The sequence below is a fragment of the Klebsiella sp. ME-303 genome (genome assembly GCF_007910085.1).
Taxonomy (GTDB): Bacteria; Pseudomonadota; Gammaproteobacteria; order Enterobacterales; family Enterobacteriaceae; genus Klebsiella; species Klebsiella michiganensis.
Window position 1 is genome coordinate 30,691 of sequence record NZ_VOJB01000083.1, and the last position, 57,246, is coordinate 87,936.

At 57.3% G+C, this 57,246-nt stretch carries 53 protein-coding genes, 1 pseudogene and 1 other annotated feature (1 of these 55 only partly in view); of the genes and pseudogenes, 21 read left to right on the top strand and 33 right to left on the bottom strand.

Annotated features, from left to right (window positions below):
- Window positions 1-16: 16 nt before the first annotated feature.
- From FQK12_RS16950 to FQK12_RS16970, 5 genes and pseudogenes are all read right to left on the bottom strand, one after another.
- The gene (locus tag FQK12_RS16950) at window positions 17-895 is read right to left on the bottom strand and encodes a MetQ/NlpA family ABC transporter substrate-binding protein (protein WP_014229036.1); all 879 of its coding nucleotides are present in this window, start codon (window positions 893-895) and stop codon (window positions 17-19) included.
- Window positions 892-1,590: a methionine ABC transporter permease gene (locus FQK12_RS16955; protein ID WP_014229035.1), complete on the bottom strand. Its 699-nt coding sequence runs from the start codon at window positions 1,588-1,590 to the stop codon at window positions 892-894. Before FQK12_RS16955 ends, FQK12_RS16950 begins: the two co-directional genes overlap by 4 nt.
- Window positions 1,587-2,606, bottom strand: coding sequence for a methionine ABC transporter ATP-binding protein (locus tag FQK12_RS16960; RefSeq protein WP_014229034.1), 1,020 nt, complete (start codon window positions 2,604-2,606; stop codon window positions 1,587-1,589). The genes FQK12_RS16955 and FQK12_RS16960 overlap by 4 nt, the downstream gene beginning before the upstream one ends.
- Window positions 2,603-3,088, bottom strand: a pseudogene (locus FQK12_RS16965) (coenzyme F420-dependent N5 N10-methylene tetrahydromethanopterin reductase-like protein); the annotation flags it as partial. The gene FQK12_RS16960 and the pseudogene FQK12_RS16965, both read right to left, overlap by 4 nt.
- 569 nt (window positions 3,089-3,657) lie before the next feature.
- Complete coding sequence (locus tag FQK12_RS16970) at window positions 3,658-5,274, bottom strand: ABC transporter substrate-binding protein (protein ID WP_009653393.1); 1,617 nt, start codon at window positions 5,272-5,274, stop codon at window positions 3,658-3,660.
- 189 nt (window positions 5,275-5,463) lie between these two features.
- Here FQK12_RS16970 and mpaA point away from each other — a divergent pair, with 189 nt between their 5' ends.
- Window positions 5,464-6,177, top strand: coding sequence for a murein tripeptide amidase MpaA (mpaA, locus tag FQK12_RS16975; RefSeq protein ID WP_004850230.1), 714 nt, complete (start codon window positions 5,464-5,466; stop codon window positions 6,175-6,177).
- On the opposite strand, the gene ycjG is transcribed toward mpaA, so the two are convergent.
- Window positions 6,168-7,133 carry an L-Ala-D/L-Glu epimerase gene (ycjG, locus tag FQK12_RS16980; protein ID WP_014229032.1) on the bottom strand — a complete coding sequence of 322 codons (966 nt, stop codon included), beginning with the start codon at window positions 7,131-7,133 and terminating at the stop codon, window positions 6,168-6,170. The genes mpaA and ycjG overlap by 10 nt on opposite strands.
- Window positions 7,134-7,234: 101 nt before the next feature.
- Here ycjG and tpx point away from each other — a divergent pair, with 101 nt between their 5' ends.
- Window positions 7,235-7,741 (top strand): thiol peroxidase, encoded by a 507-nt coding sequence (tpx, locus tag FQK12_RS16985; protein WP_004850226.1) that lies wholly within the window; start codon window positions 7,235-7,237, stop codon window positions 7,739-7,741.
- 45 nt (window positions 7,742-7,786) lie between these two features.
- Here the strand turns inward: tpx and FQK12_RS16990 are convergent, their stop codons facing one another.
- The 9 genes from FQK12_RS16990 to pspA all read right to left on the bottom strand — a co-directional run bounded on the left by FQK12_RS16990 (window position 7,787) and on the right by pspA (window position 15,230).
- Window positions 7,787-8,842: an AbrB family transcriptional regulator gene (locus FQK12_RS16990; protein ID WP_014229031.1), complete on the bottom strand. Its 1,056-nt coding sequence runs from the start codon at window positions 8,840-8,842 to the stop codon at window positions 7,787-7,789.
- A 116-nt stretch (window positions 8,843-8,958) separates the two neighbouring features.
- Window positions 8,959-10,500 (bottom strand): transcriptional regulator TyrR, encoded by a 1,542-nt coding sequence (gene tyrR, locus FQK12_RS16995; RefSeq protein WP_004850219.1) that lies wholly within the window; start codon window positions 10,498-10,500, stop codon window positions 8,959-8,961.
- Window positions 10,501-10,785: 285 nt separating this feature from the next.
- Window positions 10,786-11,847, bottom strand: coding sequence for a YcjF family protein (locus FQK12_RS17000; RefSeq protein WP_032692728.1), 1,062 nt, complete (start codon window positions 11,845-11,847; stop codon window positions 10,786-10,788).
- A complete protein-coding gene (locus tag FQK12_RS17005; RefSeq protein ID WP_014229029.1) occupies window positions 11,844-13,241 on the bottom strand; it encodes a YcjX family protein in 1,398 nt (465 codons plus the stop codon). The genes FQK12_RS17000 and FQK12_RS17005 overlap by 4 nt, the downstream gene beginning before the upstream one ends.
- An 88-nt stretch (window positions 13,242-13,329) precedes the next feature.
- On the bottom strand, window positions 13,330-13,644 hold the full coding sequence (pspE, locus tag FQK12_RS17010; protein ID WP_014229028.1) for a thiosulfate sulfurtransferase PspE: 315 nt from the start codon (window positions 13,642-13,644) through the stop codon (window positions 13,330-13,332).
- Between the two features lie 33 nt (window positions 13,645-13,677).
- Entirely contained in the window at window positions 13,678-13,908 is a 231-nt protein-coding gene (gene pspD, locus FQK12_RS17015) for a phage shock protein PspD (RefSeq protein ID WP_014229027.1), read from the bottom strand.
- 19 nt (window positions 13,909-13,927) lie between these two features.
- On the bottom strand, window positions 13,928-14,287 hold the full coding sequence (gene pspC / locus FQK12_RS17020; RefSeq protein ID WP_004850207.1) for an envelope stress response membrane protein PspC: 360 nt from the start codon (window positions 14,285-14,287) through the stop codon (window positions 13,928-13,930).
- Window positions 14,287-14,511 carry an envelope stress response membrane protein PspB gene (gene pspB / locus FQK12_RS17025; RefSeq protein ID WP_004101459.1) on the bottom strand — a complete coding sequence of 75 codons (225 nt, stop codon included), beginning with the start codon at window positions 14,509-14,511 and terminating at the stop codon, window positions 14,287-14,289. The genes pspC and pspB overlap by 1 nt, the downstream gene beginning before the upstream one ends.
- A gap of 50 nt (window positions 14,512-14,561) precedes the next feature.
- Entirely contained in the window at window positions 14,562-15,230 is a 669-nt protein-coding gene (gene pspA / locus FQK12_RS17030; protein WP_004121203.1) for a phage shock protein PspA, read from the bottom strand.
- A gap of 152 nt (window positions 15,231-15,382) precedes the next feature.
- Here pspA and pspF point away from each other — a divergent pair, with 152 nt between their 5' ends.
- Complete coding sequence (gene pspF / locus FQK12_RS17035) at window positions 15,383-16,372, top strand: phage shock protein operon transcriptional activator (RefSeq protein ID WP_014838225.1); 990 nt, start codon at window positions 15,383-15,385, stop codon at window positions 16,370-16,372.
- On the opposite strand, the gene FQK12_RS17040 is transcribed toward pspF, so the two are convergent.
- Window positions 16,363-17,754 (bottom strand): MFS transporter, encoded by a 1,392-nt coding sequence (locus FQK12_RS17040; protein WP_014229025.1) that lies wholly within the window; start codon window positions 17,752-17,754, stop codon window positions 16,363-16,365. The genes pspF and FQK12_RS17040 overlap by 10 nt on opposite strands.
- A 25-nt stretch (window positions 17,755-17,779) precedes the next feature.
- The gene (locus FQK12_RS17045; protein WP_014229024.1) at window positions 17,780-18,949 is read right to left on the bottom strand and encodes a M20 aminoacylase family protein; all 1,170 of its coding nucleotides are present in this window, start codon (window positions 18,947-18,949) and stop codon (window positions 17,780-17,782) included.
- Window positions 18,950-19,118: 169 nt separating this feature from the next.
- On the opposite strand from FQK12_RS17045, the gene FQK12_RS17050 reads away from it, so the two are divergent.
- From FQK12_RS17050 to osmB, 13 genes are all read left to right on the top strand, one after another.
- Window positions 19,119-21,425: a helix-turn-helix domain-containing protein gene (locus tag FQK12_RS17050; protein ID WP_014229023.1), complete on the top strand. Its 2,307-nt coding sequence runs from the start codon at window positions 19,119-19,121 to the stop codon at window positions 21,423-21,425.
- Window positions 21,426-21,595: 170 nt separating this feature from the next.
- Window positions 21,596-21,880, top strand: coding sequence for a hypothetical protein (locus FQK12_RS17055; protein WP_004850195.1), 285 nt, complete (start codon window positions 21,596-21,598; stop codon window positions 21,878-21,880).
- Between the two features lie 363 nt (window positions 21,881-22,243).
- Window positions 22,244-23,887, top strand: a complete 1,644-nt coding sequence (gene sapA / locus FQK12_RS17060) for an ABC transporter substrate-binding protein SapA (protein WP_004850192.1) — start codon at window positions 22,244-22,246, stop codon at window positions 23,885-23,887.
- Window positions 23,884-24,849 carry a putrescine export ABC transporter permease SapB gene (gene sapB, locus FQK12_RS17065; protein WP_014229022.1) on the top strand — a complete coding sequence of 322 codons (966 nt, stop codon included), beginning with the start codon at window positions 23,884-23,886 and terminating at the stop codon, window positions 24,847-24,849. Before sapA ends, sapB begins: the two co-directional genes overlap by 4 nt.
- A complete protein-coding gene (sapC, locus tag FQK12_RS17070; RefSeq protein ID WP_004139490.1) occupies window positions 24,836-25,726 on the top strand; it encodes a putrescine export ABC transporter permease SapC in 891 nt (296 codons plus the stop codon). The genes sapB and sapC overlap by 14 nt, the downstream gene beginning before the upstream one ends.
- On the top strand, window positions 25,726-26,718 hold the full coding sequence (gene sapD / locus FQK12_RS17075; RefSeq protein ID WP_014229021.1) for a putrescine export ABC transporter ATP-binding protein SapD: 993 nt from the start codon (window positions 25,726-25,728) through the stop codon (window positions 26,716-26,718). The genes sapC and sapD overlap by 1 nt, the downstream gene beginning before the upstream one ends.
- Window position 26,719: 1 nt before the next feature.
- Window positions 26,720-27,529 (top strand): putrescine export ABC transporter ATP-binding protein SapF, encoded by an 810-nt coding sequence (sapF, locus tag FQK12_RS17080; RefSeq protein ID WP_004850180.1) that lies wholly within the window; start codon window positions 26,720-26,722, stop codon window positions 27,527-27,529.
- A gap of 237 nt (window positions 27,530-27,766) precedes the next feature.
- Entirely contained in the window at window positions 27,767-28,555 is a 789-nt protein-coding gene (gene fabI, locus FQK12_RS17085) for an enoyl-ACP reductase FabI (RefSeq protein ID WP_004121225.1), read from the top strand.
- Between the two features lie 182 nt (window positions 28,556-28,737).
- A complete protein-coding gene (locus tag FQK12_RS17090) occupies window positions 28,738-29,895 on the top strand; it encodes a carboxymuconolactone decarboxylase family protein (protein WP_014229020.1) in 1,158 nt (385 codons plus the stop codon).
- Between the two features lie 81 nt (window positions 29,896-29,976).
- Complete coding sequence (locus FQK12_RS17095; protein ID WP_014229019.1) at window positions 29,977-31,911, top strand: exoribonuclease II; 1,935 nt, start codon at window positions 29,977-29,979, stop codon at window positions 31,909-31,911.
- A gap of 176 nt (window positions 31,912-32,087) precedes the next feature.
- The gene (locus FQK12_RS17100; RefSeq protein WP_004121231.1) at window positions 32,088-32,270 is read left to right on the top strand and encodes a hypothetical protein; all 183 of its coding nucleotides are present in this window, start codon (window positions 32,088-32,090) and stop codon (window positions 32,268-32,270) included.
- Window positions 32,271-32,340: 70 nt separating this feature from the next.
- The gene (locus FQK12_RS17105; protein WP_014229018.1) at window positions 32,341-33,090 is read left to right on the top strand and encodes a DNA-binding transcriptional regulator YciT; all 750 of its coding nucleotides are present in this window, start codon (window positions 32,341-32,343) and stop codon (window positions 33,088-33,090) included.
- Between the two features lie 277 nt (window positions 33,091-33,367).
- On the top strand, window positions 33,368-33,586 hold the full coding sequence (osmB, locus tag FQK12_RS17110) for an osmotically-inducible lipoprotein OsmB (protein WP_004139496.1): 219 nt from the start codon (window positions 33,368-33,370) through the stop codon (window positions 33,584-33,586).
- A gap of 97 nt (window positions 33,587-33,683) precedes the next feature.
- Here the strand turns inward: osmB and yciH are convergent, their stop codons facing one another.
- From yciH to pgpB, 5 genes are all read right to left on the bottom strand, one after another.
- The gene (yciH, locus tag FQK12_RS17115) at window positions 33,684-34,010 is read right to left on the bottom strand and encodes a stress response translation initiation inhibitor YciH (protein ID WP_014229017.1); all 327 of its coding nucleotides are present in this window, start codon (window positions 34,008-34,010) and stop codon (window positions 33,684-33,686) included.
- Complete coding sequence (gene pyrF, locus FQK12_RS17120; RefSeq protein ID WP_014229016.1) at window positions 34,010-34,747, bottom strand: orotidine-5'-phosphate decarboxylase; 738 nt, start codon at window positions 34,745-34,747, stop codon at window positions 34,010-34,012. Before pyrF ends, yciH begins: the two co-directional genes overlap by 1 nt.
- Window positions 34,748-34,939: 192 nt before the next feature.
- Window positions 34,940-36,109, bottom strand: a complete 1,170-nt coding sequence (lapB, locus tag FQK12_RS17125; RefSeq protein WP_014229015.1) for a lipopolysaccharide assembly protein LapB — start codon at window positions 36,107-36,109, stop codon at window positions 34,940-34,942.
- Window positions 36,110-36,115: 6 nt separating this feature from the next.
- Window positions 36,116-36,424 (bottom strand): LapA family protein, encoded by a 309-nt coding sequence (locus tag FQK12_RS17130; protein ID WP_014229014.1) that lies wholly within the window; start codon window positions 36,422-36,424, stop codon window positions 36,116-36,118.
- Window positions 36,425-36,559: 135 nt separating this feature from the next.
- A complete protein-coding gene (pgpB, locus tag FQK12_RS17135; RefSeq protein ID WP_014229013.1) occupies window positions 36,560-37,327 on the bottom strand; it encodes a phosphatidylglycerophosphatase B in 768 nt (255 codons plus the stop codon).
- A 162-nt stretch (window positions 37,328-37,489) separates the two neighbouring features.
- Here pgpB and ribA point away from each other — a divergent pair, with 162 nt between their 5' ends.
- Entirely contained in the window at window positions 37,490-38,080 is a 591-nt protein-coding gene (gene ribA, locus FQK12_RS17140; protein ID WP_004121245.1) for a GTP cyclohydrolase II, read from the top strand.
- 57 nt (window positions 38,081-38,137) lie between these two features.
- On the opposite strand, the gene acnA is transcribed toward ribA, so the two are convergent.
- The 4 genes from acnA to topA all read right to left on the bottom strand — a co-directional run bounded on the left by acnA (window position 38,138) and on the right by topA (window position 45,522).
- Window positions 38,138-40,810, bottom strand: coding sequence for an aconitate hydratase AcnA (gene acnA / locus FQK12_RS17145; RefSeq protein ID WP_004850158.1), 2,673 nt, complete (start codon window positions 40,808-40,810; stop codon window positions 38,138-38,140).
- A 395-nt stretch (window positions 40,811-41,205) separates the two neighbouring features.
- Window positions 41,206-41,373: a YmiA family putative membrane protein gene (locus tag FQK12_RS17150; RefSeq protein WP_004121247.1), complete on the bottom strand. Its 168-nt coding sequence runs from the start codon at window positions 41,371-41,373 to the stop codon at window positions 41,206-41,208.
- Between the two features lie 245 nt (window positions 41,374-41,618).
- Entirely contained in the window at window positions 41,619-42,593 is a 975-nt protein-coding gene (gene cysB, locus FQK12_RS17155) for an HTH-type transcriptional regulator CysB (protein ID WP_004121248.1), read from the bottom strand.
- A 331-nt stretch (window positions 42,594-42,924) separates the two neighbouring features.
- Window positions 42,925-45,522, bottom strand: a complete 2,598-nt coding sequence (topA, locus tag FQK12_RS17160) for a type I DNA topoisomerase (RefSeq protein ID WP_014229012.1) — start codon at window positions 45,520-45,522, stop codon at window positions 42,925-42,927.
- Between the two features lie 410 nt (window positions 45,523-45,932).
- On the opposite strand from topA, the gene FQK12_RS17165 reads away from it, so the two are divergent.
- Window positions 45,933-46,184 carry a YciN family protein gene (locus FQK12_RS17165; RefSeq protein ID WP_004101388.1) on the top strand — a complete coding sequence of 84 codons (252 nt, stop codon included), beginning with the start codon at window positions 45,933-45,935 and terminating at the stop codon, window positions 46,182-46,184.
- A gap of 55 nt (window positions 46,185-46,239) precedes the next feature.
- Here the strand turns inward: FQK12_RS17165 and sohB are convergent, their stop codons facing one another.
- Window positions 46,240-47,286, bottom strand: a complete 1,047-nt coding sequence (gene sohB, locus FQK12_RS17170; protein WP_004850151.1) for a protease SohB — start codon at window positions 47,284-47,286, stop codon at window positions 46,240-46,242.
- Between the two features lie 254 nt (window positions 47,287-47,540).
- Between sohB and FQK12_RS17180 the strand changes: the two genes are divergently transcribed.
- Together FQK12_RS17180 and cobO are read left to right on the top strand one after the other, a co-directional pair.
- The gene (locus tag FQK12_RS17180; protein ID WP_014229011.1) at window positions 47,541-48,302 is read left to right on the top strand and encodes a YciK family oxidoreductase; all 762 of its coding nucleotides are present in this window, start codon (window positions 47,541-47,543) and stop codon (window positions 48,300-48,302) included.
- Entirely contained in the window at window positions 48,299-48,889 is a 591-nt protein-coding gene (cobO, locus tag FQK12_RS17185; RefSeq protein ID WP_004850148.1) for a cob(I)yrinic acid a,c-diamide adenosyltransferase, read from the top strand. Before FQK12_RS17180 ends, cobO begins: the two co-directional genes overlap by 4 nt.
- Here the strand turns inward: cobO and FQK12_RS17190 are convergent.
- The 6 genes from FQK12_RS17190 to rnm all read right to left on the bottom strand — a co-directional run bounded on the left by FQK12_RS17190 (window position 48,861) and on the right by rnm (window position 56,555).
- Window positions 48,861-49,835: a helix-turn-helix transcriptional regulator gene (locus FQK12_RS17190; protein ID WP_014229010.1), complete on the bottom strand. Its 975-nt coding sequence runs from the start codon at window positions 49,833-49,835 to the stop codon at window positions 48,861-48,863. The genes cobO and FQK12_RS17190 overlap by 29 nt on opposite strands.
- Before the next feature lie 13 nt (window positions 49,836-49,848).
- Window positions 49,849-52,209: a beta-glucosidase family protein gene (locus FQK12_RS17195; protein WP_014229009.1), complete on the bottom strand. Its 2,361-nt coding sequence runs from the start codon at window positions 52,207-52,209 to the stop codon at window positions 49,849-49,851.
- A gap of 18 nt (window positions 52,210-52,227) precedes the next feature.
- Window positions 52,228-53,592 carry an MFS transporter gene (locus FQK12_RS17200; protein WP_014229008.1) on the bottom strand — a complete coding sequence of 455 codons (1,365 nt, stop codon included), beginning with the start codon at window positions 53,590-53,592 and terminating at the stop codon, window positions 52,228-52,230.
- 165 nt (window positions 53,593-53,757) lie between these two features.
- The gene (gene rluB / locus FQK12_RS17205) at window positions 53,758-54,645 is read right to left on the bottom strand and encodes a 23S rRNA pseudouridine(2605) synthase RluB (protein WP_004121268.1); all 888 of its coding nucleotides are present in this window, start codon (window positions 54,643-54,645) and stop codon (window positions 53,758-53,760) included.
- Between the two features lie 410 nt (window positions 54,646-55,055).
- On the bottom strand, window positions 55,056-55,676 hold the full coding sequence (locus FQK12_RS17210; protein ID WP_004850139.1) for an L-threonylcarbamoyladenylate synthase: 621 nt from the start codon (window positions 55,674-55,676) through the stop codon (window positions 55,056-55,058).
- 9 nt (window positions 55,677-55,685) lie between these two features.
- Entirely contained in the window at window positions 55,686-56,555 is an 870-nt protein-coding gene (gene rnm, locus FQK12_RS17215; RefSeq protein WP_014229007.1) for an RNase RNM, read from the bottom strand.
- Between the two features lie 227 nt (window positions 56,556-56,782).
- Window positions 56,783-56,878, top strand: a sequence feature (Trp leader region).
- Between the two features lie 35 nt (window positions 56,879-56,913).
- Here rnm and FQK12_RS17220 point away from each other — a divergent pair.
- A protein-coding gene (locus FQK12_RS17220; protein ID WP_014229006.1) for an anthranilate synthase component 1 crosses the window boundary here: on the top strand, window positions 56,914-57,246 show its start. It continues 1,230 nt past the right edge of the window; the window shows 333 of its 1,563 coding nt (coding positions 1-333); it begins with the start codon at window positions 56,914-56,916; the stop codon falls past the right edge of the window.

Genomic DNA, 57,246 nt, shown 5'->3' on the forward strand with positions numbered 1-57,246 from the left:
TTTCATCAATGATGCCTTAGTTTGCTGAGACCGGAACCAGTACGTCTTTGACCAGCGGATCGTCAGTGGTCTTTAACCACGTCTGAATACGCGGATCGGAAAAAGCCTGTTTTAATTTAACAATATTCTCCTGCGATAAATACGGTGTACCGATGACTAACTGCGAGGCAAACGTTTTAGGCGCAGGCGGGAATAATATGCCTTTTTCCCGCGGGACTTTTCCGGCATCAAATTGTGAAACATAACCAATAGCGGCATCCACCGAATTCAGCGCACGCGGCATGGTTAATAAATCCAGCTCTTTAAAATTGAACTTGTGCGGGTTGCCGACAATATTTTTCAGTTTCGCCGTGCGCGGCTCAACCGCCGGATCGAGTGAGATTAACCCTATCCTTTGCAGCAACCATAATGCCTGCCCCTGGTTAGCGCCATCATCCGGCACGACGAGGGTCGCCCCGACGGGCAAATCCTGTACCGATTTATAGCGGTCGGAATAGATCCCGAAGGCCCACTGAAAAACCGGTACGGTCGTCGAAAGCGCAAAACCGTTGGCGTCCACCACCTGCTTAAGCCACCACTGATGTTGATAGATAGTGCCGGCATACTGCCCCTCCGCCACGGCTCTGTCCGCCTGTACCGGATCCTGTACGCCCACCGCCTCCAGCTTCAGGCCATAATCGGGCGCAATATGCTGACTGATGTACTCAATAATTCGCTGCTCGCCCGCCATCGCCGGTTCGTAGTGAATTTTTAACGTCGTACCGAAAACGACCTGCGGCGCCTGCGCGTATCCGCGCCACCACCAGAACGCGACGGCCAGCGCCGCGATCGCTGCCAGCGCCGCCAGCCATGGCCAGCGGCGGGCTTTACGGAGTTCAAACTGTTCTGTTGTCATGAAGAAATCCCCTGAGTGTGGCGAAGCTTATTGACCAGACGGTCGCCAAAGAATTGAATGATCTGAATCGTGGCGATCAGCACGACAATGGTGGCGATCATGATGTGATTGTCGAAACGCTGATAGCCGTACACGACCGCCAGATAGCCGATCCCACCCGCACCGATAGTGCCGGCAATCGCCGAATATTCGATCATCGACACCAGGTTAAGCGTGACCGCCGCCACCAGCGCAGGCAGCGCCTCGCTGAGCTGCGCGTGGCGGATTATCTGCCAGCGCGAACCGCCGCACACCAGCCCCACCGCGGTAACCTCCGCCGGGAGTTCGCGCAGGGCGTTTTCCACCAGACGGCCAAAAAATGGCACGCCAGCGGCAATCATCGGTACCACCGCGGCAGGGATGCCGATAGTGGTGCCCGTAAGCCAGAACGTAAACGGGATAATCGCCGCCATTAACACCAGAAAGGGCAGAGAGCGCCCCATGTTGACGCCCCAGTTAAGCACCTGGTAAAGCGCGGGACGCGGAAATAATCCTCGCGGCGAGGCGTTGAATAACACCACGCCCACCACGCCGCCAAGGGTCACCACAAACAGCATCACAATGGCAACCATCAGCCAGGTTTCACCATAAGCAGGCAGCAGCAATGTGTGGATTTCATGCCACGGCGTATCCTGGCTTATCACTGTCGGTTTCATACCGCCTCCTGTAGCTCGGGGGCATGAGCAAGGATTTCCGCCGCAATGCCCAGCTGCGCTAAAAGCGCGATCGTTCGATCCGCTGACAGTCGTTGTCCCTGAAATCGGACGCCGACCTGTAAACGCCCCGCCAGTTGACCGTTGATCACTTCCACATGGCCGCCTAGCAAATCTATCTGTAGCGCATGCTGGTGGCTCAGACGGCTGATCCAGTCAGTCGCCACCGGCACATCCCAGCGATAACTCAGGCGCAGCAGCAGATCGCTGTTAACAGCGATGGGCGACAGCGGCAATAGCTGCTGACCAAGCAGGGAATCCGGACGGGCCAGCAGCTCTTTCACCTGCCCGTACTGGACTATCGCGCCATCGCGGATTTCCGCCACCGCATCCGCCGCGGAGCGTACCGCATCCATTTCATGAGTAATCAGGACTATCGCCAGCCGGTACTCATCACGTAGCTGTCGGAGCAAACCCAGCACCGTGGCGGTCGCCTGGGGATCCAGCCCAGACGTGGCCTCGTCCGCCAGCAGTACCGACGGACGTAATGCCAGCGCGCGAGCGATACCAATGCGCTGACGCTGTCCGCCGGAAAGCTGGGACGGATAGGCCTCCGCTTTGTGACTCAGCCCTACGCTCTCCAGTAGTTCACCGACCCGCGCCTTAATGTCGCGTTCCACCACGCCCAGATACTCCAGCGGCACCGCGATGTTTTGCCACGCCGTTTTGCGATTCAGCAGCGCTGAGGATTGAAAAACGGTGCCGATCGCGCGCCGTTCACGCCGCAGCGCCTCCCCTGACAGTAATGACAAATCTTTGCCGTTAACCTTGATACTGCCGCTATCGGGGCGTTCCAGCAGGCTGATGCAGCGCGCCAGGGTCGATTTCCCCGCGCCGCTCGGCCCTACCACCGCGGTAATGGAGCTGGCGGGCACCCTGAGCGATAATCCCTTCAGAACCTCGCTGACGCGGCCATCCGCCGTGCGGTAGCGTTTATGCAGATTATCGATATCAATCATGCCGCCGTCTCCTTCGCCCCGACATCGTTTCGCACGCCGCGACGGTAGTCTGCCCCCGGATGCGGCGCGGTCAGGCGCGGCCCGGCGCCGAACAGTTTTTCACGCAGCGTGCCTTCCCGGTAATCCTGCTTAAAGACGCCGCGTGTTTGCAGCTCTGGTATTAATAGCTCCACCACGTCGCGGAAGGTTTCATGCGTCACGGCGTAGGCCAGATTGAAGCCATCGACATCGGTTTCCTCGACCCAGGATTGCAGTTCATCGGCCACCGTTTCCGCACTGCCGACGAGCAGCGGGCCAAAGCCGCCGATGCCCACCCAGTCCGCCAGCGCTTCCACCGTCCATTGACGATTCGGGTCGGCGGTGGAAAACGCCTCAACCGCCGACTGGATGGCGTTGGTATGCAGGTATTTCAGCACCTGGTCCGGCCGATACTGACCGAAGTCAATACCGGTCCAGCCGGAGATCAGCGCCAGCGTTGCCTGCCGATAGTCGCCCGGCCATTCCTCGCTTTCTCCGCTAAGGTTGCTCTGCGAGAGCAACCTACGGCGAGAGAACGCCAATATGTTGATATTTTCGTCAGCTTTCTGCGTCATTATCCATTTCCTATATAACCATATTCGATATTTATCGAAGAGTTATTTTAATTTTGTTATATGGGTGTTAGCGATAATCATGCCAAAGGCTGCGCATTATTTAATTCATGTTAATCAATGGCTTTAATAAATTGGCTTGCGCAAGAGCTGTTGCGAATGCGCCAACTGATGCACACCGCCTGTTGTATTAGCAACAGCCGGGCAAGGCGTGCCTCTGGTTGCTGGTGCCAGTACTATTACGTTGCGACGCCTGCAACGCGCGCGAGCTAAAGTTGTTCACTGAGTTGACGGGCTCTGCTTTAATCCTGAACGAATAACAGCATCGGAAAGTGGGAATTTGGAGCTGAAACGACCTGGGTGAAGATACTCGGAATGCGAAAGGAGAAACTGGCGCTGTAAACCGCGCCAGTTATGGGTTTAGCGATGGTTGTCTGATGTTAGCAGGAGGTCAGTACGCATCAGTGCTTCACGATATACATTGTGCGGCTATAGGCCACGTCCTCCGGATTGGCTATCGGATACCCTTTCAGCCACGGTTTAATCAGACGCCCGTTGGTGTACTGATAAATCGGCGCGATGGGCGCTTTTGCCATAATGATTTTTTCCGCCGCGTTGTAATCGTCATTGCGCGCCTTTTCCGATGTTTCCAGCGCCGCCTGGGTCAGAATTTTGTCGTAGGCCGGATCGTTGAAACGGGAGATATTACCGCTATGGGTCGAGGTGAGCAGCGACAGGAACGTCGACGGCTCATTGTAATCCCCGACCCATGAGGCGCGAATCACATCGAAGTTGCCGGTATTGCGGCTGTCGATATAGGTTTTCCACTCCTGATTTTGCAGCTTCACGTCGACGCCCAGATTTTTCTTCCACATGGAAGCCACCGCAATCGCGATTTTCTGGTGGTTCTCCGAGGTGTTGTACAACAGCGTCAGCTTCAGCGGACGGTTCGGACCGTAGCCCGCTGCCTGCAGCAGCGCTTTGGCTTGGGCATTCAGCTCGGCCTGGCTCATGCTCTCGATTTGCGTCGGCTGCGGGGTAAAGCCTGCGGTCACGTCCGGGGTAAAGCGCCAGGCCGGTTTCTCGCCGGTACCCAGAATTTTCTCCGCCATCAGACGGCGATCGATAGTCATGCTGAGCGCCAGGCGGACGCGCTCATCGGCGGTTGGCCCTTTCTGCGTGTTAAACGCGTAATAATAAGTACCCAGCTGCGGCGGGGTATAGACCTGCCCCGGAATATCCTTCAGCAGCTTCTGGTACAGATTTTTCGGGAACGACTCGGTGATATCGATATCGCCGGCCAGATAACGTTTGGTGGCCGCCGATTCCTGGTTAATGGGCGTAAATGTGACCTGCTGGATCACCGTTTTGCCGTTATCCCAGTAGTGCGTATTGGGAACCACCACCAGCTTTTCATTCACCACGCGATCTTTTAAGACATACGCGCCGTTGCCAATCAGGCTTCCCGGACGCGTCCAGTTGTCGCCGCTCTCCACGTTAGCCTTCTGCACCGGATAGAAAGCAAAGCTCGCCGTCAGATTGCTGAACCACGGCAGCGGTTTATCCAGCTGCACGCGCAAGGTACGCGCGTCCACGGCGGTGACGCCGAGGGTATCCGGCGCGGCTTTACCATCAATAATATTTTGCGCATTGGCGATTCCGGCCAGCGCAGCAAACCAGGCAAACGGGGAGGTGGTTTTAGGATCAACCAGCCGCCGCCAGCTATAGACGAAATCCTCCGCCGTTACCGGCGTTCCGTCGGACCAGCGGGCGTTATCGCGCAGGGTAAATGTCCAGACACGATTATCATTGCTCTGCCAGCGAGTCGCCACGCCTGGGATCAGATTGCCTTTCTCGTCCTGATTGACTAAACCTTCAAAAAGATCGCGGATAACCTGAATTTCAGGCAGACCGACGGCTTTGGCGGGATCTAAGGAGGCGGGTTCATCTTTAATGTGCCGCACCAGCACCTGTTTTTCGGCTAATACGGTGCCCGGCGGGACATCGGCGGCCCAGGCAAGAGAAGAGACGCTGGCTAACCACAGCGCGCCGCATGTCAATGTGACAGGATACTTCATAAGATCCCCTTTAAAATAAAAAAACCAGAGCTGGCAGTGCGATAATTATTTGTTTCATCACCTGAAATTGCAAACGGCTTGTGAAAGAAAGTTGACATATATGCTGATTTCGTCCTCACTGGAAACTATTTGATTCCGGGACGGTTTTACACAACACTGCTGAAAAATAACCTGACAACAGGATGCCCTATGCCCGTTTCTCGTCCTCGCCCTCAGCGCGGTGATTTTCCGCCCGGCACACAACGCTATGGCCAGTCTCACCTCGGCGCACCGCTGTTGTGGTTCCCTGCACCGCTGGCCGATAGCCGCAGCGGCCTGATACTTGCCGGTACCCACGGCGATGAAAACGCATCGATTGTCACCCTCTCCTGCGCGCTACGTACGCTCAAACCCGAGCTGCGCCGCCATCATGTCGTGCTGGCGGTCAACCCGGACGGTTGCCAGCTGGGGCTGCGCGCCAACGCGCGCGGCATCGACCTGAACCGGAATTTTCCGGCGGCAAACTGGAAAGAAGGCGAAACGGTTTATCGCTGGAACAGCGCGGCGGAACAGCGCGATGTGGTTCTGCTCACCGGCGAAAAACCCGGTTCAGAACCGGAAACCCAGGCGCTGTGCCAGCTGATCCACCAGATCCATCCCGCGTGGGTGGTCTCGTTTCACGATCCGCTGGCCTGTATTGAAGACCCCGGCCACAGCGCGCTGGGGCAGTGGCTTGCCGGGGCGTTCAGCCTGCCGCTGGTGGGCAGCGTCGGCTATGAAACGCCCGGCTCCTTTGGCAGCTGGTGCGCGGATATCGGCCTGCCCTGCATCACCGCCGAATTCCCGCCGATATCCGCCGACGAGGCGACGGATAAATACCTTCAGGCGATGACGGACCTGCTGCACTGGCATCCTCAAAGATGAAGCACGCCGGTGCTGAAATGCAGCGCCGGCTCAACGTCCACCGCCAGCCAGGTCGGGCCATCGAGGTCGGCAAATCGGGCCAGCGGCGCCAGCGGCAGCGCCGCGCTGATGGCTCTTGAGGTACACAGCATACAGCCCAGCATCCGCGCAAATCCCAGGCGCTCCGCCTCCTCAGCCAATAGCAGCGCTTCGGTCAGACCGCCGGTCTTATCCAGTTTGATATTGACCATCTCATAGCGGCCGCGCAGCGCCGCCAGGCTGTCGCGCGTATGACAGCTCTCATCGGCGCAAATGGGCAGCGGGTGGATAAAATTCTCCAGCGCTTCATCGGCCCCAGCCGGAAGCGGCTGTTCCAGCATCGCCACGCCGATATCCGCCAGCAGCTGACAGCGCTCGGCCAGGCCATCGCTGCGCCAGGCTTCGTTGGCATCCACGATGAGCGTTGCCTGCGGAACCGCTTCACGAATGGCAATCAACCGCTCGCTAATCAGATGATCGTCGAGCTTTACTTTTAGCAACGTGGCCCCTTTTTCCCACAGCGCCGCCGCGCTCGCCGCCATCTGGTCCGGCGTGCCGATAACCACCGTTTGCGCCGTAACCACCCGGCTGGGCAGCGTCACGCCCAACAGCTGCGCGATGCTCTTACCCGCGCTGCGCGCCTGACAGTCCCAGAGCGCGCAATCCACGGCGTTACGCGCGGCCCCGGGGGGCAGCAGGTGCTGAATCTGCTCACGAGAGACGCCGCGTTCAATCTGTTCGCCAATCGCCATAATCTGCGCCATCACCGAGGCTATACTCTCTCCGTAACGAGGATAGGGCGTGCACTCACCTGTCCCCTTGACGCCATTCTCTTCAATCTCCACCACCACGACTTTTGCCTCGCTGCGGCTGCCGCGGGCGATCACAAACGGAGTATGTAACGGCCAGGCTTCTTCATAGACTCGCAGATTTCGCATTCCCTGAACCTCGCAGGTAAGTATTAAAAGGATTTGCCGTGCTGATGACGGATGTCATACACTAGCCGCGACGTTAACTATATGTAAACAGGAAGATAACCATGTCACAAACCGTGCATTTCCAGGGCAACCCCGTTTCTGTTCAAGGCACCATTCCGCAGGCAGGCGCTAAAGCGCAGCCGTTTACGCTGGTGGCCAAAGATCTCTCTGACGTCGCGCTGAGCCAGTTCGCCGGCTCCCGTAAAGTGCTGAACATTTTCCCAAGCATCGATACCGGCGTTTGCGCGGCATCGGTACGTAAATTTAACCAGCTGGCGTCTGAACTGGACAACACCGTCGTGCTGTGCATTTCCGCTGACCTGCCGTTCGCGCAGTCTCGCTTCTGCGGCGCTGAAGGCCTGAACAACGTTGTCACTCTGTCTACCCTGCGCGGCGCGCAGTTCCTGGCCGACTACGGCGTCGCTATCTCCGCGGGCCCGCTGGCCGGTCTGGCGGCGCGTGCTGTGGTCGTCATTGATGAAAATGACCAGGTTGTTTACAGCCAGCTGGTGAATGAAATCACCGAAGAGCCGGACTACGACGCAGCCCTGGCCGCGCTGAAAGCGTAATATCCTCGCTGAGTTACGTAAGCCCTCGTTAAACGGGGGCTTTTTTTATTGCCGCGCCGCATAGCGGGAGATGAAGCGCGCAATCGCCGGGCCGGTCAATAAGATGGTGAACAGGCGCAGCGTCTGCATTGCCATAATAAACGACATATCCGCCCGCGTACCGGCGGCGATAATCGCCACCGTGTCCAGTCCGCCCGGACTGGTTGCCAGATAGGCGGTCATAAAGTCCAGCGGCAAAACCTGCGTCAGCCCATAAGCCATCAGCGCGCACAGCAGGATCAGGCCGATAATCGATGCCAGGATCTGCGGCAGGGTTTTCAGCGCCAGCAGGAAAATCTGTTTATTAAACTTTAGACCAACGCTCCAGCCGACGGCGGCATAGGCCAGCGCCAGCAGCCATTCGGGAAGTTCGAGCAGCAGCCAGCCTTCTCCCTGCACCAGCGCGCCAATCAGCATCGGGAAGAGCATCGCCCCGGAAGGAAAGCGCAGCCGCAGCCCAAGCCACCCCGCCGCCGCCGTCAACAGCAGCGTAAGCGGCAGCTGCCGGCTGATCGGCGGAAACCAGGCGACCTGCTGAGTCATCTCCTGCGCTTCACCGCCGAGCGCGACGCGCACCACCAGCGCCGCGGCGCCGGCAACAAACAGCACCCGCAGATACTGAATCAGCGCGACCAGCCGGACATCGGCGCCGTACTCCTGGGCCATAATCACCATCGCCGAGGCGCCGCCCGGCGAACTCCCCCACGCCCCGGTGGCGCCGGGCAGATCGCTGTAGCGCACCAGCAGCCATCCCGCCAGCGCGCTGATAGCGAGCGTGGAAAAGAGAATCAGCAGCACCAGCGCCCAGTTTGCCAGCAGAACGCCGAAAATGGAGGGCGTCAGGCTGCGGGCAATCATGCAGCCGATAATCGCCTGGGCGGCAATAAAAAAGGGACGGGGTACGCGAATTTCCGCACCGCGCAGGCTCAGGCTGATGCCGGCAATCATCGGCCCCAGCAGCAGCGCGGCGGGAAGGTGAAACCAGAACAGCACAAAAGAGATCGCGCTGGAGAGCGCCAGCAGTTTCATCCATTGAAAAAAATGACTACGCCAGATCCACATGCGTATGCCTGCCATAAAGAGGGTAAAAACGCAGTATATACCGATTCATTTGACGCCAGCCCCCCTCCCTTTTCTGGAAATGCCGGCCGGCGGCGCAGGCAGCCGGCCGACGGGCATTACTCATCGCCCTTTTTCTGGCTCAGGCCATATTCACGCAGCTTGTTGGCGATGGCGGTATGCGAGACGCCAAGACGCTTGGCCAGCTTACGCGTGCTGGGGAAGCTGCGATAAAGCTGGGTGAGCACCGAGCGTTCGAAACGACGGGTAATATCATCCAGCGAGCCTTCCATCGCTTCTTCGCCTACCGCCAGCGAGGAGACGTCGTGATCCGGCAGCAGAATATCCTGAGGGCGCAGCTCGAAACCGTCCAGCTGCGTCAGCGCGCGATAGATCGCATTTTTGAGCTGGCGCACGTTGCCCGGCCAGCTGTAGCGCATCAAAACGCTGTTCAAATCAGCGGAGAGTTTCGGCCGCGGGATGCCCTGCTCATCGGCAAAACGCGCCACGAACAGCTCGGTCAGCGGCATGATGTCCTGCGGGCAATCGCGCAGCGGCGGCAGATACAGGGTCAGGACGTTAAGACGATAGTAGAGGTCCTCGCGGAACAGCCCTTTTTGCACCAGCTCCACCAGGTTTTTCTGGGTAGCGCAGATCACCCGGACATCAACGTGGACTTCATGATCTTCACCAACGCGGCGGAAAGTTCCATCGTTAAGGAAGCGCAGCAGCTTGGTCTGCATGCGCGGCGACATTTCGCCAATTTCATCCAGCAAAACCGAGCCGCCGTTAGCCTGCTCGAAGAAGCCTTTCTTGCCCTGAACGGCGTCGCCGAACAGCTCGCTCTCCACAGCGTCTTCCGGGATGGAGCCGCAGTTCAGCGCCAGATAAGGTTTCCCCGCGCGCGGGCTGGCCAGATGGCAGGCGTGGGCCAGCAAATCTTTCCCTGTACCGGTATCACCGACGATCAGCAGCGGCGCGCTGAGCATGGCCAGCTTACGGGCCTGCTCGACAACGTGGCGCATTTTCGGCCCAACGGCGAGGATCTGGCTAAAGGCGCTGGTGTCCTGAATGGTCATCGTTTGCAGCTGGCGCCCCATACGGACCGTCGAACGCAGCATCGCTACCGCGCCGGTCAGTACCTTCTCGCCGTGTTCGCCTTCGAGATAAACCGGAGTGATCTCCAGCAGGAAGTTCTGCCCGTTGACCACCACGTGCTCGGCGTGGGACTCCTGCGGACTGTTTTCCAGCCAGCGCTGGACGTTAAAATCGGTAATCAGCTGCGCGACCGGGTGGCTGCGCAGCTTCTCCTGACTCTGGCCAAACAGCTGGCAGCTGGCCGGGTTAGCCAGTTCGACTTTTCCTTTGGTGTCGAGAGACAGCACCGGCTCAGGCATCGCCACCAGCAGCGCGCTGAGCGCCAGATGTTCGCGCTCTGACGGCATCCACGCCACGGTGCGCACGTCGGTGACGCCGGCGATACGACGAATTTCCGCCATCAGGCTGCTGAAGCTGGCGAAATCCAGCTCGGCGAAGTTGAGATAAATTCGGCCAATAGGGTCAATATCGATGCCCCGCAGGTCGATACCGCGCAGCACCAGTAAATCGAGCAATTCACGAGTCAGACCAAGACGGTCTTCACAAAAGACTTCAAGACGCATAGGCGTTTTCACCCTAAAGAGGCCAATAACCGATGAATAATAGGACAGTTATTTGCTGGCGTGAAGATAGCTGTCAACAATTATTGACAGTATGGCGGAAAAATGGCCTTTCTGCCGTAAAGTTATGCGCTCAGAGGAAAAATGACGATGAGATAAGCGGCTATCATCGCTTCTGCTTTTCTCCCCGGCTTGCGCTGCGCGTAGCCGGGCTACAGGTTACAGCCTTCTGTGAAACGGTAGCCCGGCTAAGGCGTTCACGCCGCAAGCCGGGAATGCTTAAGCGACTTATTTTTCCGCGCCGCTTTTGCTCTTCTGCAACGTCTCTTTTAGCTGGCCGATCAGCTCGCGGCGAAAATCCCCCAGCCTCGGTTTATCGTCGGCGATCCACGGCAGCGGACGGCACAGCTCCATCGCCTTAATACCCAGCCGCGCCGTCAGCAGACCGGCGCCAATTCCCTGCGCCGCGCGCGCCGATAGCCTGGCCGCGAGATCCTGCGACATCCAGTCCATCCCGACTTCCCGCACCAGCTCGCTGGCGCCGGCAAAAGCGATATTCAGCAGCACCAGGCGGAACAGGCGCAGGCGGCTGTAGTAGCCCAGTTCAATACCGTACAGAGTGGCGATGCGGTTGATCAGACGTAAATTACGCCAGGCGATAAACGCCATATCCACCAGCGCCAGCGGGCTGACTGCAATCATCAGCGTCGATTCCGCCGCCGAACGGCTAATCTCACGCCGCGCCTGCGCATCCAGTACCGGCTGCACGATCTGCGCGTACAGGCTCACCACTTCACGATCGTTCTGCGTTTCATGGATCGCCGCATACCAGCGCTGCAGCGCCGGGTGCGAGTGATCCAGCCCCGCCTGCTGGGCCAGCTTTTCGCAAAAGGCGCGCCCTTTGCCAACCGCATGGCTGTGCATCAGGTCCCGCGCCTCATCGCGCTCGTGGGCGCGCTGGCGTAGTCGCCACAGCCGGCGCCATTCGGTCGCCACCGAACCGACGCCCGCCCCGACGATCAGCGCGCCGGCTGCGCAGCCGCCAAGGGCGATCCAGTCCTGCGTTTGCCAGGCGGTCATCGTCCACTGCACGCCCTGCGCCACGACGCTGACGCCAAAAATAGCCAGCCCGGCGCTGACCATCTTTCGCCACAGGCTGCGCTTAGGTCGCAGCACCGATTCCACCACCGCTTCCGCCGCGCCCTCTTCTTCTTCCGGCGCGTCGAGCCGCGCTGGAGCGAACTTCTCCGCATCGGCGCCGTCAAAAGCGCGCGCGGATTTCAGAATTTGCGCCTTTTCCACCTCCAGCGGGCCATCGAAATCGATACGCGGTTTTAAAGGTTCGGTCATCGCAATTTATCTCCGATCAAAAATTCCAGCGCCGCGTCGAGGCGAATATGCGGCAGCGGTTTATCAACGTCCATCACCTGCGGGCGAAAGTTTTCAAACTGAAAGCCCTGCTGCTCCCAGAAGGCCTGACCCGGCAGGCGCGCGGGCACTTCGCCGGGATAGACGGTCAGCGGCTGTCCGTCGCTTAGCCGATGCCCCCGCAGCGCAGGGATCTTCTCGCCGTTCACCTCGATAAGGCCGCTCTGCGTCGCCTGAATCGACGCCAGCCCCAGACAATCCATGCTGATGCCTTCAAACGCCGCGTTCTGCCAGGCATCCTGAATCAGCTGCTGCAGCAGCGACACCATATTGCTGTGCTGATCGACGGTGACGTGATCGGCTTTGGTCGCGGCGAACAGCAGCTTATCGATAACCGGTGAGAACAGGCGACGAAACAGCGTGCGCTGCCCGTAGTGGAAGCTTTGCATCAGCTGCGTCAGCGCGAGACGCATGTCGTTAAACGCCTGCGGCCCGCTATTAAGCGGCTGCAGGCAATCTACCAGCACGATCTGCCGATCGAAGCGCAGGAAATGATCTTTGTAGAAGCCCTTAACCACTTTCTCGCAGTAGTATTTAAAACGCTCGCGCAGCATTCCGGCATTGGTCTGTTTGTCCGCCTGCGCCAGCTTAGCTTCACCGGCGGCATCAACGTCCGGCCAGGGGAAAAACTGCAGCGCCGGCGCGCCGGCCATTTCGCCGGGCAGCACAAAGCGCCCCGGCTGAATGAAGTGCATCCCTTCGCGCTTACAGGTATGCAGATAGTCGGTCCACGCCGCGGCGATCTCCGCCAGACGGGTTTCATCGGCGGGCGCCAGCGGATCCAGTCCTTCGCATAGCTGACGCCAGCGCGCTGACCACTCCGCCCTCTGCCCCTGCAGTAATCCGGTCATCTGCCGTGACCAGGTCAGATAGTCCTGGGCCAGCATCGGCAGATCCAGCAGCCACTCGCCGGGATAGTCGACAATCTCCAGGTAGAGGGTCGAGGTCTCTTTAAAATGGCGCAGCAGCGAATCGTTGGAGCGATAGCGCAGAGCGAGGCGGATTTCGCTGACGCCGCGGGTGGGCGTTGGCCAGACCGGCGGCTGACCGTACAGCTGGGCCAGCCCTTCGTCATAGGTAAAACGCGGAATGCCGAAATCCCGCTGCGGGACGCGCTTGACGCCCAGCAGGCGTTCTTCACGCGCTGCGCTGAGCAGCGGCAGCCGCGCCCCGGCGTGAATATTGAGCAGTTGATTTACCAGCGCGGTGATAAAGGCGGTCTTGCCGCTGCGGCTAAGGCCAGTGACGGCCAGGCGGAGATGCCGGTCAACCCCACGATTCACCAGCGCATTAAATTCTGTTTTGAGTCGCTTCATCGCCATCCTGTTGAGCCTGAAGAACGAGGGAAATAGACATGAGGGCTAATCATAAAGTGCAATAGCCCCGCTGCGACGGGGCTGAAGATTATTTGCTGGCGCTTTTCGGCCTGGCGATCTGACTGAGGCCGCCGGCATTCACCACCTGCGTGTAGCCCATTTCGCTCAGCATCTGCTGAGCCTGGCCAGATTGCCGGCCAACGTTGCAATAGACGTGAATGGTATCGTTTTTATCCGGTACTTCAGCCGCAATCCGCGTTTTTAAGTCCGCCAGCGGAATATTCACCGCCCCGTCGACGTGTTCTTTTTGATACTGCTGCGGAACGCGGACGTCAATCCAGTGCTCCGCCGCGAAGACGGGTAAGGCCATGGCCAGCGCTAAACCCAGAAGCAGTTTTCGCATTTTATCATCCTGATAGAGTGAGTTTTTAGGCACTCATAACATACGCCATCCGCGACGTTTAGAAAACCGCTGCGCCGCCCGGCTGAGCATCGGTTCCAGAACAAGCATCAGCAGCATTTTCAGCGGCCGACGCGCGACGGATTTTACCGCCCAGCCTGCGACGCCCGCCGGGCCGTAGCGCAGCGCGGTGAGCAGCACCAGCTTGCCTGCGATTTTCAGACCCGGTTTGACTTTTTGCCCGGCCTGCTGCCATTTTATGTTCATCATTAACCTCAACTTTCAGTTATAGCTGGCGAAAACGACTGCGTAGCGAAAAGGTGTCGGAAGTGACGTAGCGTTCCATTTCACGCAGACGACGCTCCCCTGCTGCCAGCTCCTTATCCGCGGCGGCCAACAGCTCTCCGCTGCTCGGCGTTTTTTCACCATACAGCTCGCTTTCCGGCATAGGATCCAGCGCAAACGAGAGAATGATGTAGGCCACCACCACAAACAGGAACAGGCCAAAAATCATTGCCAGTACGGTAATCAGGCGCACCAGCTTAACCGGCACGTCCAGGTACTGCGCGATGCCGGCGCAAACCCCTTTCACCATGCCCTGCTGCGGAATGCGCCACAGTTTTTTACTCAGATCCAGTCCGCTCATTATTTCTCTCTCCAGTTCGGATGCTCAGCGTCAAGAATCGCCTCCAGCGCCTGAATACGCTCGCGCATGCGCTTCGCGTCATCGGTCAGCTGCAGCAGGCGCTGCTGTTCGTTCTGCGATAGGCTGCCGCTGGCGGTGCGGTTGTTGTAATGCAGCCAGAGCCAGACCGGCAAAACAAACAGCACAAACAACGTCAAAGGGATGGCGAGAAAAAGCATGCTCATGTGAACTCCTTGCTGATGGCGGCGGCACGTCTTGGTGCCGCCCGAAGACATTACTGGTTATTTTGATTCATTTTGGCTTTCAACGCCGCCAGCTGCTCGCTGATTTCATCGTCCGCTTTCAGATCGGCGAACTGCTGATCCAGCGATTTATCTTTACCGAAGCGGTGGCTTTCGGCTTCGGCTTCCATATGATCGATACGGCGTTCAAACGATTCAAAACGCGCCATCGCCTCGTCAATCTTACCGCTGTCCAGCTGACGGCGAACGTCGCGGGAGGAGCTTGCGGCCTGATGACGCAGCATCAGCGCCTGCTGACGGGCGCGGGTTTCGCTGAGTTTGTTTTCCAGCTCGCCAATCTCTTTTTTCATCCGCGCCAGCGTTTCATCAACCAGCTGCGCTTCGTTTTCCAGGCTGCCGATAAGGTCGGTCAGCTTCTGCTTTTCGATCAGCGCCGCACGGGCCAGATCCTCTTTCTCTTTACGCAGCGCCAGCTCGGCTTTTTCCTGCCATTCCGCCTGCTGGGCAACGGCCTGTTCAATACGACGGCTCAGCTGTTTCTTTTCAGCCAACGCCCGCGCCGAGGTCGAACGGACTTCAACCAGCGTGTCTTCCATCTCCTGGATCATCAGCCGAACCAGCTTCTGCGGATCTTCCGCTTTCTCCAGCAGAGAGTTAATGTTGGCGTTCACGATGTCGGCAAAACGAGAAAAAATACCCATAATTTCAATCCTCATAGTTCTGGTATCAGGCACCGGCCTGTGCCATGACTAATACAAATGCCGTGCCAAGTTTTTATCTTATTGATTTTAATGGAAGTGGTTGTTATCCGGCCAGCGCATTGCTAAAGTGACCTGGTGAATCACACTACTAAATGGCGAAATTCATCATGGCGGATTACAAGGACAACCTGCTCGGCGAGGCCAATAGCTTTCTTGAGGTGCTGGAGCAGGTCTCAAGACTGGCGCCGCTCGATAAACCAGTGCTGGTGATTGGCGAGCGCGGAACCGGCAAGGAGCTGATCGCCAGCCGTCTGCACTTCCTCTCTTCCCGCTGGCAGGGGCCGTTTATCTCCCTGAACTGCGCGGCGCTCAATGAAAATCTGCTCGATTCGGAGCTGTTCGGTCATGAGGCCGGCGCCTTTACGGGGGCCAGTAAACGTCACCCGGGGCGCTTCGAGCGCGCCGACGGCGGTACCCTGTTTCTCGATGAGCTGGCCACCGCGCCGATGCTGGTACAGGAAAAACTGCTGCGCGTGATTGAATATGGCGAACTGGAGCGCGTCGGCGGCAGCCAGCCGCTACAGGTTAACGTCCGCCTGGTTTGCGCGACCAACGCCGACCTGCCGCAAATGGTGGAAGACGGACTTTTTCGCGCCGACCTTCTCGACCGTCTGGCCTTTGATGTGGTGCAGCTGCCGCCGCTGCGCGAGCGCCAGAGCGATATCATGCTGCTCGCCACCCAGTTTGCTATCCAGATGTGCCGCGAGCTCGGACTGCCGCTGTTTCCCGGCTTTAGCGAACGCGCCGCCATGACGCTGCAGAACTACCGCTGGCCGGGGAATATCCGTGAATTAAAAAACGTGGTTGAACGCTCGGTCTACCGTCACGGCAGCAGCGAGCGCGAGCTGGATAATATTATTATTAACCCCTTCCGCCAGCAGCACGCGGCGACGCCCGTCGAAGTGGAGAAGACGCCAGGCCCCACGCTGCCGCTCGATTTACGCGCTTTCCAGCAGGAGCAAGAAAAAAGCCTGCTCGAGAGAAGCCTCGAACAGGCGAAGTACAATCAAAAGCAGGCGGCCGAACTGCTGGGGCTAACCTACCACCAGCTGCGGGCGCTGCTGAAAAAACATCAGCTTTGACCTGTACGCGGAAGCAGCAGCGCGCTCACCGCCATTGAACCCAGGCAGAGCGCGGCGTTAAACCACAGCGCATACTGCGCCGCGCTGGCCATGCCGAGCGGTAAAAACAGCGCAAAAAGTGACGCTGTCACCGCAATGCCCATCGCTCCGCCGAGCGAACTGCCCATCTTATAGATCCCCGAGGCCACGCCTACCTTATTCTCAGGAGCGTTAACCACCGCGGTGTCCGTTGACGGGGTGGCGTAGCAGCCCAGGCCGAAGCCAAACAGCACGTTGCTGAAAAAGACCGTGACGATATAGGTCGATTTATCGAGAAAGGTGCAGGAGATAAGAAGAATACCGACCGCGGTAAAGACCGGGCCGCTCATCATCGGCAAACGCGCGCCGTAGCTTTGCAGCAGCTTCTCGCCCACCCGAATCATCGCCAGCACGGTAACCAGATAGCCGAGCGTCATCATTCCGCTCTCCAGCGGGCTCAGATGATGCCCCTGCTGGAGCCAGATGCTGGCAATCATCATCGTACCGATAGCGCCGTTGAGCATAAAGTTCGACAACACCGCGGCGCTGTAGGCCCGGTTGCGAAACAGCGCGAAATCAATCAGCGCCGCGTCGCCCTTACGCTGGCCGCTGCGGATAAAAAACAGCCCCGAAGCCAGCGCGCCGGCCAGCATCGCCAGCGAGGTTGCGCTGGTCCAGCCCCAGCCGTGGCCTTTGCTGATAAACAGATTTAGCAGCACCAGCGCAAGGATCAGGCTGAGCAGGCCGCTGATATCCAGCTTATGCTGCTGCGCGCTGGCGCTGCGGCTTTCCGGCGTACCGCGCAGCAAAAACAGCGCCGCCAGCGCTACCGCGATGGAGAAAACAAAGATCCAGCGCCAGCCCAGACCGGTGGCGATCGCCCCGCCGACAAACGAGCACAGACCGCTGCCGCCCCACGAGCCGATGACCCAGAAGCTGACCGCCCGCTGGCGCGCTTTGCCTTCATACCAGGTTTTAATTAACGCCAGCGTCGCCGGCATGATGCAGGCGGCCGACAGCCCCTGTAAAACGCGCCCGGCCAGGAACAGCGCGGGTCCCTGAGAGAACACCAGCATTGCGCTACCGACAATGCTGAGGATCAGGCCCAGGGTAGTCATGCGCATGCGGCCGAATTTATCCGCCAGCCCGCCGCTGGCGACCACGAAGCAGCCGCTGAATAAGGCGCTCAGGCTCACCGCCAGGGTCAGGGTTTCCAGCGAAATATCGAGGCTGCTCTTCATCGCCGGAACCACGTTAATCACCGACTGGGCAAACAGCCAGAAGGTCAGAACGCTCAATACAATACCCGCCAGCAGACGATCGGTGCCGACGAACTGCGCTTCGCTTAGCGATACAGAACTCATAGCAGGGTCCTCTTCGTTGCGGACATTAACGCAAATAGTGTTCCGTCAGGGCGCACCACAGCGCGGCGCCTTTCAGCAACAGCGCATCGTTGAAGTCGTATCCCGGGTTATGCACCATGCAGCGATCCGCTTCGTCCCCGGCCCCGATGGTGAAATAGCAGCCGTTCGGATTACGCTCGAGCATAAAAGCAAAATCTTCGCTGCCCATAAACGGCTTCACCTCGCCGACCTGCGCCGCGCCAAACAGCGCGGTCGCCACCGTGCGGACCATCTCATTGGCAGCCGGATCGTTCCTTAAAACCGGGCTGCCGTTAACGTGGGATAAGGCGGCGCTGGCGTTAAAGCTCTCGGCCTGAGCAACGGCGATATCGTGAATGCGCTGCAGGACGGTCTCGCGAACCTGTTCGTTTAAGGTGCGCACCGTGAGCTTCATTAACACCTTGTCGTTGATAATGTTCGGGGCGTGCCCGGCCTGAATACTGCCCACGGTCACGACCGCTGGTTCAAACGGCGTGATGTTTCGGGAAACAATGGATTGCAGCGCCAGGGTGATATGACAGGCAACCAGCGTGGCGTCGACGGTATGCTCCGGTACCGCGCCGTGTCCGCCCACCCCTTTGACTTCAATATGGAGAGTATCCGAGGAGGCCATCATCGCCCCATCGCGCAGGCCGATTCTGCCTAACGGCTGCCCCGGCATATTATGCAGGCCAAAAATGGCATCGCAGGGGAACTGGTCAAACAGGCCGTCTTCCAGCATGACCCGACCGCCGTAGAGCAACTCCTCAGCAGGCTGAAAAATAAGCTGCAGGGTGCCGTTAAACTGCCGGGTGCGCGCCAGATATTCCGCGGCGTACAATAGCGTGGTGGTATGGCCGTCGTGGCCGCAGCCGTGAAAACGACCGTCGACCCGGCTGGCCCACGCTTTGCCGCTCATCTCCTGCATCGGCAGCGCGTCCATATCCGCCCGTAGCCCCAACCGTTTTTTACCCTCGCCGACGCGTAAAGTACCGACCACGCCGGTGCCCGCCAGACCGCGGTGAACCTGATAGCCCCATTCGCCGAGCAGGCGGGCAACCTCTTCGCTGGTTTTATGCTCTTCAAAACCAATTTCCGGCTGCTGATGGAAACGGCGGCGAAGCGCGACAAACTGCGCCTCGTTAACCTGTAATGCCTCAATAATCGGGTGTGTCATTTTTATTATTCCTGTGTTGTGTTTGCACGACACTTTCGAGTTTATGCATCCCTGTCGGCTTTAAAATGCGCTTTTTTGTTTTATAGTGACGGATTATTAATGAGTGTTTTTCATACAAAACGGTTATGACAAAAAATGACGTGCTGTTTTTTGTCTTCAGGAGGCGACGGTGGAGCATCATTCAGGCGACTTTCAGGTTGTGGTTCGCGATATCCGGCAGCTGAGCCAGCAGGAAAACGATGCTCTGACGCTGCTATGGCTGCTTGAGGGCAGCGTCGAACTCCGCGATGGCGAGACGGGTCGGTACCTGCAGGCCGATGAACTGGCGATAGTGAATCGTCATCGCCGCTGGAGCCTGCACAGCAAGACGGCGAACGTCGTGATGGCGCTGTCGCTGAACGCCGGATGGCTGACCCGCCTCGACGGCGATTTTTTTGCCTCCGTCTACCAGAGCAGCAGCGAAACGCGCGATGCCGAAGACACCCTGCGCTACCTGATGCGCCAGCTGCTGGTCCTCGGTCTGGTCAATCCGCAGGCCCACTACCGGCTGGAGGCCAACCGCTGGCTTAGCGAAATTGCTCTCCTGCTGGCGTCACGCTTCAGCCGTCCCCTCACCGCCCAGGCGCCTCGCGGAGCCGAACGCTGGAGCCAGCGAATTAACAGAGTGGTAGCGCGAATCGACGCCAACTATCAACGGCGCCTGTCGCTGCAGGAGATAGCCGCCGCGGAGTTTGTTTCTGAGGCCTGGCTCTCGCGTCTGTTCCGCAAAGAGGTGGGCGTCAGCTTTATGCAGTACATCACCGGGCTGCGCCTGCGCGAAGCCGCGGAGCAGCTGACGACGACGCGTCAATCGATACAGCAGATCGCTCAGCAGCAGGGCTTTGCCAGCAGCCGGGTGATGAGCGACCTGTTTAAACGCGAGCACGGCCTGACGCCGCGCCAGTTCCGCCAGCAGCACCCGCAGACGGCGGTCGAATCTCGCCGTCCGCCCCCACAGCAGACCGAGCGATGGCAGCCGGTGTCAATCGATCGGCTGTACGCCCGGCTCAACGCGCCGCAAACCTACGGTCTGGATAGCCCGCCGCTGCGGCTCAGCCCCCAACAAACCCGCCATCTCGATGTTCGCGAACTCCCGGCGCGCGCCGCGCCGCTGCGTCACACCCGAATGGTGATTACCGTTCGCGAACTGGACGACCTGCTGCGCGAGGATGTCCGCCGCGAACTGGAACAGCTGCACGACAAGCTGCCGATATTCGCCATCGATATTCACGATCCGTTTCTCAGCAGCCGCCTGTTCGGCACCGGCTGGGACGATCCGCAAATGGCCGGGTATGCCTGCTGGTATAACCTGCAGCGCATTTTTAGCTGGCTGGCGACCCTTGGCTGGGCGGTGATACTGCATACCGGGCTCACCACCCGCGGCGACCTGCTGCAACGTTTCCTCTCTCTGTCCGCTAACCATTTTCCGCCGGCAACCCTCGCCAGCTGGCACTTCGTCTGGCACTGGTCCCCTCAGGCCAGCGACGAGGCCCGCCAGCACGCCTGGCGGCAACAAAAGACGATCCTGCAGAGGCTATCGCCGCAGTCGGCGCTGGGGATCTGGCACCGTTTCCCTCAACAGGTGGAGAACGATCCCCTTCTGCGTTCACCGCTGCTGGTCGAGGCGGATTTTCTGGCCTGCCAGGCCGATGCTAATGAACTGCTGGATCTCGCGCAGGTGGATAGCCAGAAACTGGCCGCCAGCGAAAACTATCCGGTACACAAATTGCGCAAACTTCATAGCGCGCTGCGCCAGCGGCAGCTCCTGCTGCCGCTTTGGCTGCTCTCGTGGAATACCCTCACCGGCGATACCCGCGATACCAACGGCCGTTTCTTTCGCGGCGCGCTGCTGATGGATAATCTGCTGGGACTGGCGGATCAGGTTTGGCTCGCGGGGTTCTGGCTGAATTCAGGGCTGCAGGGGGAAGCCCGCGCCAACGGCAAGCTGGACACTTCCAGCCTGGCGCTGCACTATCTCCACGGTCTGCCGCGACCGGTCTACTGGGTGCTATGGCTGTGGCGCAGGCTGCGGGGCGAGGTGGTGATCAACGACAAGAACTTGCTGCTGCTGCGCCATAACGGCCATTATCAGCTACTGCTGCGCAACACGGTGGTTTTCAATCCCTGGCTTTCCAGCGAGGAGGCGTTTATCCAGCGCTTTAGTCAGCCCTGGAGCGTGCGCCTGCTCGGCCTTGAAGGACGCTGGCGAATCAAACATCATCTGTTCGATCGGCACCATGGCGCGCTCTTCCCGCTGTTTGAGGCCTTTCGCAGCCAAAGCGGCCCGGACGATGAGGACTATCGCTGGCTGATGCACAGAGCGCGTCCGGCGCTGCGCGTCAGTGAAGAGACGCCGGATAGCGACCGCTGGCAGCTTGTCGATTCGCTGGAGAGCAATGCGCTGGCGCTTTATGAATTCACGCCGCTCGGCGATTGAAAAGTGACAGCGTCACTACCCTGCTTCTTTCTGCAAGCGGCCTGTGCCGTGAAAAATAGCTTTTGCTTGCGCGGCAGCCCGTTCACCTGCGGTTAAAAAATTGTAACTAGCAAGATATCTTCATGTGAACTATCATCAGCGCATTATGACTCAATGGACTGAAAATAAAGATGATTCCGGTTAACCCTTCAACGCTCGGCCGCTATGCGGCGCACGTCAGCCTGGTCCATACCATGAAAAGCCACCGCGCGCCGGCGCTCTCGGTCATGATGATCTTTTCGGACCTGCTTATCCGCTCAACCGAAGATGCATATCGTCAACAGGGCTGGACAATTACGCCGCAAAACAGCGGCCTGGTACTGCGTACTTATGTTGCCCACCATCACGATGGCGAAAAGCTGGAAATTAATCCCAAAGATTATATCGCCCGCTATAACCGGCTCCTTCCCCTGTAGCGCCTCGACCGCCAGCCAGCCTTACAGCCACGGCTGGCTGGAGAAACCGCCAATAAAAAGATACCATGTGGCGGATATCGGGGCTTCGACGCAAATAAGCGCCATGCTCAATACCCATAGCTTGCTCAAGCCGTGCGGCAGATGAATCGAAAATACGCTTTGCTCAACCCCTCGCTTGCCTGATGACAAACGTCGGATGATTTACGAGGTATACTCGAAGTTAATAAGCGGTATGAATTTGAATCAGTTGGTCAAATAACCGACGCAGCCCTCGCTTATATTATCTCCATGAGCAATAAGGTGGTGGTAAATGTTATTTAATATTAATAAGATAGAGCCTTGCTCTATAATCAAAAAGAAACTATGCGCCTGAAATTGTCTTCTCTCCTGGCAGCGGTATGTATGCTGTACGGGCAAGCTTTTGCCGCGCCAGCGCTGCCTGCGCACGCGGATATTCGCGATAGCGGCTTCGTTTATTGCGTGAGCGGTCAGGTCAACACCTTCAACCCGCAAAAGGTCAGCAGCGGCCTGATTGTCGATACCCTGGCCGCCCAGCTCTACGACCGGTTGCTTGACGTCGATCCCTATACTTATCGCCTGGTTCCCGAACTGGCAGAAAGCTGGGAGGTGCTGGACAACGGCGCAACCTACCGCTTCCACCTGCGCAACAACGTGCCTTTTCAGACCACCGCCTGGTTCAAACCGACCCGTAATTTTAATGCCGATGACGTCATTTTCACCTTTGGCCGCATTTTTAATCGCGACCACCCGTGGCACAACGTTAACGGCAGCAGCTTTCCCTATTTCGATAGCTTACAGTTTGCCGACAGCGTGGAAAGCGTGCGTAAGCTGGATAGTCATACCGTCGAGTTTCGCCTCAAACGCCCGGACGCCTCGTTCCTGTGGCACCTGGCCACCCACTACGCCTCGGTGATGTCGGCAGAGTATGCCGCGAAGCTGGCGCAGAACGATCGCCAGGAACTGATCGACCGGCAACCGGTCGGCACCGGTCCGTTCCAGCTGGAGGAGTATCGCAGCGGTCAGTACATTCGCCTGCAGCGCCATCCGGCCTACTGGCGCGGTAAACCGCTGATGCCGCAGGTGGTGGTCGATCTCGGCTCCGGCGGCACCGGCCGCTTGTCAAAACTGCTGACCGGCGAGTGCGACGTGCTGGCCTGGCCCGCCGCAAGCCAGCTCTCTATTCTGCGTGACGACCCGCGTCTGCGCCTGACCCTGCGCCCGGGAATGAACATCGCCTGGCTGGCGTTTAACACCGCTAAGCCGCCGCTCGATAATCCTGAGGTACGCCATGCGCTGGCGCTGGCCATCAATAATCAGCGCCTGATGCAGTCGATCTACTACGGCACGGCGGAAACCGCCGCGTCTATGCTGCCTCGCGCCTCCTGGGCCTACGATAACGACGCCAGGATCACCGAATATAACCCCACGGAAGCCCGCGCCCGGCTGAAAGCCCTGGGGCTGGAAAATCTCACGCTTAAGCTGTGGGTGCCAACCAGCTCGCAGGCCTGGAACCCCAGCCCTCTGAAAACCGCCGAGCTTATTCAGGCGGATATGGCGCAAATTGGCGTGAAGGTGATTATTGTGCCGGTCGAAGGCCGGTTCCAGGAGGCCAGATTAATGGATATGAGTCATGACCTGACGCTGTCCGGCTGGGCAACGGACAGTAACGATCCGGACAGTTTTTTCCGTCCGCTATTGAGCTGCGCGGCGATTACCTCACAAACCAACTATGCTCACTGGTGTCATCGCGAATTCGACGAGGTGCTGCAAAAGGCGCTCACTTCCCAGCAGCTGGCCTCGCGCATTGAGGCCTATAAAGAGGCGCAGCGCATTCTTGCCAATGAACTGCCGGTGCTGCCGCTGGCCTCCTCCCTGCGCTTGCAAGCCTATCGTTACGACATGAAAGGCCTGGTGCTGAGCCCGTTTGGCAACGCCTCATTCGCAGGCGTCTCGCGGGAAAAAGAAGACGAGGTGAAAAAACCATGATTATTTTTACCCTGCGTCGCCTGCTGCTGCTGCTGATTACCCTCTTCCTGCTGACCTTTGTCGGTTTTAGCCTGAGCTATTTTACGCCCCACGCGCCGCTGCAGGGCGCCTCGCTGTGGAACGCCTGGCTATTCTGGTTTGAGGGCGTGCTGCACTGGGATTTCGGCGTTTCCAGCATCAACGGTCAGCTGATTTCCGAGCAGCTTAAAGAGGTCTTTCCCGCCACCATGGAGCTCTGTATCCTCGCCTTCGGCTTCGCGCTGGTGATCGGGATCCCCGTCGGTATGCTGGCGGGCATTATGCGCAACAAATGGCAAGATACCCTGATCAGCGCCCTGGCGCTGCTGGGCTTTTCGATTCCCGTCTTCTGGCTGGCGCTGCTGCTGACCCTGTTTTTCTCCCTTACCCTGGGCTGGTTTCCGGTCTCCGGGCGCTTCGATCTGCTGTATGAAGTGAAATCGGTCACCGGCTTTGCGCTGATCGACGCATGGCTATCCGACTCCCCGTGGCGCCATGAAATGATCGTCAGCGCGGCGCGCCACATGGTGCTGCCGGTGCTAACCCTGGCGGTAGCGCCGACGACGGAAGTGATCCGTTTGATGCGTATCAGCACCAGCGAAGTATACGACACCAACTATGTCAAAGCCGCCGCCACCCGCGGCGTATCGCGGCGGACGATTTTACACCGCCACGTCCTGCACAACGCCCTGCCGCCGGTGATCCCGCGCCTGGGACTCCAGTTTTCCACCATGCTAACGCTGGCGATGATTACCGAAATGGTCTTTAGCTGGCCGGGGCTGGGCCGCTGGCTGATTAACGCGATTCGCCAACAGGACTACGCCGCGATTTCCGCGGGCGTGATGGTCATCGGCGCGCTGGTAATTATTGTGAACGTGATATCCGATATTCTGGGTGCTATGGCTAACCCACTGAAACATAAGGAATGGTATGCCCTACGATAGCGTCTATCTGGAGAAGCGCCCGCCGGGTGCGCTGCGCACCGTATGGCGAAAATTCTACGGCGATACGACCGCCATGATCGGCCTGTACGGCTGTGCGGCGCTGGCGCTGCTGTGCGTTTTCGGCGGCTGGTTCGCTCCTTACGGCATCGACCAGCAGTTTCTCGGCTACCAGCTGCTGCCGCCGTCCTGGTCGCGGTACGGCGAAGTGTCGTTCTTTCTCGGTACCGACGATCTCGGTCGCGACGTCCTGAGCCGCCTGCTGAGCGGCGCGGCGCCGACGGTCGGCGGCGCGTTTGTGGTGACGCTGGGCGCCGCCCTGCTGGGACTGGTGCTTGGCGTGATTGCCGGTTCTACCCACGGCCTGCGGTCGGCGGTGATGAACCATATTCTTGACACGCTGCTGTCGATCCCGTCCCTGCTGCTGGCCATTATCGTGGTCGCCTTCGCCGGGCCGCACCTCAGCCACGCGATGTTCGCCGTCTGGCTGGCGCTTCTGCCGCGGATGGTGCGTTCGGTCTACAGCATGGTGCATGACGAACTGGAAAAAGAGTACGTTATCGCCGCCCGCCTTGACGGGGCCTCGACGCTGAATATTTTATGGTTCGCGGTGCTGCCGAATATTACCTCAGGCCTTGTCACCGAGATCACCCGCGCGCTGTCGATGGCGATCCTGGATATCGCTGCGCTGGGCTTCCTCGATCTCGGCGCTCAACTGCCTTCCCCCGAATGGGGAGCGATGCTCGGCGACGCGCTGGAGCTGATTTACGTGGCGCCGTGGACGGTGATGCTGCCGGGTGCGGCAATCATGATAAGCGTCCTGCTGGTTAATCTGCTGGGCGACGGGATCCGCCGCGCCATCATCGCCGGGGTGGAATAATGCCGTTACTCGACATCCGTAATTTAACCATTGAATTCAAGACCAACGAAGGCTGGGTAAAAGCCGTCGATCGCGTCAGCCTGACACTCGCCGAGGGGGAAATACGCGGCCTCGTCGGGGAGTCCGGCTCCGGCAAAAGCTTAATAGCTAAAGCGATATGCGGCGTCACCAAGGACAACTGGCGGGTAACCGCCGACCGCATGCGCTTCGACGACATCGACCTGCTGCGTCTGTCGGTGCGCGAGCGGCGTAAGCTGGTGGGCCACAACGTCTCAATGATTTTTCAGGAGCCGCAATCCTGTCTCGACCCTTCCGAACGGATCGGCCAGCAATTAACGCAGAATATCCCCGGCTGGACCTTTAAAGGACGCTGGTGGCAGCGCCTGGGCTGGCGCAAGCGGCGCGCCATCGAGCTCCTGCACCGCGTCGGGATCAAAGATCATAAAGATGCGATGCGCAGCTTCCCCTACGAGCTGACGGACGGAGAGTGCCAGAAGGTCATGATCGCCATCGCGCTGGCTAACCAGCCGCGGCTGCTGATCGCCGATGAGCCGACTAACGCCATGGAGCCGACAACGCAGGCGCAAATCATCCGCCTGCTGACGCGGCTGAACCAAAACAACAACACCACTATTTTGCTGATCAGCCACGATATGCAGATGCTCAGTAAATGGGCGGACAAAATCAACGTGATGTACTGCGGGCAGACGGTGGAAACCGCGCCGAGCGAAGAGCTGGTGACGATTCCTCATCACCCTTACACGCAGGCGCTGATTCGGGCGATTCCCGATTTCGGCAGCGCCATGCCGCACAAGAGTCGGCTCAACACCTTGCCGGGGGCGATCCCTTTGCTCGAACAGCTGCCCATCGGCTGCCGGCTCGGGCCGCGCTGCCCCTATGCCCAGCGCGAATGTATCGAAACGCCCCGGCTGGTGGGCGCCCGTAACCACCTCTATGCCTGTCATTTCCCGCTGAACATGGAGAAAGAGTGAAATGGTCGAAACATTGCTTGAAGTGCGCAATCTGAGTAAGACCTTTCGCTACCGCACCGGCTGGTTTCATCGGCAAACGGTGGAAGCGGTTAAGCCGTTAAGCTTTACCCTGCGCGAGCGCCAGACGCTGGCGATTATCGGCGAGAACGGCTCTGGCAAGTCAACGCTGGCAAAAATGCTCGCCGGAATGGTCGAACCCAGCACCGGCGAACTGCTGATTGACGATCGCCCGCTGGCGTTTGGCGATTACTCTTTCCGCAGCCAGAAGATTCGCATGATCTTTCAGGATCCGTCGACCTCGCTCAATCCTCGGCAGCGTATTTCGCAAATCCTCGATTTTCCGCTGCGCCTGAATACCGACCTCGAACCCGAAGCGCGGCAGAAGCAGATTATCGAAACGTTGCGAATGGTTGGCCTGCTGCCGGACCACGTCAGCTACTACCCGCATATGCTGGCGCCGGGACAGAAACAGCGTCTGGGCCTGGCGCGCGCGCTGATCCTGCGTCCGAAGGTCATCGTCTGCGATGAAGCGCTGGCGTCGCTGGATATGTCAATGCGCTCGCAGCTGATAAACCTGATGCTGGAGCTGCAGGAAAAACAGGGTATCTCCTACATTTACGTGACTCAGCATCTGGGCATGATGAAGCACATCAGCGATCAGGTGCTGGTGATGCATCAGGGCGAAGTGGTCGAACGCGGCAGCACCGCCGACGTTCTGGCGTCTCCGCTGCACGAGCTGACAAAACGCCTGATTGCCGGCCATTTCGGCGAGGCGCTGACTGCCGATGCCTGGCGTAAAGACGGTAAATAAACCGAGGCGTAAATTGCACGGCGCTAGCGCCAGGTCGCCGTCATATCCGATGGTATACTCTTGTATACACGGTAGCCAAAGCGCGATATGACGTGGCGAATGGCAGAAAAATATCGTGACACAAGGGGTCGTCAGTGGGATATAATTCCCGGCTAAATTTGAGTTATTTCGAAATAACAATGCTAACCAAATGATTGTTAAAGTAAAAATACGCAATAACGATAAGGATTAAAAGCTATGGGTTTTCTTTCCGGTAAGCGCATTCTGTTGACTGGCCTTGCCAGCAAACTGTCCATCGCCTACGGCATCGCGCAAGCCATGCACCGTGAAGGGGCTGAACTGGCGTTCACCTATCAGAACGAAAAACTGAAAGGTCGTGTGGAAGAATTTGCCGCCGCGCTGGGCTCTAATATCGTCCTGCCGTGCGATGTCGCGGAAGATGAGAGCATCGAGTCTCTGTTCACCGAGCTGGCAAAAGTGTGGCCGAAGTTCGACGGTTTCGTCCACTCTATCGGCTTTGCGCCGGCAGACCAGCTGGACGGCGACTACGTTAACGCGGTCACTCGTGAAGGTTTCAAAATCGCTCACGATATCAGCGCCTACAGCTTTGTGGCGATGGCGAAAGCCTGCCGCGGTATGCTGAACCCGGGCTCCGCCCTGCTGACGCTCTCCTACCTGGGCGCAGAGCGCGCCATCCCGAACTACAACGTGATGGGTCTGGCGAAAGCCTCTCTTGAAGCTAACGTGCGCTACATGGCGAACGCCATGGGCCCGGAAGGCGTTCGCGTTAACGCCATCTCTGCCGGTCCGATCCGTACCCTGGCGGCTTCCGGTATTAAAGATTTCCGTAAGATGCTGGCGCACTGCGAAGCGGTCACCCCGATCCGTCGCACCGTCACCACTGAAGACGTGGGCAACAGCGCAGCATTCCTGTGCTCCGACCTGTCTGCCGGCATCTCCGGCGAAGTCGTTCACGTTGACGGCGGCTTCAGCATCGCCGCCATGAACGAGCTGGAACTGAAATAAGTTCGTTACCCTCCTCGCGCCCGCGAGGAGGGGTATTTCCCCCGCGCTTTCCTTCTGTTATTCCAATCCGCTATTTGTTAGCACGGATCAATATTTTCTCCCGCTCCAGGGTTAAGCCAGGATAGTTCCGCATAGCATGACCGCGAAACGGCGGTTTGCCACATACCGAACAAGGAACGCCCATGGAGCAACGCCGCGTTAACGGCAAAAACCACTGGTATCATGAGACCCAGTCAACAATCTGCCCGGTGGATGTATTGCCGCTCGTCCCTGAAGCCGCCCATGTCGAAGATCGTTTTCTACTCGATCTGACTCTCCCCCGGGAGCTGCTCGAGGCGCATGCGCGCTGGCTTACGCCCGCCCGTCGGCTGGCAGATGCCCTCTTTCCCGCGTCAGTGACGGTTAACCGTCTACAGACATTTAGCGCCTATGACCGGCTAAGTACGGCGCTGACCGTCGCCCAGGTTTATGGCGTACAGCGCCTGTGTAATCACTACGCCGCTCGCCTGGCGCCGCTTCCCGGCCCGGACTCCTCGCGTGAGAGCAACCGTCGTCTGGCGCAAATTACCCAGTATGCGCGTCAGCTCGCGAGCTCTCCTTCGCTGATCAACGCGCTCGCCCGCAGCCAGCTGGACGAAGTCGGCCTGACCAGTCGCGATATTATCCTTATCAATCAGATTATTGGCTTTATCAGCTTCCAGGCCCGCGCTATCGCCGCCTTCCATGCCGCGCTGGGTTACCCGGTGCGCTGGATCCCCGGCATGCCGCAGCAGGAAGATGCCCCGGAAGCGCTTTTCGTCGCGAGGGAGAGTGACTGGCAGCCAGGACTTGACGACGCGGACTTACGCTATGCCGACGATGAGCGCCAGTCTCTTTTAGCGAACTGGCGAAAACATCCGGGCCTGTTTGAACTTGCCCCGCTGCTGGCGGCTCAGGAACCTCCTCTGGCTCTGCAGGAACAGCTTCTGACCCACCTCAGCGATCGACAACCGTTCGCCGCGCAGGTGGCGCTGATCGCTGCGCGGATTAATGGCAGCATCAGCTGCTTTAACGCGTGGGCCTCGCGATGTCCAGATTTAGCCGATCTCACGGACGCTTTGCGTGGTAATGAATCCGGCGTCCAGCCATGGGGAGACAACCCGTCAATGGAACGCCAGCTTCTACAATCCGTACAGCTTTTGACCCGTGCGCCCGACCGCTTCAGCGCCGCCCAGCTAACTCCCCTCACTGATTACGGGCTTTCCCGTAGCGCGGCTATCGATCTACTCGCCTGGTGCGGGCTGTGCGGTTGGATGAATCGGCTGAAAATCGCCCTCGGGAATGTACGTCAGGAGACGTAAAATGCTGAAACAGCGCTTGCTGCGGCAGGCATATTCGCGTAAAAATGTCAGCCGCTCTTTTAGCCACGAAAATACGAAATTATGTTTCAGGACAACCCGCTGCTAGCGCAGCTTAAACAGCAACTGCATTCCCAGACTCCGCGCGTTGAAGGGGTCGTTAAGGGGACGGAAAAAGGATTTGGCTTCCTCGAAGTCGACTCGCAGAAAAGCTATTTCATTCCGCCGCCGCAAATGAAAAAAGTGATGCATGGCGATCGTATTATCGCCGTGGTCAATACTGAAAAGGAACGCGAAAGCGCTGAGCCTGAAGAACTGGTTGAGCCGTTCCTGACGCGTTTTGTCGGCAAAGTTCATAAGAAAGACGATCGTCTTTCCATCGTTCCTGACCATCCGCTGCTGAAAGATGCCATTCCTTGCCGCGCCGCGCGCGGCGTAGAGCATGATTTTAAAGAGGGTGACTGGGCCGTTGCCGAAATGCGCCGTCATCCGCTGAAAGGCGACCGCGGTTTCTACGCTGAGCTCACCCAGTACATTACCTACGGCGACGATCATTTCGTTCCATGGTGGGTCACCCTGGCGCGTCATAATCTGGAAAAAGAAGCGCCGGACGGCGTGGCGACCGAGATGCTTGATGAAGGTCTGGAACGCCGTGATTTAACGGCCCTGGCTTTCGTGACCATCGACAGCGCCAGCACCGAAGATATGGACGATGCGCTGTACGTTGAGCAAACCGCTGACGGCAAGCTGCATCTGACCGTCGCTATCGCCGATCCGACCGCGTGGATTGCCGAAGGCAGCAAGCTGGACAACGCGGCGAAAATTCGCGCCTTTACCAACTATCTGCCGGGCTTCAACATTCCGATGCTGCCGCGCGAGCTCTCGGACGACCTCTGCTCTCTGCGCCCCAACGAGGTTCGCCCGGTTCTGGCCTGCCGCATGATCCTCGCGGATGACGGCGCCATCGAAGATGATATTCAGTTCTTCGCGGCGACCATCGAGTCGAAAGCGAAGCTGGCCTACGATGATGTTTCCGACTGGCTGGAAAATAACGGTGGCTGGCAGCCGGGAAGCGAGACTATCGCCCAGCAAATTAAGCTGCTGCAGGAGGCCTGCCTGCGTCGTAGCGAATGGCGTAAAAACCACGCGCTGGTATTCAAGGACCGCCCGGATTACCGCTTTGTGCTTGGCGACAAGGGTGAAGTGCTGGATATCGTCGCCGAACCGCGTCGTATCGCCAACCGCATCGTTGAAGAGTCAATGATTGCCGCCAACATCTGTGCCGCCCGCGTGCTGCGCGACAAACTCGGTTTCGGCGTTTATAACGTCCATACCGGTTTCGATCCGGCCAACACCGAGCAGCTCGCGGCCTTACTGAAGACTCACGATGTGCACGTTGACCCGGTGGAAGTGCTGACGCTGGAAGGCTTCTGCAAGCTGCGTCGCGAGCTGGACGCGCAGCCGTCTGGTTTCCTCGATAGCCGTATTCGTCGCTTCCAGTCGTTTGCGGAAATCAGCACCGAGCCGGGCCCGCACTTCGGCCTGGGCCTTGAGGCCTATGCGACCTGGACTTCCCCGATCCGTAAGTACGGCGATATGATTAACCATCGTCTGCTGAAAGCGATTATCAAAGGGGAAGCGATCTCCCGCCCGCAGGATGACGTTGCGATCCAAATGGCTGAACGCCGTCGCCTCAACCGCATGGCGGAGCGCGATGTTGGAGACTGGCTGTACGCCCGCTATCTGAATCCGCAGGCCGGCACCACTACCCGTTTTGCAGCTGAGATTATCGATGTCAGCCGCGGCGGCATGCGCGTGCGTCTGGTTGATAACGGCGCGGTTGCCTTTATCCCGGCGCCGTTCCTTCACGCCGTGCGCGATGAACTGGTGTGCAGCCAGGAAAACGGCACCGTGCAGATCAAAGGCGAAGTCGTCTACAAAGTCACGGATGTTATCGACGTCACGATTGCCGAAGTGCGCATGGAAACCCGTAGCGTGATTGCGCGTCCAGCCGCCTGATAGTTCACCTGTGCGGCTCCCTTATATGGAGCCGCATTTTAGCCCTTCCCGTTGTTTTTCTGCGCGTTGCCCACGAATCATTGTAGATGAGTTAGTTTGTGCGTTTTTTTCGCTTCTCTTTTTCATCCGTTTTTAGCATCATTGATTTTATTCACATTTGTAACCAGGATAACGCCATGTCAGATCTGAATGCCCGCCTGCTCGCCCAACGAATCGATACCGTGCTGGATATTCTGGTTGCCGGGGATTATCACTCCGCAATCCATAATCTGGAAATTCTGAAAGCTGAACTGCAGGCGCTTTCCAGCGACGAGCAGGAAAATAAACCCGGTCAGCCTAAAGCGCCGTGGGAAATTTGATAATCTTCATCGTCGCCATCGGCCATCCAGGACCGATCGCGCCCAAATAGCCCTTAACTGCGAAGTTGCTATGAACGCCCGACAACAAAGTATTTTGCAAATGGTCATCGATAAAGGCCGTATGAGCGTGGCCGATCTCGCGAAGATGACCGGTGTCTCTGAAGTCACCATTCGCCAGGATCTGAATTCACTCGAGAAACAGAGCTACCTGCGGCGTACCCACGGCTTCGCCGTTCCGCTGGATAGTGAAGATGTGGAAACCCGCATGATGACCAACTTCGCCATTAAGCGAGAGCTGGCTGCGCGGGCCGCTACGCTCGTTTCGTCCGGGGAAACGGTATTTATCGAAAACGGGAGCTGCAACGCCCTGCTCGCCCGTACGCTTGCCGAGCGCGGCGATATAACTATCATCACCGTCAGCAGCTATATCGCGCATCTGCTGAAAGAGACGCCCGGAGAAGTCATCCTGCTGGGCGGGATCTATCAAAAGCGCAGTGAAAGTATGGTGGGTCCGCTAACCCGCCAGTTTATTCAGCAGGTCCACTTCAGCAAGGCCTTTATTGGCATTGACGGCTGGCAGGCTGAAACCGGATTTACCGGACGGGATATGATGCGTGCTGACGTGGTCAACGCGGTGCTTGAAAAGGGCTGTGAAGCGATTGTGCTGAGCGATAGCTCGAAATTCAACGTGGTTCATCCCTATCCGCTCGGCCCGATAGGGCGCTTCAACCGCATTATCACCGATGATAATCTCAATGATGCCGTGCGCAACCAGTTAACCCAGTGCGGTTTAGCCGTCGATATCGTTAACCATCCCTGATCCTTATTTCTGCCTTACCGCCGCTTTGCCGGGCTCTCCCCGGCATCGCCCTGGTCTGAGACTTTTCTGACATCTGAATTCAGACTTTTTACCTGCCTGAAAAATTTATAGAAAGTAGAATTAATGTTAGCGATATAACAGGAAGTAACTATCACCTGCGTGAATAGAGCAACACCTGCGCAACTAAAGCTTCATGGAATACCCCCCGGGCTGGCGTAACAAGCTATGCTTAAGGGAAGTTGTATCCATGAATAGATTATTCAGGAGAAAAAAAATGATGACTTCAATGAACAAAAAAATGGCCGCTGTGGTTCTGGCCGTCACTGTTGCAATGTCTCTGAGCGCTTGTTCTAACTGGTCTAAACGCGACCGTAACACCGCTATCGGCGCAGGTGCCGGTGCACTGGGCGGTGCGGTATTAACGGACGGCAGCACCCTGGGTACCCTCGGCGGCGCGGCAGTCGGCGGGATTATCGGCCACCAGGTGGGTAAATAATATTAACCACGAACAATAAAATGAAAGTTTATATTTGCTGACCAGTACACCAGCACAAAAATAAAGGCCACGATATTTATCGTGGCCTTATTATTAATCAACCGCCAGCCAGCTTAACCTTCATGCCTTTGGCTTCCAGAAGCGATTTGAGCAAGTCACGCTTATCGCCCTGAATTTCAATCACGCCATCTTTTACCGCCCCGCCGCAGCCGCATTTCTTTTTCAGCTCGGCAGCCAGCTTAGCCAGCGCGTCGTCACTTTCATCTATTCCGCTAATCAGACACACGCCCTTCCCCTTGCGCCCGCTGGTCTGGCGCTGGATACGTACGATACCGTCCCCTTTCGGACGCGCCTGTACCGCTTTGGGCTCATCAATACGACCGCTGTCCGTTGAATAAACCAGACGACTGTTGGAATCGCTCATCATACCCCCTTATTCAACGATGCGTTGATACCGCGCAGGGTGGCGGCCGGATCGGCAGACTGCGTTACCGGACGACCAATCACCATGTAATCTACCCCCGCCGCCTGCGCCTGTTCCGGCGTCATAATGCGCCGCTGGTCACCCGCGTCGCTACCTTGCGGACGAATGCCAGGCGTCACCAGCTTGAACGCCTGGCCCAGCTCTTGTTTAAAGCGAACCGCCTCCTGCGCCGAACAGACAACGCCATCCAGCCCGCAGCGCTGGGTCAGCGCCGCCAGCTTCGCGGCGTGGTCCGCCGGAGATAGCGTAATGCCCAGATCCTGCAGATCGCTGGCTTCCATGCTGGTTAACACCGTTACCGCAATTAATAGCGGCGCATCTTTTCCGAAAGGCAGCAGGGCCTCACGTGCGGCGGTCATCATACGCGCGCCGCCGGAGGCATGAACGTTAACCATCCAGACGCCAAGCTCTGCCGCTGCGGCGACCGCACGCGCCGTGGTATTCGGGATATCGTGAAATTTTAGATCGAGGAAAATCTCAAAACCGCGCTGGTGCAGGTCGCGAACAAACTGCGGCCCCAGCAGGGTAAACATCTCTTTACCAACCTTGAGCCGGCAGTCGCGCGGGTCGATACGGTCGACAAACGCCAGCGCTTTATCACGGTTATCATAATCGAGAGCAACGACGATGGGAGAGGATGTGACAACGCGGGAAGAAGATGTAGCAGTAGACGTCATGACCGGACCTTAATTGTTGATGAGCGCCGGTTCGGCGCAAAAAAGGTAAACGGGCAGCATTCTACCTGCGATAAGCCGAAAATAACAGGCTGCATTTCCCTCCCTGCCAGACGCCTTAATCGCCGTAGCCGGAGGAGACGGACATAATAATCCATAAGTATGTTGTAACTAAAGTGCGGCTTTTTTTTAAAATTACTGCCCGTCGAGTCCGCGAATGGGCTTAATGGTTGACCACGACCGGCAGGATGGACAGTGCCAGTACAGCGTATGGGCGGTAAAGCCGCATTTCTGGCAGCGGTAGCGCGGCTTGCTGCGGACCTGCTCGCCCACCATCTGGCGCAGCACGCCCAGGCTCTCCTTCGCACGCCCCTCTTCGGCTTCATTAATGTGGTAATCGATGAGCTTATGGAAAACGCGCATCGTCGGATGGCGCTCCAGCTGGCGAGTCACGTAGTTTTGCGCGGCGTCAACCCCTTCCCGCTGTTCGAGGATCTGCGCCAGCATCAGATCGGCCGTCGCGCCGGTATTTTCCTCCGCGCAGCGGCGCAAAAATGCTTCCCACTCGTCGGTTTTTCCTAACTGCTGGTAACAGGTTTGCAGCATCTCCAGGGTTTCACCCACCAGTTCTTTATCCTGCTCAATCACCCGCTCCAGGCTCTCTACCGCCTTGGCATAGTCGCCCTTCTCCATCCATACCCGACCCATCATGATGGAGACGCGAGCGCTGTTGCGATCCGCCGCGGCGCCTTTTTTCAGCAGCGCCATCGCCTTATCCAGATCGTTGCCCGCCATTTGCTGCAGCGCCAGTTCACACCAGAAATTGGCGATTTCGCCGCGATGTTTCTCTTTCCCCAGCTTAACCAGACGCTCGGCCACTTCTATCGCCGACTGCCAGTCGCTGGTTGCCTGATAAATTTGCAGCAGCTGCTGCAGGGCGCTCAGGCGAAAATCCGTTTCATCCACCAGCTGTTTGAACATCCCCTCCGCCCGATCGTAGAGCCCGGCGGCCATATAATCGCGCCCCAGCTGCTGAACCGCCAGCAGGCGCTGGTCGTAAGTCAGCGAGGCGCTTTCCATTAAGCTCTGGTGGATGCGGATAGCGCGGTCAACTTCACCGCGCGAGCGGAACAGGTTGCCCAGCGTCAGATGGGCTTCGACGGTGCCGGTATCTTCTTTCAGCATATCGAGGAACAGATCGACGGCTTTATCCTGCTGATTGCTCAGCAGGAAGTTGACCCCTGTAACGTAGTCACGCGACAGACGGCTCGCATCGTCCTGTTTGGACTGTTGTGCACTTCTGCGCCCCATGTACCAGCCATACGCTGCGGCAACGGGCAAAAGCAGAAACAACAACTCCAGCATAAATGATTATTCCTTCACCGCAGGAACACCGGCTTCTGCAGGCGTAGCGCTGGCTGGCGCGATCTGATGCTCCAGACGCTTAATTTTACGCTCAGCGCGCGCCAGAGAGACGCGAACGCGCAGCCAGAAAAGACCGCAGATCAGCCAGCCGATAGCAAAACCGGCAGCAAAAAGCACGGCCAGCAGCGTCGAAATACGGAACTCACCCTGCGCGAGGAGATAGTTGAACGTGACCACCTGGTCATTCTGCGCGCCCAGCGTCACTGAAATGACGAAGATGGCTAACACCAGTAAGAAAATAAGAAAATATTTCACATGACTTCCCGTTCTGTGGGTTGCGCGAAAAAATCCCGCGTTCAGCCCTATAAAGTACCATTTTCGCCGCAGCGGTGAAATGGAAATGCATGACACCAGTACAGGATATGCGGCCTGATAGGGGTAATATCAACATTATTCCGGCGCTGCCGCCCTTTTTTTAATATCCTGCGCCTCTTCTCCCGGCGGCGATAGCGGGCCGCAGAACCGTTGGGCAAGCCAGGTCGCCAGGGTCACCAGCAGCCAGGAAATCAGCGTTGCGACGATCAGATCCTGCGGCCAGTGCATGCCCAGCGCCAGGCGGCTGCCCATCACCGCCGTCGCCCACGTTAGCAGCAGCGCCAGGGTGACCCAGCGACGCCGCGGCCACAGCAAACCAACGCCGAGCAGCGCCCAGCTGGCAGCGAACATCGTATGGCCAGACGGGAAAGCGAAGCCGGTCTCTTTTTGCCAGTGCTTGCGCAAAAATTCGGGGATTTGCTGCTCTTGCGCCAGCTGCTCATGCACCAGTTTAGCGCGTTCTTTGCGTTTCAACGCGTAGAATTGCGTGACCGGCACCTGCTGCGTCTGCTCCAGCCAGATGACAAAGGGACGAGGCTCCTGAACGCGGCCTTTAATCCACGTCTTCATTCCCTGCCCAACCAGTATCGCTGCGGCCAGAATGAGGAACAGCATTATCGCCGCTCGCAGACGAAAACGCAGGCACCACAGAAACCAGGCGCATAAGATAACGTGCGTAATGATGCCCCATGGCTGCGTCACCGTCTCGGTCACCCAGTACAGCAGCTTCATCGTCCCTGCCGACAGCCCGGGATGCCATTTCCAGCCCGAAATCCAGATCGCAGCAGGCATGATTAATAACAGGGCCGCGCCAACGGCGGTTCGTCTGGCAATCAACAGCATCTCATCTCCTTATTCATTAACCTCAATATCATAACGGAAAGTAGTTCGTTTGTGCGCTTTGCGCGCAGGTAACCCGACGCAATTAGGAGAACGTCGCGCCATTGTGGCAAAATAGCGGCAAACAGAAGCACAGTCAGGTGCTGATAGAATCTGGAGAATCACATGCAGCTTAAACGTGTGGCAGAAGCCAAACTGCCAACCCCATGGGGCGATTTTCTCATGGTGGGTTTTGAAGAACTGGCAACCGGGCAGGATCACGTCGCGCTGGTATTTGGCGATATTTCGGGGCAATCCCCGGTTCTGGCTCGCGTACACTCTGAGTGTTTAACGGGCGACGCCCTTTTTAGCCTGCGCTGTGATTGCGGATTTCAACTGGAAGCGGCGTTGTCGCATATTGCCGAAGAGGGGCGCGGCATTCTGCTGTATCACCGCCAGGAAGGGCGCAATATCGGTCTGCTGAACAAAATCCGCGCCTACGCGTTACAGGATCAAGGCTATGACACCGTGGAAGCCAACCATCAGCTGGGTTTTGCCGCCGATGAACGCGACTTCACGCTGTGCGCAGATATGTTTAAGCTGCTCAACGTCGACCAGGTACGCCTGTTGACCAACAACCCGAAGAAGGTCGAAATCCTGACTGAAGCGGGAATTAACATTGTGGAACGCGTGCCGCTGATCGTGGGACGAAACCCGAAAAATGCCCACTATCTGGATACTAAGGCTGCCAAAATGGGGCACCTGCTGAGCAAGTAATTCCGTTGAAAAATGAAGGGCCAGCCTGTGCTGGCCCTTTTTATATCAGACGCGGGTTTACAGCATATTGCGGATCACATAGTGCAAAATACCGTCGTTCTGATAGTAGGTCAGCTCAGTCGCGGTATCGATGCGGCAGCGGCAATCAATCACTTCCTGCCGACCATCCGCGCGCGTCAGCGTGACCGGCACCGTCATACCGGGCTGCAGAGCCTGCAGGTTGCTGATATCTATCCGCTCCTCGCCGCTCAGTCCCAGCGTTTTACGCGTCACCCCCTGCGGGAATTCCAGCGGTAAGATCCCCATTCCAATCAGGTTGGAGCGGTGGATACGCTCGAAAGACTCGGCAATCACCACCCTGACGCCGAGCAAACGCGGTCCTTTAGCCGCCCAGTCGCGGCTGGAGCCGGAACCGTACTCTTTGCCTGCGATCACCGCCAGCGGCGTGCCCTCCGCTTTGTAGAGCATAGCGGCATCGTAAATAGCGATAGGTTGACTATCCGGAAGATGACGGGTCATCCCCCCCTCCACGCCGGGGACCATTTCGTTACGAATACGAATATTGGCAAACGTCCCGCGCATCATCACCTCATGGTTGCCGCGACGGGAGCCGTAGGAGTTAAAATCAATGCGTTCGACGCCGTGATTTTGCAGATAACGGCCCGCGGGGCTGTCGGCTTTAATGCTGCCCGCCGGGGAGATATGGTCGGTGGTAACCGAGTCGCCCAACATGGCCAGAATGCGCGCGCCGTGAATATCCTCTACCGGTTTAGGCTCAACGCCCATCTCATCAAAGAACGGCGACAGGCGAATGTAGGTGGAATCATCCTGCCAGTCGTAGGTATCAGAGCGATCCACTTTAATCGCCTTCCACTCGGCTGTCCCTTCAAACACTTCGGCGTACTCTTTACGGAACATCTCCGTTGAGACTTGCTCAACCGCCTGCGCGACTTCGATTCCGCTCGGCCAGATATCCTTCAGATACACCGGCTGACCATCTTTACCCGTCCCTAACGGCTCACGGGTCAGGTCGAGATTCATATTCCCCGCCAGGGCGTAGGCGACCACCAGCGGCGGCGACGCCAGCCAGTTGGTTTTTACCAGCGGATGAATACGTCCTTCAAAGTTGCGGTTGCCGGAGAGCACAGCCCCGACGGTCAGATCGCCCTGCTTGATTGCGCGCTCGATCGGGTCCGGCAGCGGTCCGGAGTTACCGATACAGGTGGTACAGCCATAGCCGACCAGATTGAAGCCCAGTTCATCAAGATACGGCGTCAGCTTTGCGTGGGCCAGATAGTCGGAAACGACCTTCGACCCGGGAGCCAGCGACGCTTTAACCCACGGCTGCGGTTTCAGCCCCCGCTCAACGGCTTTTTTGGCCAGCAAGCCGGCGGCCATCAGGACGCTGGGATTCGACGTGTTAGTACAGGAGGTAATGGCGGCAATCACCACCGCGCCGTCAGGCAGCGAATACTGCTGTCCGTTCAGCGTGTAGTCGATTGGCCGTTTATCTTTCTGCGCGTGATTAACTTCCAGCTCGGTGCTGGCGGCAAAGGCCTGGGGCACATCGCCGAGCGCTACGCGATCCTGCGGGCGTTTCGGCCCGGCCAGGCTGGCTTCAACGGTTCCCATATCCAGCGCCAGCGTGCTGGTGAATACCGGTTCATCTCCAGGCTGACGCCACATGCCCTGCGCTTTCGCATAGGCTTCTACCAATGCCACCTGCTCTTCGCTGCGGCCGGTCAGGCGCATATAGTCAAGCGTTACCGCATCGATCGGGAAAAAGCCGCAGGTCGCGCCATACTCCGGGGACATATTGGCAATCGTCGCGCGGTCCGCCAGCGGCAGAGAATCGAGGCCATCGCCGTAGAATTCAACAAACTTACCCACAACGCCGTGTTTACGCAGCATTTGGGTGACCGTCAGGACCAGGTCCGTCGCGGTAATGCCTTCACGCAGCTTGCCGCTCAGCTTGAAGCCAACAACGTCCGGGATCAGCATGGAAACCGGCTGACCGAGCATGGCGGCTTCCGCTTCGATACCGCCGACGCCCCAGCCCAGAACGCCTAAACCGTTAATCATCGTGGTATGGGAATCGGTGCCGACCAGGGTGTCGGGGAAAGCCACCCACTCGCCGTTTTGCTGTTCGCTCCACACCGCCCGGCCAAGGTATTCGAGGTTTACCTGGTGGCAAATACCGGTACCCGGCGGTACTACGCTGAAGCGGCTGAATGCCTGCTGCCCCCAGCGCAAAAAGACGTAGCGCTCATGGTTGCGCTCCATCTCAAGCCGGACGTTCTCTTCAAAAGCATCATCGTCACCAAAACGGTCTACGGTGACCGAGTGGTCAATCACCAGGTCGACGGGCGAAAGCGGGTTCACTTTGGCGGTATCGCCGCCCAGGCGTTTGACCGCTTCGCGCATCGCCGCCAGGTCCACCACGGCAGGAACCCCGGTAAAGTCCTGCATCAGGACGCGCGCCGGACGGTAGGCAATCTCCCTGTCGGCATGGGCATGCTTCAGCCATCCGGCCAGGGCATGAATATCTTCGGCGGTCACGGAATCGCCGTCCTGCCAGCGCAGCAGGTTTTCCAGTAGCACTTTGAGCGATTTGGGCAAGCGCGAGAGATCGCCCAGTTGTTTAGCGGCCAGCGGTAAGCTGTAGTAATGCCAGGTTTTATCTTTAACCTGGAGCGTATCCTTACTGGCTGCTCGTAGGGTTGACGACATAGCTCCTCCTTTACCTTAGGGATAGCATCCCCTGATCCTCCTCAGGGTCATTATTAAAGATAACACATCTTTGATGTAACATTTTGATAACAACTCAAATTGCTAAAATAGGCGTAACGCATTAAGACAGGAAATTTGAATAATGAGGGCGGATATATTGAGAAGGATTGAAGAAGTCAGGTTTGCGTCGGCGAGCGCGTCGTATTAGTACACGAGTACAAAGAAAGACTAATCGCCATTATTCCGGCGATTAGTCCAATAGAGAAAATTTATCGAGCGAGTCTAAAAAGGGAAAAATTATATCCTCCTTATTACCGCTATTTTATCAGATAGAAATAATTCTCAATAATTCACTTGTCATAAAACTGACATAACCGCTGTGACTGGAAGGTGCTCTAGCTTAGTAACCAAACGTTGCAGACAACCAGAGCAATGACGCTCCAGAACATCGCAAGCCCAAGGATAACGGCGCTCCAGGCCTTACTTCTCAAAACTGGATCTATCTCAGTCTTGTCACGTTCCTGTGACATCGCAAACTTCATATAATCGATATCACTAATCATTTTTTCACCACCAATCGCTAAGAATTACTAACCACAGATAAATCTTAATTATGGATTGCCTATTAATCCAGTGAATTCGCTTTTCAGCAGATATCTTTCATCATTAATTTGATCGCGGCAGGTATATTTGCAAATGTGGTACGAGGAGTTAACGAAAATTGTGATTCAGACGAGGTTTAGATATTCCATTTCAGGCCATTATAGGCTTTGGCATCCCCGAGAGGATGCCATTATTTTTTCTGTGGTTATTTTTCCGGTAATTTAATATCTTTGAACATCGCTTCAATATCTTCATTTGAGCGCAAAGCAACGGCGGTATCGACCACATCCCGGGTCAGATGCGGCGCAAATCGCTGAATAAAATCATACATATAGCTTCGCAAGAAGGTACTGCGACGGAAACCTATTTTCGTGGTGCTGTGGCTGAAAATACCATTGGCGTCCAGCTTCACCAGGTCCGGATCGGAAACCGGATCCACCGCCATACTGGCAATTACCCCTACCCCAAGGCCCAGACGCACGTAGGTTTTAATCACATCGGCGTCGGTGGCGGTGAAAACGATGCGCGGCGTTAAGCCGGCGCGATTAAAGGCGGTATCCAGCTCGGAGCGGCCGGTGAAGCCGAAGGTGTAAGTCACCAGCGGATACTGCGCCAGCTCCTCAATCGATACCGACTCTCGCGACGCCAGCGGATGCTCTGGCGTGACGACCACGGAGCGGTTCCAGTGGTAGCACGGCAGCATCACCAAATCATCATAAAGATGAAGCGCTTCGGTCGCGATAGCGAAGTCAGCATTGCCTTTCGACACCGCCTCGGCGATTTGCGTTGGCGACCCCTGATGCATGTGCAAGGAGACGCGGGGATAGCGTTCGATAAAGCCTTTGATAACGCCCGGTAGCGCGTAGCGGGCCTGGGTGTGGGTAGTTGCTACGTACAGCGACCCCTTATCAGGCCAGGTATGCTCACCCGCTACCGATTTGATCGCATCGACCTTCGACAGGACCTCGCGAGCGATGCGTATGATCTCCTGGCCTGCGGGAGTGACCTGGGTCAAATGTTTGCCGCTGCGGGCGAAAATCTGAATTCCCAGCTCATCCTCCAGCATGCGAACCTGCTTGCTGATGCCCGGCTGTGAGGTGTACAGGCCTTCGGCCGTGGAGGAGACGTTCAGATTATGGTTAACAACCTCAACGATATAGCGGAGCTGCTGTAGTTTCATGGCTGATATCCGATAGCACGTAAAATAAACCCGCTTAATACATTTTACGCTCAGGTCATTTGGCGGTGGACGGGCTAGCCCGAACCTCCCTGCGACTCGCCGCGTTGGCGCCACAACGTATCCTGATGACGGTGATGTATAAGACGATAAGATAATAAAAAAGGGATTAGCTATAACCACTATATCATTTATATCTACAGTGTATAGATACTAACAAAAAATAATAAGGCAGTTATAAGGAGAGAGGAGGAACAGAGTAATATCTTGGATATCAACAACATGTGATGTCAAAAAAGGGCCGCGGCGCGGCCCTTTTATCAGATGATAGCAGTTACTTCTTTGCTTCAGTCCATTTGCCATCTATATAGAAAGCTGACCAGCCGGTGGCTTTGCCGTCTTTCTCTGAGGCAACGTACTGCTGCTTAGTTTTGCGGCTAAAACGCACCATCGTTTTGTTGCCTTCCGGATCCTGCTGCGGCGCATCGGCCAGATAGCGCAGCTTCTCCGCCAGGCGGTCGCGGAAGCGGTACAGCTCTTCCACGAGCGGCGCGCGGGTTTCGCGCGATTTCGGGAAGGTGTTGGCGGCCAGGAAGACGCCCGCCGCGCCATCGCGCAGAACAAAGTAGGCGTCCGATTTCTCGCACGGCAGCTCCGGCAGCGGCACCGGATCTTCTTTCGGCGGCGCCACTTCCCCGTTACGCAGGATCTTACGGGTGTTTTTACACTCGTCGTTGGTGCAGGCCATATACTTACCAAAACGCCCCATCTTCAGGTGCATTTCGGAGCCACATTTTTCACACTCAACGATCGGGCCGTCATAGCCCTTGATGCGGAACTCGCCCTCTTCGATCTCGTAGCCATCGCAGGTCGGGTTATTACCGCAGACGTGCAGCTTGCGCTTCGGATCGATGAGGTAGCTGTCCATCGCCGTGCCGCATTTTTTACAGCGGCGTTTAGCGCGCAGCGCGTTGGTTTCAGCGTCATCGCCTTCCAGCACGTTGAGCACTTCGTTTTCCGGCACCAGGTTAATGGTGGTTTTACAGCGCTCTTTTGGCGACAGCGCGTAGCCCGAGCAGCCGAGGAATACGCCGGTGCTGGCGGTACGGATCCCCATCTTGCGCCCGCAGGTTGGGCAGTCGATGGTGGTCAGCACCATTGGGTTCGGCTGCATGCCGCCCTCTTCCGGATCTTTCTCTGCCGTCTGCAGCTGCGAGGTAAAGTCTCCGAAGAAGCTGTCGAGGACCTGCTTCCACTCGGCCTGATGGTTAGCCACCTGATCGAGGCGGTCTTCCATCTGCGCGGTGAAATCATAGTTCATCAGATCGCGGAAGTTCTCTTCCAGACGATCGGTGACGATTTCGCCCATCTTTTCCGCATAGAAGCGGCGGTTTTCCACCCGCACGTAGCCGCGATCCTGAATGGTCGAAATGATCGACGCATAGGTGGACGGACGACCGATGCCGCGTTTTTCCAGCTCTTTAACCAGCGAGGCTTCGCTAAAACGCGCCGGCGGCTTGGTAAAGTGCTGCGCAGGGGTCAGCTCGACCAGGCTCAGGCTGTCGCCCTTATTGACCATCGGTAAAGTACGGTCTTCATCGCCTTTACGCAGGGCTGGCATTACTTTGGTCCAGCCGTCAAAGCGCAGCGTACGGCCGCGGGCTTTCAGTTTGAAATCGCCGGCTTTCACCGTCAGCGTGGTGGAGTCGTACTGCGCAGGCGTCATCTGACAGGCGACAAACTGGCGCCAGATCAGCTGATACAGTTTCTGCGCATCAGATTCCATATCTTTTAACGTTTCGGCCAGCACGTTGACGTCGGATGGACGAATCGCCTCGTGCGCTTCCTGCGAGTTTTCTTTGCTGGCGTACTGATTCGCGCTCTCCGGCAGATATTTCTTACCGAAGTTGTCGCCAATGTAGCCGCGCACCATGCTCAGCGCGTCCTGGCTCAGGTTCGTCGAGTCGGTACGCATATAGGTAATGTGGCCCGCTTCGTAGAGACGCTGCGCCATCATCATGGTTTTCTTCACGCCGAAGCCAAGACGCGTGCTGGCGGCCTGCTGCAGCGTGGAGGTGATAAACGGCGCGCCCGGCTTGCTGCTGGTCGGCTTATCTTCACGCTCCAGCACGCTGTAGCTGGCTTTCTCAAGCAGCGCGACCGCCGCCATGGTTTCATCACGGTTTACCGGACGGAACGGCTTATCGCCGTTATGCGTGACCTGCAGCGGTAACGCATCGCCGCCAGGGGTCGTGGTGCTGGCGTCAACTTCCCAGTACTCTTCCGGAACGAACGCTTTAATTTCGCGCTCGCGCTCGACCACCAGACGCACCGCAACCGACTGGACGCGGCCTGCTGACAGACCGCGGGCAATTTTTTTCCACAGCAGTGGAGAGACCATGTAGCCCACCACGCGATCCATAAAACGGCGCGCCTGCTGAGCGTTGACACGGTCAATATTCAGTTCGCCCGGCTTTTCGAAAGCCTGACGAATCGCATTCTTCGTGATCTCGTTGAACACCACGCGGCTATAGCGCTGTTCATCACCGCCGATAACTTCCCGCAGGTGCCATGCGATGGCTTCCCCTTCGCGGTCAAGGTCGGTTGCGAGATAGATGTGGTCAGCTTTTTCCGCCAGCTGTTTGAGTTCAGAAACGACCTTTTCTTTACCCGGGAGTATTTCATAGTGCGCATTCCAGTCATGCCACGGGTCCACGCCCATACGGTTGACCAGAGCGCCGCGTTCATCCTTCTTAGGCTTTTTAGCCCCTTTGGTGGAGGTAGAGTCGGCGCTCTTTTTGGAAGCTGAGCCACTGGTCGGCAAATCGCGGATATGACCGACGCTGGACTTAACCACGTAGTCATTACCCAGATACTTATTGATCGTTTTGGCTTTTGCCGGGGACTCAACGATAACGAGAGCTTTACCCATATTCACCTTTACCTAATTTGATTCATCCAGGAATACATCGCACATTGATTCACCATCCACTGGCGACACGTCACAACCTATGTTGCGTCGTTATCGATGGATATCAACCCCTTGCACCGGTTTCGCATCCATAAAACCAGATAGCTGAGTTTGCTGGCTTTTTCTCGCCAGGCGACATAGCACGAATAATTTTTGGCCGAATGTCAAGCAAATCTGTTGCCAGATCGCTGAAAGCGTCACACTGTACCTGATAAAATTCGTTACGCAACTTTATTAGCATGCAAAAGCAAATCCCGCCACTAAACTGATGTTTATTAGGCTTCTGCGATTACCCCTGCAAGATCAATGGAAAATTTGCCCCTCGCCGCCGCGCGGCGTAGACTAGCCGCGAAGAAACACAGGAGGCATTTATGCAAGGTACAACCCAACCCATCGATCGCCAGACGCTTCTGGAAAAAGCCAACAAACTCATTCGCGAACATGAAGATACGTTAGCCGGGATCGAGGCCACCGACGTCGTTCAGCGTAACGGCGTACTGGTGTTCAGCGGCGAGTTCTATCTTGACGAGCAGGGTCTGCCAACGGCGAAGAGTACGGCGGTATTTAATATGTTTAAATACCTCGCACACGAGCTGTCTGATAAGTATCACCTGGCGGATTAACCGCTGCCTGCAGGGCCATGACAACAACGCGAGGCCGAAGCCTCGCGTTGTTTGTTTACATCAGCGGCTTTTGCCCGCGCTGCCACCAGCGCAGCAGAAGCTTATCGGCGCTTTCCGCCGCGCTGCCGGTAAACCGCTCGAGCATTTTCTTACGCTGCTGATAGCGCACGCTGATAACCTCGTGCTTATCCATCAGCCCCAGCAGAAGTTCATCGCTGGTTTCCACCGCGTCCACAAGGCCTTTTTCCAGCGCCTGAACGCCGTACCAGTGTTCACCCGTCGCTACCTGCTCGATATCCAGCCCAGGGCGCATCTGGTGGACAAAATCTTTAAACAGCCGATGAGTATCGTTGAGGTCTTCGCGAAATTTCTGCCGCCCTTCTTCTGTATTTTCACCCAGCATCGTCAGGGTGCGTTTGTACTGCCCGGCCGTATGCAGCTCAATGTCGATATCTTTATTTTTCAGGAAGCGATTGATGTTGGGAATTTGCGCCACAACGCCAATAGAGCCCAGGATAGCAAAGGGTGCACTGACGATTCTGTTCGCCACGCAGGCCATCATATAGCCGCCGCTGGCCGCGACTTTATCGACCGCGACCGTTAACGGGATCTGCTTGTCGCGCAGGCGCTGTAGCTGTGAAGCCGCCAGGCCGTAACCGTGAACCACGCCGCCTGGGCTTTCAAGGCGAATGACGACCTGGTCGCGCGCTTTTGCCGCCGCCAGAACGGCGGTGATTTCTTCGCGCAGGCTGCTGACTTCATGGGCATCCATACTGCCTTTAAAATCCAGCACCCAGACGCGCGGTTTGACGTCCGGCTCTGGTGTGCCGAGCTTCGCCCGCGCCTTTGACGCCTTTGCTTCCTGCTTGAGCTTTTTCTTTTGCGCTTTATGCCACAGCTTCTGCTGCGGCCCATCGAGCAACGAAACCGCCAGCTCTTCCTTCATCTCCTTATATTGCTCGCTAAGATTGGTGACCCGCAGCTCGCCGCGCTGTTTTTTGCGCTGAGTCAGGTTAACAATAATGGCGACGATAACCGCAATTGCGACAACGATGGTCGCGATTTTGGCCAAAAACAGGCCATATTGAGCAAGTAATTCCACGTTTTCACCTTGTGTAAACCGCTGACGTTGGCGCACAGTGTACATCAGCCGTCGGCGAGAAGTCTTTGTGCTTTGTGTCGCACGCGAGGCGCCTTCCTGTTTTTTTCAGCGACGATGAAATCGTTGCAAGATATTAATTCCGCGAAGAGTTTCCGCTTCGCCGATTGCAATAGCGGGCGCTTTCAGGCATAAAGCGCAAAAGTGAGATACCGAACAGCAAGCGCGATCGTCAGCAGATCGCCCGAGGAGTCGCCGTGCACTATCAACCGCAACGTCACCTGTTACAGGACCGCATCATCCTGGTTACCGGCGCCAGCGACGGCATTGGCCGTGAAGCCGCCCTGACCTATTCCCGCTATAGCGCCAGCGTTATCCTGGTCGGCCGCAATGAAGAAAAGCTGCGCAGCGTCGCGCACGAAATACAGCAGGCGGGCGGCATTCCCGCCCGCTGGTTTACTCTCGACCTGTTAACCTGCACGCCGCAGGAGTGCCAGCAGCTGGCGCAGAAAATAGCCATCCACTACCCGCGCCTCGACGGGGTGCTGCACAACGCGGGTCTGTTGGGCGACGTGTGCCCGATGGATCAACAAAAGCCGGAAGTATGGCAGCAGGTGATGCAGGTGAACGTGAACGGCACCTTTATGCTCACCCAGGCGCTGCTTCCTTTATTACTTAAATCCGAATCGGGTTCGCTGGTCTTTACCTCTTCCAGCGTCGGCCGCCAGGGACGCGCGAACTGGGGCGCTTACGCCGCGTCGAAATTCGCCACTGAGGGCATGATGCAGGTGCTGGCCGAGGAGTATCAGAACCGTCATCTGCGGGTCAACTGCATTAACCCAGGCGGCACCCGCACCAAAATGCGCGCCAATGCGTTCCCGACGGAAGATCCGCAAAAATTGAAAACCCCCGCTGATATCATGCCGGTTTACCTGTGGCTGATGGGCGACGACAGTCGTCGCAAAACGGGAATGACCTTTGACGCCCAGCCGGGCCGCAAACCAGGAATCGCACAATGAGTGATGAACGCCACCGCGAACGCCAGCAGCGGGTAAAAGATAAAGTTGACGCTCGCGTCGCCGCCGCGCAGGAAGAGCGCGGCATCGTGATCGTCTTTACCGGCAACGGTAAAGGCAAAACCACCGCCGCTTTTGGCACCGTCACCCGCGCCGTCGGACACGGTAAAAAAGCCGCCGTCGTACAGTTTATTAAAGGTACCTGGCCAAACGGCGAGCGCAACCTTCTTGAGCCGCACGGCGTTGAGTTTCAGGTGATGGCGACCGGCTTTACCTGGAATACGCAGGATCGCGAAAGCGACACCGCCGCCTGCCTCGCGGTCTGGGAGCACGGGCGCCGCATGCTGGCTGATGAAAGCCTCGACCTCGTTTTGCTGGACGAGCTAACCTACATGGTGGCTTATGATTACCTGCCGCTGGAAGAGGTGCTTACCGCGCTGCGCAACCGCCCGGCGCACCAGACGGTGATTATTACCGGCCGCGGCTGCCACCGTGAGATTACCGAACTGGCCGATACCGTCAGCGAGCTGCGTCCGGTGAAGCACGCCTTTGACGCCGGAATCAAAGCGCAGATGGGGATCGACTACTAGCCGCCAGCCGCTCGAGCAGCGCATGATTCAGCGGCAGGCATAGGCAATCCTCCCCCTGCGCCAGTTCGCTTTCGCGCATATTTTGCCGCGAGACGAAGCGCTTGCGGTATTCGGTTGGCGTGACGCCGCAGTATTTATTAAAGGCGGCGATCAGATACTTGTGTTCCTGAAAGCCGCAGCTGTGGCTAATCTCCGTGATGGGAGTGCGGGTATCGCGCAGCAGGGTGCGGGCTTTATTTAGCCGCACCAGCGTCAGATACTCTTTAAAATTATACCGGCTCACCTTTTTGAACAGCCGCGAGAACCACGAGTAGCTCATCCCGCTATGGCAGGCGACCTCGCTCAGCGTCAGCGGCTGATCAAAGTGTTGATTGATAAAATCAATGCCTTTTTTGATCATCGCCTCGTCGCGCAGCGAGCTTTCGGCGCGCCGCGTCGGCTTGCCTGCGGAGACGACCGCATCCAGCAGCAGATAAATCGCCGCGATACGCTGAAACGGCGCGTGGTTATCGATCAGCTGTTCCAGTAGCCTCGCCAGCCGCTGGCGTACCTCGCTGTCTGCCGGAGAGTAAGGTCGTCCGCAGGTACTCCAGTCCAGCTGCGGCGAGGGATGAAGTTCATCAAACAGGCCGGGTGAAAACTGTACGGTGAGCAGCTGGCTGCCCGCCTCCTCGGCGCTCAGCGAATGGACCTCTTCGGCATTGATATACAGCATGTCTCCCTGCGCCAGCTCCAGGCTTTGCTGGCCGACGACAAGGGTAAATCGCCCCGCCAGCACGGTAATCAGCTCCGGAGCCGGATGCCAGTGAGGCTCGCAGTAGCGAACCTCCGCGGCAAACACGTTCAGCTTCTCCGCGTCAAAGGCAATCAGCTCGTAGCCGCTGTTCGCCGTTTGTCGTCCGCTCTGGGTGACCGAACGAGGGTGAGTCACTGAAAAAGGAAACATGCGCACTCTCCTGTCATTGGCAATGATGAGCGCCGGCCAGCACGGCGTTAAGCTCGTCGCGTTCGATATCCAGCGCCAGGAATTCGGTCAGCGCAATCAGCAGCCCGCAGAACAGATCCGGCGCCAGGCGAATCAGTTTTTCACGCACCTGCTCCGCCGGCATCTGGCTCTTATCGGCAATCAGCTTCACTACGCGGGCAAAGGCCTCCGGCTGCTGGATCAGCTGTTGTAGAGAGTTATCATCGCGCAGCGGGACGTACCGCTGCGGACAATCTACCTCAATCTCCGCGATCAACGGCAGATCCCGGGATGAGGCGCCGACGCGAACCTGCCAGATGCCCGGCGTCACGACCCAATCACCCAGGCCCGGATGATAGCAGGCCAGCTCGCCAATGGGCAGCTGCAGGCTCACGCGACGGGTCTCTCCGGCGGCCAGCGCCACTTTGCTGAACGCTTTTAATGACTGCACTTCGCGAATCAGCTCCCCCTTCGGCGCGCTAACGTACAGCTGGACGATCTCTTTGCCCGCATACTCTCCGCAGTTGGTCAGGTCGAACGACACGGTAAGCGTCTCGCCTGCGCCTGCACGGCAGGCTGACAGCGCGATATTATCGTACGCAAACCGGGTATAGCTTAAGCCAAAGCCAAACGGAAACTGCGGCGTCATGCGACGTTTATCATAATAGCGATAGCCGACAAAAAGCCCTTCTCCGTAATGATGACGCAGGTTTTCGCCCGGATAGTGCAGCCAGGCCGGCGTTTCCTCCAGGGAATTAGGTACCGTTACCGTCAGTTTGCCGCAGGGGTTACGCTGGCCGAAGAGGATTTCCGCCACCGCGCGCCCCATCCCTTGCCCGGCAAAGAACGTTTCCAGCAGCGCTTTGCACTCGCCGAGCCACGGCATCACCACCGCATCGCTATTCGCCAGCACCACCACGATATTCGGCTGGACCGTCGCCACTTCGCGAATTAACCGTTCGTGCACCGGCAGAATATGCAGATCCTGACGATCGCCGTTCTCGCCATCTTCGCCTACGGCGGTGCTGACGAAGATCACCGCCACGTCGGCTTCCTGCGCGACGCGGCAGGCCTGCGCCAGCGCCTGTTCATCGCAGCGCAGATCGTCCGGCGCGCCCACGGCCCAGGAGACGCTGAAGTCGTCGCCGGCGAGGTCGAAAATTTCATCCAGCGGCCGATCGAGCAGATACGGCACCGTGGTCGCGCATCCGGACCCCTGGATCACCGGCTCCTGAGCCGGTTTACCCAGCACCGCGACGCGCGGCGTTTTCTCCGGACGCAGCGGCAGCAGATTATCTTCATTTTTCAGCAAGACAATGGATTCACCGGCAAGCCGCTGCGCCAGCGCGTGGTGCGCCATAAAATCGGCTCGCGTTTGCGGGCGGCGATGGCGCTGGACCTTGTCGAGCAGTTCCAGCATGCGGAGACAGGCGCGGTCCACCACCTCCATCGGCACCTCTCCGGCTTCAATCGCCGCCAGCAGAGTTTGTTTATCGCGGCGGGTTTCGGGCATCGCCAGATCGTTACCCGCCATCAGCGATGCGGGGCGATCTTTAATACCGTACCAGTCGGACATCACCAGCCCTTCATATCCCCACTCATCGCGCAAAACCTGGGTGAGCAAAAACGGATCCTGGGAGGTTTGCACGCCGTTAAGACGATTGTAGGAAGACATCACCGTCCACGGCCGGGATTTCGCAATCGCGCGCTGGAAACCCGCCAGATAGATTTCCCGCAGCGCCCGTTCTTCAATAATCGAATCCATTTCCGTGCGGCGGTACTCCGAGTTGTTCGCCGCAAAGTGTTTCAGGCTGGCGCCAACCCCCTCCTGCTGCAGGCCGTTGATCAGCGCAGCGGCAATATCGCCGCTGACCACCGGATCTTCGGCGTAATATTCATAGCCTCGCCCGGCCAGCGGCGTACGGCGAATGTTAATCCCCGGCCCGAGCAGGATCCCGACGCCCATTTGCTGACACTCCCGCCCCAGCGCTTCCCCCATCTGATGCACCAGCTCCACGTCCCAGCTGCAGGCCAGGCTGGAACCATTAGGAAAACAGGTCGCCGGTAGCGAAGTGCTGAATAGCGCTTCACTCCCCCCTTTCGCGGCGGGCTCTTCCGCACTGGCCTGATCTGCGGTTTGGGTGATGACCGAGATAAAATCATCCATGCTCCACTTTTCCCGGCCATCAATCTGCGCGCTGCTGTAGCGCACGCCGTAGGTGCCGTCGGTCATAATGATATCTTCGATACCGTGCTGCGGCAGCGAGGCCGTCCGCCACAGGCCGCTGCCGGTCAGCAGCGCCACTTTTTCTTCCGCGCTCATCGCGGCGAGGGTGGTGTTAAAATCGTTATTCATCTCTCTGGCTCCCTGAGGTTAAAGCGCGTTCTGTTTGCGCAGGCTGATTTTTTGCACAATATCGCGATAGGTTTTTTCATCCAGCGAATAGCAGGCGACAAACAGTGCGCTGAGGGCAAACATCGCGCCGGGAAATAGCGTCATCAGTACGTTAATGCCGTTAATCGCGCTGGCGGTAATGTTGCCCGCGTCATAGTGGTAATAGTCCAGCATCCAGCCCGCACAGCCGCCGCCGATGGCCATCGCTATTTTGGTGATGAAATTAAAGAAACCGTAAATTGCGCCTTCGGTGCGCACCCCATGGTGCCACTCGGCATATTCCACGGTATCGGCAATCATTGACCACATTGAAACAAAACCCATCCCCAGCGTAATACTGTACAGACACACGCCGGTCATGATCAGCCAGATATTGTCGCCAGCGATAAAATATTGCATCAGTACGCCCGCAATGCCGATCAACAGCGCCACCAGCGTCATTTTCTTTTTACCAATCAGCGCAATGATTTTTTCCGAAATAACGGTACCGACAATATAAGCCGCCGACTGAATCATAAAGAAGGTGGAAGTAAAACCTTCGCTACCAATTATATATTTGATAAAGTAAATAGCGATCGCCATCCACACGGTATAGGCAATATAAAAAAAGACGGTGAACATGGAGAGGTTAATTAGCGGCGCGTTGCCTGCCACCGCCTTCAACATTTCCCGCAGCGTTGGCGCCGGAGTCTCTTCCTCTTCTTCACCAACGCGCTCTTTGGTCATCCCGAAGCAGGCAAGGAACAAAAACGTCGCCAGCAGCGCAAAGCAAGAGACGGCGAAGACGTATCCCAGCTGCTTATCGCTAAACGGGGAAATCAGCCTGTCCGCGGTAGTGGACACAATCAGATAGCCAACAATCGCCAGGACAAACCGGTATACCGACAGCGATGAGCGGGAGGCTTCATGCTGGGTTAAACGGTTGGTCAGCGCCGAATAAGGCGTATTTACCGCCGTATAGGCCAGGCAATAAATAGTATAGGAAATCAGTGCGAAGTAGAATTTCGCCTCACCGCCGAAAGGCACAAAGCAGAGCACCGTTAAGAAGCCGAGCGGAATTGAACCATACAACAACCAGGGACGAAGCTTACCGTAGCGGCTGTGGGTTTTATCGATGGCAAAACCAATCAGAATATTAAAGGCCGCATCAACCACGCGGGCAATAACAAAGATCAGGCTCGCCTGTACGGCGCTAATGCCGTAAATATTGGTATAGAAAAAAAGTAAAAACAGAGAAACGAAGCCGAAGGATAAATTAGAAGCGAAATCGCCAAAACCATACCCTATTTTTTCTTTAACGCCGATAACCACATAGCTTGCCGAAAGTTTTCCTGCTGTTTCCATTTTAGGCTACCTGTTAATGTAATCAGTGGCCTCAGTATATGGCGTCGCCTGGCGCACCGCTTTGCGTTATTTGTCCGGGCATTTCCTGTTTTTTGTCTTTATGCAGAAGTGTGAAAGGAGTCACAGGAGGGAGAATTCCGGCGGTGACCGCCGGAACTGGAATAATTAACCGTTACCGTTATTACGGCTGCTGGAACGACGGTTGTTATTATTATTGCTCACCTGGCTGTGGCGCTTAACCGCGCGGCGAATCTGATTCGCCTTCATGCGACGGCGATCCTTTTCGACGGCGACCTTAGAGGTGGTTTCCGGCGTAAGCTCAACCAGTTCGCGCAGGTAGTTGGTTTGCGCCAGGTCCAGCTCGGTGTAGCCGCCGCGCGGCAGGCCTTTCGGCAGCAGAATATCGCCGTAGCGCACGCGGATCAGGCGGCTGACCTGTACGCCAACGGCTTCCCACAGGCGGCGAACTTCGCGGTTACGGCCTTCGGTCAGCGTGACGTTGTACCACTGGTTAATCCCTTCGCCACCGGTAAACTTGATGGTTTTGAACGCCGCCGGGCCGTCTTCCAGCTGCACGCCGCGAGAGAGCTGGCGCAGCTTGTCATCATCTATCTGGCCAAATACGCGCACCGCGTATTCACGTTCCACTTCGCGGCTCGGGTGCATCAGGCGGTTCGCCAGTTCACCGTCGGTGGTAAACAGCAGCAGGCCGCAGGTGTTGACGTCAAGACGACCGACGGCAATCCAGCGCGCGCCGCGCAGCTTTGGCAGACGATCGAACACCGTCGGTCGCCCTTCCGGGTCGTTACGGGTACAGAGTTCGCCTTCCGGCTTGTAGTAAGCCAGCACGCGACAAATCTGTTCCGCAGACTCTTTCACCGAAATCAGATGACCGTCGATGCGAATTTTTAAACCCGGGACAATTTCAACGCGATCGCCAAGCGTGGCGATTTTGCCATCGACGCTGACGCGGCCAGCTTCGATTTTGGCTTCGATTTCACGGCGGGAGCCATGGCCAGCGCGGGCCAGCACTTTTTGTAATTTCTCGCTCATTGAGCTTCCTTAAGGTGTCGCCTTCCCAGGCGTCTGGTATACTTCGAAAAACAGGGCGCGAGGCAAAATGAAACCTAACACCCTGTTCTGTAAAATTTTTTTGCATCAGCGCGTGCCGTTATCTATGTTGCTACAGCAGACATAACAGAGACACGCCTTCTCGCGTGGGCGAACATGGTACACGAACTTTAAGATGAATGCTTCTTTGCGTTACGAGCATAGCACAACTTACCGCGCACCTCCGTCCGGGCGCATGGCGCGCTGATGGAAGCCAGGTAGCACAATAGGGTCTTTTGCAGAGGATGAACCATCAAAAGGCGCGCGGCATTGCGCCGCGTTGAACGGCGGCAAATAAAAGCGGCGAGCGGGTATTCATTACATGACGATTCCTTCCATGGAAACAGACGTCATTACAGGAACGGCGTTACGTCCCCCACGCCTTCACGCACCACAACCGGCGCATCTTCAGTGAGGTCGATAACCGTGGTCGGCTGCTGGCCCAGATAGCCGCCGTGAATAATCAGGTCAACCTGCTTCTCCAGACGATCTTTGATCTCTTCCGGGTCGGATTCGGTAAAGTCGCTTCCCGGCAGCATCAACGAAGTGGAGAGCATCGGCTCGCCCAACGTTTCCAGCAGCATTTGCGCAATCGGGTTGGACGGCACGCGCATACCGATGGTCTTACGCTTATCCTGCAGCAGACGGCGCGGAACTTCTTTGGTGCCCTTGAGGATAAACGTGTAGTTACCCGGGGTATTGTTTTTAATCAGACGAAAGGCCACGTTATCAACGAATGAATAGGTCGACAGTTCGGACAAATCGCGGCACATCAGGGTGAAGTTGTGGCCGTTTGGCAGATTACGGATCCGGCAAATCCTCTCCATCGCGCCTTTATCTTCAATTTTGCAGCCTAACGCGTAGCCGGAGTCGGTCGGATAGACGATGACCCCGCCTTTACGCACAATGTCCACCGCCTGGTTAATTAACCGCGCCTGTGGATTTTCCGGATGGATATAAAAAAACTGGCTCATACTTCCCTCTCAATTTTGTTCTACGGCCACTTCCCAACTGCGCCAGATCCCTTCCACGCCCGCGGGTAGCCAAAGTTTGCGGCCCAGTTCGATCCACGGGCAGGGCTGATGAAAATCAGACCCCTGCGAGGCATCCAGGCCATACTGCACGGCGTAAGCGGCAAGCTGTGCGCGCTCGTGAGGCGCCTGCTGACACTGCGCCACCTCCATCGCATCGCCCCCCTGCTCGCTAAAATGGGCCAACAGCCGTTTTAACCACTTGGCGGAGAGATCGTAGCGCCCGGGATGGGCAATGACCGCTTTACCGCCAGAATGATGAATGACATCAATCGCTTGTTTTATTGTACACCACTGAGGCGGAACGTAACCGGTTTTCCCGCGCGCCAGATACTTCTTAAATACGTCAGCCATATTGTTGGCATAGCCGGCCTCCACCAGAAAACGGGCAAAATGGCCGCGCGTCACCGCACCGCCGTCCGCCAGCTTCAGCGCCCCTTCCCAGGCGCCAGGGATCCGCGCTTTTTCCAGCCGCTCGGCGATCTGCTGACCCCGCATCTGGCGACGCGCTTTCTGTTCATCGAGCAGCGCGGTCATCGCCGGATGATGGATATCGATATTCAGCCCGACAATATGAATTTCATGATTTTCCCACAGCGTGGAAATTTCCACCCCGGTAATCAGCGCCAACGGTAAACCGGCACGTTCAATTTCACGCTGAGCCGCGGGAATTGCCGCCACGGTATCGTGGTCGGTAATCGCCAGGGTGCCGACGCGCATCTGGTGGGCGCGATGGACAAGTTCTTCTGGAGTCAGACGCCCGTCAGAGGCGATGGTATGGCTGTGCAGGTCGTAAATCACTGCGTAATTGGTGTTGCTCAAGATGACTCCTGCTGGACATGAACCGGTACCCGTCATACTTTAAGTCACAGGCAGATTGACTGTGGTTCTGCAGCTTAAGTGATTAAGGATAGTAATAAGCGCATCATCATACCGACTGATAGAGAAAATCTGCAAACAGGGGTTGACTTTAATCCCTCGGACTAGTTAACTAGTACGCAAGTTCACATGAAGGGGTATCAACAATGAAAACGCAATTCATCACTCTGCACGGCTGGTGGCGCACCTCCTGTTATCGGGCGGCGTGATCGCGTTTTGCACTCAGCATACAGATACCCGGCCCGCCAATGAGCGGGCTTTTTATTGGACAAATTATTATAGCGAACAGGCGACAACAATAATGCAAACATCAAAACCGGCACTCGAGCTTCTCACCAGCGACGCCATCTATCGGGAAAACCCCACGGCGCTGTTCCACCAGCTATGCGGCGCGCGTCCAGCCACCCTGCTGCTGGAATCCGCGGATATCGACAGTAAGGATGATTTAAAGAGCCTGCTGCTGGTGGATAGCGCGCTGCGCATTACCGCGCTAGGTGACACTGTCACCATTCACGCGTTTTCCGCCAACGGTACGGCGTTACTCGAACTGCTGGATAGCGCGCTGCCATCCGGCATCGATAACCAGCGTCAACCAAATAGCCGGGTATTAACCTTCCCGCCGGTCAGCGCGCTG

What these genes read in the sequence shown, in the direction of transcription:
- FQK12_RS17005 (WP_014229029.1), bottom strand. Translation starts at nt 13,241, where the DNA reads ATGAAGCGACTCAAAACAGAATTTAATGCGCTGGTGAATCGTGGGGTT.
- mpaA (WP_004850230.1), top strand. Translation starts at nt 5,464, where the DNA reads ATGCCCGTTTCTCGTCCTCGCCCTCAGCGCGGTGATTTTCCGCCCGGC.
- FQK12_RS17150 (WP_004121247.1), bottom strand. Translation starts at nt 41,373, where the DNA reads ATGATTAGTGATATCGATTATATGAAGTTTGCGATGTCACAGGAACGT.
- sapA (WP_004850192.1), top strand. Translation starts at nt 22,244, where the DNA reads ATGCGCCTGAAATTGTCTTCTCTCCTGGCAGCGGTATGTATGCTGTAC.
- FQK12_RS17055 (WP_004850195.1), top strand. Translation starts at nt 21,596, where the DNA reads ATGATTCCGGTTAACCCTTCAACGCTCGGCCGCTATGCGGCGCACGTC.
- FQK12_RS17105 (WP_014229018.1), top strand. Translation starts at nt 32,341, where the DNA reads ATGAACGCCCGACAACAAAGTATTTTGCAAATGGTCATCGATAAAGGC.
- FQK12_RS17165 (WP_004101388.1), top strand. Translation starts at nt 45,933, where the DNA reads ATGCAAGGTACAACCCAACCCATCGATCGCCAGACGCTTCTGGAAAAA.
- FQK12_RS16990 (WP_014229031.1), bottom strand. Translation starts at nt 8,842, where the DNA reads ATGTGGATCTGGCGTAGTCATTTTTTTCAATGGATGAAACTGCTGGCG.
- pspE (WP_014229028.1), bottom strand. Translation starts at nt 13,644, where the DNA reads ATGCGAAAACTGCTTCTGGGTTTAGCGCTGGCCATGGCCTTACCCGTC.
- acnA (WP_004850158.1), bottom strand. Translation starts at nt 40,810, where the DNA reads ATGTCGTCAACCCTACGAGCAGCCAGTAAGGATACGCTCCAGGTTAAA.
- FQK12_RS17000 (WP_032692728.1), bottom strand. Translation starts at nt 11,847, where the DNA reads ATGACCGAACCTTTAAAACCGCGTATCGATTTCGATGGCCCGCTGGAG.
- pgpB (WP_014229013.1), bottom strand. Translation starts at nt 37,327, where the DNA reads ATGCTGTTGATTGCCAGACGAACCGCCGTTGGCGCGGCCCTGTTATTA.
- FQK12_RS17195 (WP_014229009.1), bottom strand. Translation starts at nt 52,209, where the DNA reads ATGAATAACGATTTTAACACCACCCTCGCCGCGATGAGCGCGGAAGAA.
- yciH (WP_014229017.1), bottom strand. Translation starts at nt 34,010, where the DNA reads ATGAGCGATTCCAACAGTCGTCTGGTTTATTCAACGGACAGCGGTCGT.
- FQK12_RS17190 (WP_014229010.1), bottom strand. Translation starts at nt 49,835, where the DNA reads ATGTTTCCTTTTTCAGTGACTCACCCTCGTTCGGTCACCCAGAGCGGA.
- lapB (WP_014229015.1), bottom strand. Translation starts at nt 36,109, where the DNA reads ATGCTGGAGTTGTTGTTTCTGCTTTTGCCCGTTGCCGCAGCGTATGGC.
- FQK12_RS17200 (WP_014229008.1), bottom strand. Translation starts at nt 53,592, where the DNA reads ATGGAAACAGCAGGAAAACTTTCGGCAAGCTATGTGGTTATCGGCGTT.
- pyrF (WP_014229016.1), bottom strand. Translation starts at nt 34,747, where the DNA reads ATGACGTCTACTGCTACATCTTCTTCCCGCGTTGTCACATCCTCTCCC.
- sapB (WP_014229022.1), top strand. Translation starts at nt 23,884, where the DNA reads ATGATTATTTTTACCCTGCGTCGCCTGCTGCTGCTGCTGATTACCCTC.
- pspD (WP_014229027.1), bottom strand. Translation starts at nt 13,908, where the DNA reads ATGAACATAAAATGGCAGCAGGCCGGGCAAAAAGTCAAACCGGGTCTG.
- FQK12_RS17210 (WP_004850139.1), bottom strand. Translation starts at nt 55,676, where the DNA reads ATGAGCCAGTTTTTTTATATCCATCCGGAAAATCCACAGGCGCGGTTA.
- pspA (WP_004121203.1), bottom strand. Translation starts at nt 15,230, where the DNA reads ATGGGTATTTTTTCTCGTTTTGCCGACATCGTGAACGCCAACATTAAC.
- FQK12_RS17090 (WP_014229020.1), top strand. Translation starts at nt 28,738, where the DNA reads ATGGAGCAACGCCGCGTTAACGGCAAAAACCACTGGTATCATGAGACC.
- rluB (WP_004121268.1), bottom strand. Translation starts at nt 54,645, where the DNA reads ATGAGCGAGAAATTACAAAAAGTGCTGGCCCGCGCTGGCCATGGCTCC.
- pspB (WP_004101459.1), bottom strand. Translation starts at nt 14,511, where the DNA reads ATGAGCATGCTTTTTCTCGCCATCCCTTTGACGTTGTTTGTGCTGTTT.
- fabI (WP_004121225.1), top strand. Translation starts at nt 27,767, where the DNA reads ATGGGTTTTCTTTCCGGTAAGCGCATTCTGTTGACTGGCCTTGCCAGC.
- pspC (WP_004850207.1), bottom strand. Translation starts at nt 14,287, where the DNA reads ATGAGCGGACTGGATCTGAGTAAAAAACTGTGGCGCATTCCGCAGCAG.
- FQK12_RS16950 (WP_014229036.1), bottom strand. Translation starts at nt 895, where the DNA reads ATGACAACAGAACAGTTTGAACTCCGTAAAGCCCGCCGCTGGCCATGG.
- ribA (WP_004121245.1), top strand. Translation starts at nt 37,490, where the DNA reads ATGCAGCTTAAACGTGTGGCAGAAGCCAAACTGCCAACCCCATGGGGC.
- FQK12_RS17100 (WP_004121231.1), top strand. Translation starts at nt 32,088, where the DNA reads ATGTCAGATCTGAATGCCCGCCTGCTCGCCCAACGAATCGATACCGTG.
- FQK12_RS16960 (WP_014229034.1), bottom strand. Translation starts at nt 2,606, where the DNA reads ATGATTGATATCGATAATCTGCATAAACGCTACCGCACGGCGGATGGC.
- tyrR (WP_004850219.1), bottom strand. Translation starts at nt 10,500, where the DNA reads ATGCGTCTTGAAGTCTTTTGTGAAGACCGTCTTGGTCTGACTCGTGAA.
- cobO (WP_004850148.1), top strand. Translation starts at nt 48,299, where the DNA reads ATGAGTGATGAACGCCACCGCGAACGCCAGCAGCGGGTAAAAGATAAA.
- osmB (WP_004139496.1), top strand. Translation starts at nt 33,368, where the DNA reads ATGACTTCAATGAACAAAAAAATGGCCGCTGTGGTTCTGGCCGTCACT.
- topA (WP_014229012.1), bottom strand. Translation starts at nt 45,522, where the DNA reads ATGGGTAAAGCTCTCGTTATCGTTGAGTCCCCGGCAAAAGCCAAAACG.
- tpx (WP_004850226.1), top strand. Translation starts at nt 7,235, where the DNA reads ATGTCACAAACCGTGCATTTCCAGGGCAACCCCGTTTCTGTTCAAGGC.
- FQK12_RS17040 (WP_014229025.1), bottom strand. Translation starts at nt 17,754, where the DNA reads ATGAGTTCTGTATCGCTAAGCGAAGCGCAGTTCGTCGGCACCGATCGT.
- sapC (WP_004139490.1), top strand. Translation starts at nt 24,836, where the DNA reads ATGCCCTACGATAGCGTCTATCTGGAGAAGCGCCCGCCGGGTGCGCTG.
- sapF (WP_004850180.1), top strand. Translation starts at nt 26,720, where the DNA reads ATGGTCGAAACATTGCTTGAAGTGCGCAATCTGAGTAAGACCTTTCGC.
- cysB (WP_004121248.1), bottom strand. Translation starts at nt 42,593, where the DNA reads ATGAAACTACAGCAGCTCCGCTATATCGTTGAGGTTGTTAACCATAAT.
- FQK12_RS17045 (WP_014229024.1), bottom strand. Translation starts at nt 18,949, where the DNA reads ATGACACACCCGATTATTGAGGCATTACAGGTTAACGAGGCGCAGTTT.
- ycjG (WP_014229032.1), bottom strand. Translation starts at nt 7,133, where the DNA reads ATGCGAAATCTGCGAGTCTATGAAGAAGCCTGGCCGTTACATACTCCG.
- FQK12_RS17095 (WP_014229019.1), top strand. Translation starts at nt 29,977, where the DNA reads ATGTTTCAGGACAACCCGCTGCTAGCGCAGCTTAAACAGCAACTGCAT.
- FQK12_RS16970 (WP_009653393.1), bottom strand. Translation starts at nt 5,274, where the DNA reads ATGAAGTATCCTGTCACATTGACATGCGGCGCGCTGTGGTTAGCCAGC.
- sapD (WP_014229021.1), top strand. Translation starts at nt 25,726, where the DNA reads ATGCCGTTACTCGACATCCGTAATTTAACCATTGAATTCAAGACCAAC.
- pspF (WP_014838225.1), top strand. Translation starts at nt 15,383, where the DNA reads ATGGCGAAATTCATCATGGCGGATTACAAGGACAACCTGCTCGGCGAG.
- FQK12_RS16955 (WP_014229035.1), bottom strand. Translation starts at nt 1,590, where the DNA reads ATGAAACCGACAGTGATAAGCCAGGATACGCCGTGGCATGAAATCCAC.